The following is a 57671-nucleotide window of genomic DNA, read 5'->3' as shown; positions in this document are numbered from 1 at the left end:
TCGCATCGGGAGCGCCCGTCAACGTCACCGTTTCCACGGCGTCGTCGTAGACGATGTCGAACTTCGGGAACGTCGTTGCGGCGTCGGCCGACTCACCGGCCGCATCCGCCGCCGCGACGGCGTCGTCGGCCTCCACGGCCTTCTTGTCGTCGATGCTCTTGCTATCGGCCTTGTCGTCAATAATCTTGTCGTCAATGGTCTTGTCGTCGCTCATCGCGCCTCCTCCATTCGTGTGGCCAGAATCGACTGCGGGCGGATCATCGCGGAGCGGACCTCGCAGACGATGATGGTGGCGAGCAGCGTGCCCAGTCCGACCCACACCATCGTCCAGATGACGTCGGAGCTCGGTGCGGCGTTGGCCGCGGTCGCCAGCCTGTTCGAGATCGGCGACGCGGAGAATGCGCCGGCGACCGTGCCGATGATCCATCCGAGCAGCATCGGCATCATCGCCTCGAGCGCGAACTGCCAGCCGACGCGGCCGCTTGATATGCCGATGACGCGCAGGAATCCGGCGTCCTCGAGGCGCAGGCGCGACGATGTGGCCGACCATACGAGCAGCAGCGCGACGACGGCGCCGGCGACGAACAGCGCAATGACGGCCGGCCTGGTCTTGGCGGCCAGCTGCTTCAGCGGTTCGATCTTGGCGTTGTAGTCGTCGATGGTGGCGGATGCGATGATGAAGTCCTTGCTCAGACCGGCCTTGCGCACGCCCTTCTCGAACTTCGAGAAGTCGGCGGGGCTGTTCAATACCATCGACACGTCGAGGTCGTTTTCGGTGGATTCGGAGCCGGTGGATGCGAGGCCGAGCATGCTCAGCGTGTAGGCGCTGGCGTAGATGGTGTTGTCGGGGTCGATGCCGGTGACGTCGGCGTCGACGTCCTCCTTGTTCTCGTAGATTCCGGTGATGACCATGGACTGCGTGTAGCTGGCGTCCTTGGGGTTGGCGATCTTCAGGGTGTCGCCGGCCTTGAGCTTGTTGGCGTCGGCGAGCGCCTTGGGGACGAGCAGGGTGCCGGCGGTGTCTTCGGCGTAGGAGATGTTCTTGCCGCTGACGATGGTGAACTTGCCGTTGATGGCGGCGTCGGCGGCCGTGGCGTCGGAGAAGCCGGTCATGGCGAGGGTGGCGCCGCTTTTCGTGGCCTTCACGCCGTTGATGTTGATTTTCGCGGTCTCGGCGGAGTAGGCGTTGGCGATGGAGACGCCCGAACGCTGCACGTAGTCGGAGTACTGGGCCCAGGAGAGGTGGTATTTCGTCCAGTCGACCTTGCTGATGTCGCCGCCGTACTTCTTGATGATGCGGGCACGGTCGGCACGGAAGGTGACGGCCGGGTTCAGGTCGTTGTAAGTGGTGGTGGTCGCGACGGTGTTGGCGTTGAGTATCGAGAGGCCGACCACCGAACCGAATGACACCGCGATGGCGGTAAGAGCCAGCAATGCGGTGCGCGCCTTGTGGCGGCCCATTGCGGACCATGCGTTCTTGAGAACGAACATGCGTTACTTCTCCAGTCCAACTGTTGGTGGACGGGGCCGGCGGGCGCAAGGCGCCACGGCCCCGTGCGAATCACTATGCACATAGTATGTGCGTGTTTGCTTGTTCCTTTCTAGGCTACTCCTGAGAGAAATCTGAAAGATCGCCCATATCGCGAGGCGTCCGATGCCGGCGGACGGCGAGGCGCGGCATCGGACGACGGCCGACCGACGTCGGGGAACGGCAGCGGACGACGAACATGATGACGAACATCACATATGATTGGCCGTGAATCACGGTTTTTACGGCCGTCGGCGGACCGCCGCGGCCGTAAGATGACAGTATGATTCCTAATTTTGATGAGATCGATGAACTGCATCGCAAGTATGCGCCGTCGCAGGAGGCGTACGAGCTGGTCTACCGTCATTGCATGATCGTGGCGAACATGGCCCGCGAGATCTGCCGCCGTCAGAACAATCTGTTCGTGCAGCGCTGCACGCTCGGCGACGACGTGATCCGCCAGTACACGACGCGAATCCCCCCGCGTCTGCTGAACACCGACAAGACCGTGGTCGGCGCGCTGCTGCACGACATCGGCACGTATTCGGTGATCGACAACGACGGATCGAACGGCAAGCCGGTGAGTTTCGACCGCGACCGCTACATCCTGCACGGTCTGGCCGGCTACGACCTGCTCAAGGCCGAGGGCGTGGACGAGGAGATCGCCGAGTTCTGCCGCAACCACACGGGCGTGGGCATCACGAAGGAGATGGTCGAGGAGCAGCATCTGCCGCTGCCGCCGGCCAACTACACGCCGAAGAACCTCGAGCAGGAGGTGGTGATGTACGCCGACAACTTCAACAGCAAGTCGGAGCCGCCGCGTTTCGTGACCGCCGCGAAGGCCATCAAGCGCTGCGCCAAGTTCGGCAAGGAGAACGAGCAGAAGATGCGCGACCTCGTCGGCATCTACGGCGAGCCGAAGGGCCTCAAGGAGATGGCCGAGCAGTACCACATGGTGCTCGTCGACGCCTGATGCGTGAGGGCATCGCCTAATAACCTAATAAAGCGAACCGATGCCTGATATCAGACATCGACAATGACGAAGGCCGGTACGATTCCCGTACCGGCCTTCGTCGTCCCGTGTCGTTTGGCGGTTCCCGAACGTTCCCTACGCCTGGAAGAAGTCGGGTCGCAGCGGGTCTCCGGGCTCGTTGTCGAGCGTGCCTTCGGCATGGAGGAACTCACGCCAGAAGTCGAGGCTCTGGCCGTACGGATGGGCGTCGGCGCCGTGCGCCTGCAGGTCGGCCTTGGCCTCGCGCACGTCGAGGTTCGTCAGTCCGTCGAAGTACGAGAGCAGGCCCTCGAACTCGCTTCGCGTGTAGAACAGGTTCGACACAATCTCCGTGAGGCGCTGGGCTCGGGCGATCGGCAGCGAGTCCCAGGAGCGCAGCTCGACGAAGTTCTTCAGACGCACATCATTGAAGTGCGTGGAGATGATGTGGTTGATCTCCGCCTGGTTGAGCTCGCGGTCGGGGTAGAGCGTGGCGGCGTCGTCATACGGCGCGGAGAACACCGGACGGTCGCCCGTGTATTCCGGAGTGTGCGAGAGGTCGGCGATGAACACCGGCGTGGTCAGCACGTCGACGGCGTAGTGCTCCCAGTCGTAGTTGTCGTCGTAGAGGCCCCACAGCTGGCCGGTGCGCTGCGGGTCGATCCAGTCCCACATCTCCTGGCGCAGCAGCGGATACGGGTTCGGCTCCTTCTCGAAGTTCGGCGTATTACGGAAGAACCATGCAAGGATCGGCCCGATGGCGGTGCCGATGCGCAGCTTGTCGATGGCGTCCTTCTCGCTGAAGTAGTCGATGCTCACCTGCGTGGAGGCGGAGGCGCGCATCATGCAGAAGCCGAATCGCGCGATGCGGCCGAAGTACTTCTGCATCGCGTAGTAGCGATGCTTGGGGATGATCTCGATCTCCTTGTACGAGGTGTCCGGCTGGTAGCCGAAGTTCACGAGCCGGATGCCGAACTTGTCGAGGATCGGATCGAGGTCGCGACGGAACTCGGCGTACAGGGCATCGAGGTCGTCGGCGTGCCTGAGCACGCCGAGCGAGCATTCGATCTGGCCGCCGGGTTCGAGCGAGACCGAGATGCCGGGCTTGCCGAGGCCGAGCAGGTGGCCGTCCTCGTAGTATTCGTTGGCGGGATCGTAGTACTGCGTCAGCGCCTGCAGCACGTTGCGGATGCCGTGCGGTTCGGCGTAGGTAACGGCCTTACCGGTGTCCTTGCGGATGGGGAGGTGCTCGATCTCCACGCCGAAGCCGTAATGGTCCGGCTGCTTGACGCCGGATTCGAAGAACTTGACCAGGCTCTCCACATGCTTGGGATTGGCCGTGGTGCTCTGGTGAGCGAAATCAAAGGCTCGTATCGTCATGATGTAGAGCGTACTGCAAATCGTTCTACGACGTGTGAGAACGCCTATACGAATAATCGATAGGGCGCGATAGGAACGGCGGTGTCTACAGCTCCTCGATGCGGTATTCGCCGGTGCGGTTGGACGCGATGATCATGTGGTTGTTCGGCAGGGTCGTCCAGCCGTCGCGCTCGCGCTGCTCGAATCCGGAGCTGGCTGCCACCACGCCGCCGCCCGCGAGCTCGCGGTAGCGGATGCGGCGGTAGTCCGAGGCATGCTCGGCCTGGCCGTAGCGTGCGTACAGCTCCTCGATCTCCTTTTCGGGCTTGAGGCTGCCCACCGCATGCACGCAGATGTATTCGTCGCCGGTCTGGATCATGCAGTTGTACGACGAGCGCGGGCACAGGCCGCGCAGGTCGGCGATGGCCTCGCGGGCCGCCGCCGGCAGTTCGAGGCCCTTGTGGTAGTAGGACAGCACGAGGGCGAAATACACGGCGGAGTCGCTTTTGCCGCCGGTGCGCAGCATGTCGAGTTCGGAGACGGGCTTGCTGGGCGCGCGCACGATGTTGCGCTGGTTGAGGTCGCTGATGTCGCCGTTGTGGATGAACGAGACGCCGTCGGCGAAGAACGGCTGCTGGTTCTCCATGATCAGCGGCAGGTTCGACGATGCGAGACGCAGATGATACAGGCCGCCGCGGGCGCCCTGGCATTCGATGGAGCGGAACACCGGGTCGGCGTAGGCCGACGACGTGGACTTGTAGATGCTTACGTTGGCCGACGGCGTGGGCGCGCCGCCGTCCTGGATGCCGGCCGGCTCCGACGGGTCGGTGATCAGCGCGGCTCCCCATCCGTCGTTGTGGATGATCGCCATCTGCTGGAACGTCTCAAGCTGCGAGGACGTCAAAACGTCGTCGAGGCTCTGATTGTCACCCGAGGTAGCGTATCCCAACAGTCTGCACATAAACACCTACGATACCGTCTGCCGGCCGCAAATCGCCAATGTCGTTATAGCCGTTGTCTATAGCGCGGCCGTGGACCGGCCGGCCGCGCCGGCGTCTATTTGCCGCGTCCGACGCTTGACGCGGGTTTCAGCTCGAAGCTCGGCCTCGAATACTCGTGGCTTTCGCGGGCCGAGATCTCGGCGGCGCGGGCGTTCTCCTCCTCGTCGCGCTGCTCGGCGCGGATCTCCTGCAGCGTGACCGGACGCTTCGGCTTGCGCAGCGCCACCCGCTTGAGGGCCGGCACCTTGTGCGTGGAGACGAACAGCGGCTGGATCTCGACGACGGGGTTGTACGCCGTCAGGCCGAACCATTTGACGGGATTGCCCGCCACATGGCGGATCGCGTACTTCACGCGAAGCGACGTGGCGCCACGCGACGTGATCTTCGACTCCGGCATGAGGGCCTTGTGCACGAGCACGTACTGGATCGTGCCGATCTCGGAATCGGCGTCGACCTTCGGATAGATGGACGACTGCCTGGGCAGCGTGCCGTCCTTGATGAGGTCGTGCATGATCTGGTGCAGATACGTGGCGACGTTCTGGGAGACCTTGAACCCCAGGCGTATGCGCACGCGGAACAGGAAGCTCGTGCCGAAGTTCTCCACCGAGTACTCGCGCGTGAACGGGTCGTCGGTCACCTGCACCGACACCGCCCACCATGCGCGGGCGCGCTTGGGATGGTTCGCGAAGATGGAGTAGAAGATGTCGGTGTCGAGACGCCGCAGCTCGTTGTCGGACGTCAGATAGACGAGGTTGTCGGCGTAGTACGGGATCTTGAAGTCGCGGTGCAGCACGTCGAGCGCGGGCAGGAACTCCTTGGGCCACATGTGGCGGCGCTGCGAGCGCTCGACCTTCGTGCCCTGGTCCCACGTGTACATGATGCCGAGGATGAGCAGCGTGAGCAGCATGGTGAACCAGCCGCCATGCAGGAACTTCGACATCGACGCGAGGAAGAACAAGATCTGGATGGCGAGGAACGCGAGCGCGAACACCACGGCGAACACGCGGCGCTTCCATGCGCACCAGATGTAGGCGGCCAGCAGGATCGTGGTGGTGATCATCGTGACGGTGAGCGCCAGGCCGTAGGCGGCGGTGATGTGCTCGGAGTCGCGGAAGAGCGCGAGCACGGTGAGCGTGGCCACGCACAGCACGAGGTTCACGGTGGGGATGTACAGCTGGCCGCGCGTGCGGGCCGGGTAGCGCACCTGAAGATGCGGCATCCAGTTGAGGCTCGTGGCCTCGGAGATCATGGTGAACGCGCCGGTGATGAGGGCCTGCGAGGCGATGACGCCGGCGGCGACGGAAAGGATGACGGCCACGGAGCGGATGCTCGGGGTCATCATCTGGAAGAACGGGTTGAGGCTCGGGATGCCGTAGAGCCGCTCGTTGCCCTGGTTGCGCAGCATCCACGCGCCCTGGCCAAAGTAGTTGAGGATCAGCGCCACCTTGATGAACGGCCATGTGGCGTAGATGTTGCCGCGGCCCACATGCCCCATGTCGGAGTAGAGCGCCTCGGCGCCGGTGGTCGCCAGGAACACGGTGCCCATGATGGCGAGGCCGGCCTTGTTGGCGGGGTCGAACAGCAGGAAACGGATGCCCGGCCACGGGTTGAGCGCCTCGAAGACGCTCCAGTCCGCGCCGATGTTCGCCGCGCCGACGACGGCGAGGAACGAGAACCAGACCATGACGACGATGCCGAACACCTTGCCGATGCGCTCGGTGCCGCGGGACTGTATGGCGAACAGCAGCACGATGATGACGACGGTGATCATCAGCGTGAGGTTCGGGTTGCCGTCGAACGTCGAGTCGAGCTGAGGGATGGTATGCAGGCCCTCGACGGCCGATGAGATGGACACGGCCGGCGTGAGCACCGAGTCGGCCAGGAAGGCCGCTCCGCCGATCATGGCGGGGACGGCCAGCCACTTGCCGTATCGCCGCACCATGGAGAACAGCGCGAAGATGCCGCCTTCGCCCTTGTTGTCGATGCGCATGGCGATGAACACGTATTTGACGGTGGTGATCAGCGTGATGGACCAGAACAGCAGCGACAGCATGCCGAGCACGGACTGGCGGTCGGCGTACTGGATGCCGCCCTGCCCCGAGAGGAACGACTGGGCCATGTACAGCGGCGAGGTGCCAATGTCGCCGTAGACCACGCCCAACGCCACGATGCACATGGCGAACGATATGCGGTCGGGACCGGACTGGAAGTTCCGCCACCAGCGGCCGAGACGGGTCTTCGGCATCCTGGCGGCCTTGCGCCCGGCCTTGCTGGCGGCCTTCTTCGCACGGGCGGCCTCCTCGCGCTCCTCGGGAAGCACGATGTGGTGCGATGTGCTCGGCGGCTTGACGATGCCTTTGAGCCGTAGGGCGCCGGTGTCCTCCGCGGTCATCGATGCCTTCGACGACGGATTGGAGACGGCGGCTTTATCGACGGCCGTCTTCTCGACGGCCTTGGCGGACCTGACGGTCTTGGAGCCGGCTTTGGACGTCGGCCTGGCCGATGTCCTGCCACCGGCCTTGGAGCCGGATTGGACGGCGCCTGTCTTCGTTTTCGAGGTCTTGGATGCCTTGGACTTCGTCCGTGGCTTCGTGGCCTTGGCCTTCTCGGATTTCTCGGATTTCTCGGATTTCTCGGATTTCTCGGATTTCTCGGATTGCTTCGCCGTGGAAGTTGATGTCGTCGCCGCACCGGCGGCTTGTTCGGCTTCCGATTCCTCCGGTTCGACGCCCTCCAACGAGGCATTCGCCACCGAGGACGATTTGGTATCCTCCATAACGTGGAACCTCCAACACTTTCGCGTACGCGGATCTCACATCATCCCTACTTGTGTACTAAGCGAAAGATACGCTACCACCACGCCGCAAAAATGGTAAATCCATCGGATAACAAATGAGGCAACACATGGAAAACACCGGCTTACACGCCCTTACACGCCATAGACCCGCTGCGCGTTGGCGCGGGTGATGGCGGCCATCTCGCTGACGGGGATATCGAGCACGTCGGCCATGGCGGTAAGCGTGTACGGCACCATGTACGGTGCGTTCGTGCGGCCGCGGTACGGCATGGCGGTGAGATACGGGGCGTCGGTCTCCACGAGGATGTGGTCGCGCGGGGTGAGGGCGAGCGCGGCGCGGATGCCCTCGTTGCCCTTGTAGCTCACGGTGCCGGAGAAGCTCAGATACCATCCCTGTTCGCGGGCGATCTCGCCCATCGCGGCGTCGCCGGAGAACGAGTGGAACACGGTCCGGTCGGGCGCGCCGTCCCTGAGGAGGATGTCGATGCAGTCGGCGTGGGCGTCGCGGTCGTGGATCTGCATGGGCAGGTTCAGTTCCTTGGCGAGCGCGATGTGCGCGCGGAACGCCTCGCGCTGGTAGTCACGGGCGGCGTCGCCGGTGCGGAAGAAGTCGAGGCCGGTCTCGCCGATGCCTACGACGATATCGGGGTATGCGACGGCGAGGCGATGGACTTCGGCGATGGCGTCGTCGAAGGAGATGTCGTGCCAGGGCTTGTACTTGAGTTCGAGGCCGTCGGGGCCCTTGGCCCCGCGATGGCCGTGGAGCACGGATTCGTTGGGATGGATGGCGATGGCCGCATGGACCCGGCCGGGGAACTGGCGGGCGAGATCGATGGCGTCCTGAAGATGCGGGTATTCGCAGCCGACGTCGATGATCTGACGGATGCCGACGGCGGCGGCCATGTCGAGCAACTCGGCCTCGGAGTAGACAGGCACGGGCGGCTGGCCCTTGAGTTCCGCCTCATGGCTCATCGCCTTGGAGAACGGGACGACGGATTTGACGTGCGTGTGGTTGTCGATGGTCCATTCGGCGAGGGGTTCGGGGGCCGGTGCCCAGTTGCGGTTGCGGTGGTGTTTTGCCATGCCTACCAGTATGGCAGGGGCCTCGAAAATACGCGGGGATCGGGGAACGGGGAACGCGCGGGGGAAATGAAAAACCCGGTGGGGACTGGCCACCGGGTAATCAGAGAAAGGAAGAGAGAAGAAGGGTTCAATTATGCTGATTCAATTATGTTCCGCTTACCGGGTGAATCGACTTTGCCGAACCACCCGCGGGCTCATCAGCGGTATTGCTTGCTGACGGTTTATATATAACCATCCGTTTCTGGGCGCAACGATGCGAAAACCTTGGAGTTTTCTGAAAATCCGCGTATCCGTAATGTTCGCCGCCATGCCTGCCGCCAACGGCATATGCGGGGCCTTCACCGCCATGTTGCGGAAGAGCGCGACGGCGGAAGGAAGGAGAGAAAGAAGAAGCCCGGCGGGAGAGAAGACCGCCGGGCTGAGAGAAGAGAGAAGAGAGAAGAAGAAGGGTTCAGTTATCAGATTCGATCGGGAATCTCACCAGCGGTGTTGTCCGCTGACATGTCTTATATAATCACCCGTTCCTTGGAAAGACGATGCAAAAACCTGAATCTTTCCTGAGAATGTGTGACGGAACTGTGAAACACGGGCCCGAAACCCCTGAAATCGGCGATATGCGGTGCCTTTCGGTCGTTTTCGCAACGAAAAACGACCTTATGATGACACCGCACATTGCGGATAACGGGGTTTCGGGCCCGTATTACCTACGCAAGGCTGCGGATCACTCGGATTCGGCGGCGAGCTTGGCCTTCTCGGCGGCCAGACGCTCGGCCTCCTTGGCGCGGCGGGCATCGAGTTCGGCCTGGAAGCGGTCGAGCTCCTCCTGCACGGCCTCCTTCGGAATCTTCGCGAAGATGGGCTTCGGCTTCGGCACCTCGGCGCCGACCTCGATGGGCTCGCTCTTCCACGGATGCACGTTCACGCCGAGCTTGTAGTCGCCGGTGATGATCGGGTACTCGAAGCCGGGCTTGTCGAGATCCTCGACCTCCTCGATGCGCGGCAGCGGGGAGAACGTGCCCTTGCCGCCAAGCGCCTCCCACACCTTCTGCGCGGAATGCGGCAGGAACGGGGCGAGCAGGTGGTTGGCGTCGGAGACGGCCTGCGCGGCGACGTGCAGCACGGTGCCGAGACGGGCGTCGTCGTCCTTGATCTTCCACGGCTCGATGGCGGAGATGTACTTGTTGATCTCGCCGACGATGCGCATGGCCTCGGCCAGGGCGGCCTTCTGGTGATGCTTCTCGATGAGGTTGCCGACGGTGTCGAACGCGGCCTTGGACTCGTCGAGCAGGGCGCGGTCCTGGTCGGTGAGCTTGGCCTCGTCGATGGCGGGGATGGCGCCGAAGTTCTTGGCGATGAGGTTGGCCACGCGGTTGACGAGGTTGCCCCATGCGGCGGCGAGCTCCTCGTTGTTGTGGCGCACGAACTCGGCCCACGTGAAGTCGGAGTCGGAGGATTCCGGACCGGCCACGGAGATGTAGTAGCGCACGGCGTCAACGGGGTAGCGGGCGAGGATGTCCTTCACGTAGATGACGATGCCGCGCGAGGAGCTGAACTTGCGTCCCTCCATGGTCATGAACTGGGAGGCGACGACCTGCTCGGGCAGGTTCAGCGGGCCGAGCGGGCCGGTCTCGCCGCCCTTGGAGCCCTGACCGTTGTAGGCGAGCATCTCGGAAGGCCAGATCTGCGAGTGGAAGGTGATGTTGTCCTTGCCCATGAAGTAGTAGCCGGGGGTGGCCGGGGCGTTCCACCAGGCGCGCCAGGCCTCGGGGTCGCCCTTGCGGCGGGCCCATTCGATGGATGCCGACAGGTAGCCGATCACGGCGTCGAACCACACGTAGAGCTTCTTGTTCGGGTTGTCGATCCAGCCGGCCACCGGCACGGGGATGCCCCAGTCGATGTCGCGCGTGATGGCGCGCGGCTTGACCTCCTTGAACAGGCCGATGGAGAACTTGATGGCGTCGGTGCGCCAGCCCTCGCGGGTCTTCAGCCAGGCGAGGTTGGCCTCGGCGAGCGCCGGCAGGTCGAGGAAGAAGTGCTCGGTCTCCTCGAAGCGCGGGGTCTCGCCGTTGATCTTGGAGACGGGGTTGATGAGGTCGATGGGGTCGAGCTCGTTGCCGCAGGCGTCGCACTGGTCGCCACGCGCGCCGTCGGTGTGGCAGATCGGGCATTCGCCTTCGATGTAGCGGTCGGGCAGGGTGCGGCCGGTGGACGGCGAGATGGCCACCTGCTGGGTGCCCTTGTAGATGTAGCCGTTCTTCAGGCACTGCTTGAACAGCTCCTGGACCACGTGCTCGTGGTTGCCGGTGGTGGTGCGGGTGAACAGGTCGTAGCTCAGACCGAGGTCGCACAGGTCCTTGGCGATGACGCGGTTGTAGCGGTTGGCGAGCTCCTGGGCGGTGACGCCCTCCTTCTCGGCCTCGACCAGGATCGGGGTGCCGTGCTCGTCGGTGCCGGAGACCATCAGCACGTCATTGCCCTTCATGCGCTCGTAGCGCGCGTAGACATCCGAGGGGACGCCGAAACCGGCGACGTGGCCGATATGGCGGGGGCCGTTGGCATACGGCCAGGCAACGTTAACAAGAATATGACTCATAACCCTCGATTATCCGCATGGACGTTGACATCAGGCCGCCTCGCGCCGGACTACGGCAACGTGGCATGGCGTCGTTGCGGGGACATGGTTATTCCACTTATCCACAATTATGCGAAAGGCGGTCGCGCAAACGCGCCGGTGCGGCTAGCGTTCGAACCAAGGGGCGGCGATACGCCGGGAGAACACACGTTCAACGAGGAATGGAGCGAACATGGATATCCCATCGAAGACAGCAACGACGGCAGCGGCTACGATCACGATTCCGGCCGACGGCGGGGCACGGGGAACTCCCGAGCACGCCGCCGCGACCGGCGAATCAGCGGCGGCTGCCAGACCGACGACGGCGGCCGAATCGGTCATCGTCGACCCGCTGACCCTACGCAAACGGCGGAGGCTCCCCGAACGACGGGGATATGCGGAACCGCTGATCACGCTCATCCCATCGGTCGTGTTCATCGACGACATGCCCGGCAGCCTGGGATTGCACCGCATGGTGGACGACGGCATGCTGTCGTCGCTCGACGAGGGCAGCGCCTATGTGGCGCGGGATTCGGCCACGTTGTACGGCCGGGCGGCGATCGCCGACTGCATCGTGCCGTTCGGCTCCATCGCCGCGGGACTGCTCGCATCATGGATATGGCTGGGAGGACCGTTCCCCGAACGCATCGACCTGATATCCGGCTCGCACTACCGAGCGCTCGCCTACGGACGGCAGGTGCGGGTGTTCCATCGCCAGACGACCGCCGAGCAGGTGATGAGGCTCGGCAAGCTGCGGGTGACCTCGCCGGTGCGCACCATCTGCGACCTGGCCTGCATGGATGCGGCCGGGCGGGCGAACATCAACGTGGACGGCACCATCGTCCGCCTGCTGGCCGCCTATGCGATCTCCGCGGCGCTGTGCCTGCAGACGCTGTGGGACAACCAGCGTTGGCCGAATCACGGCGAGGGAGTGGAAACGCTGACGAGAATACTCGAACGCCAGCAGGCGGGAACGGGGGCGAGGGAGGACCATATCAACGGCTGCGCGGCCGATGAATGCAGAACCGGCGACAGGCATGACGCCAACGGCGCGCCGGACGATGGCGACGCGTCATGAGACGCGCACCCCGCAGGGCGACCGACCGGCTGAACGCCGGAAGCCGCCGCCCGCCGAGACGAGCACGACGCATGCGGCGAGCCGCTGAATCAGCCGGGGCGGCGGGCAGGGCGCCGAAATCCACGGTTATGCCGAAACGGCTGAAGACCATACGAGGCATCACGATGAACGCGCCGGCCAGACGACGGCGCGGGCTGCAGCCGCCCGCTCCCCCGCTGCGGCTCACCCCGCAGGTGGCCAGCGACCCGCTCACCGACGAGGACGTGCTGTGGCATATCGCCGAGCATGCGCCGGAACTGCGCATGTGGCTGATCGCGAACACGGCGGCGACGCCGGAGCTGCTGGAATACGTCTCGCAGGTCGGCGGCCCGGGCGTCGCACGCGGATTCGAGGTTCTGTTCGCCTCATTGGAGGGGTGAGCGCCGGAAGCGAGCGCCGAGGGGCGATTCTGGAAAACCGAGCGCTACTGCCGAATCTTGAGCACGGCGGAATAGACCTGCTTGCGATTGGCAAGCGAGCCGTCGGGCAACGGATGCTCCTCGATCACTTCGGCGATGGCGTCCTTGATGCGCAGGCCGTCCTCGAGCGCGCGATCGATGGCGAGCACGGCGAGCTCCTCCACGCTCAGCGTGGAGGCGGAGTTCTCGCGGGCCTCGTCCTCGGAGGCGCCGGCGATGACCAGCACGATCTCGCCGCGCGGAGGGTCGTTGATCACGCCGTCCCGGATCTCGGCGATGGAGCCGCGGCGAATCTCCTCGTAGTCCTTGGTGAGTTCGCGGGCGAGCGCCATGGCACGGTCCGGGCCGAACGCGGACAGCAGGTCGTCCATCGCGTCGGCGATGCGATGCGGGGTCTCGTAGAACACGATGGTGCGGCGTTCGGACTGCAGCGCGCGCAGGCGCTGCACACGGTCGGAGTGCTTGCGGGGCATGAAGCCCTCATAGCAGAAGCGGTCGGTCGGCAGACCGGACAGGGCGAGCGCGTCGAGCACGGCGGAGGGACCGGGCGCGCAGGTGACCGGCAGGCCGCGTTCGATGGCGCGGCGCACGATCGACAGGCCCGGATCGTTGATGGTGGGCATGCCGGCGTCGGAGACGACGAGCACGCAGGCGCCGGCCTCGACCTCGTCGAGCAGGCCGTCGGATTTGCCGCGCTCGTTGTGGTCGTGGAACGCCACGACGCGGCCGTTCACATGGACGCCGAGGCGACGGGCCAGATCGTAGAGACGACGCGTGTCCTCGGCGGCGACGATGTCGGCCTGCTCCATCAGCGCCATCAGCCGCGACGAGGCGTCGCCGACGTTGCCGATGGGCGTGGCGGCGAGCACGACCGTGCCGCGGGGAACAGCGACCACGCGCAGGCCGTCCGGCCCCGCAGCGGCATCATGGCCGCCGGCCGCGTCGGCGACCGGTCCGGTGGCCTGGTCATCGACGACGCCGTCGCCGGGAATAGTGATGGAAGTCTGACTGGGTTCGCCGTGTTTTGCCGAATGCATAGTTCCAGTATCCACGACGGGCATACGAGACGCGGAATTTACGCACCGACGCGGCGGGCGCGGCCGGCATCGGCGGGTGCGCGCCGGTCGTGCACGCTCACAATCAGGCCGTGCGGACGCGGCAATCCGGCAGGAATATGAATTGCCGTTGAATTTTGGCGGGTTACGGGCGGATTACGGCGATATGGATAATAAAGTGGTAGGCATGGCCCAAATATTCAATGCACCTTCAAAGGCGATACTGAAAAGTCAGATCGCGGAGCATATTGCGGAGACTCCGAAAGAGAGCCGCCTCAATCCGAACGCTCCCCACTACGACCCGCTGCCCGACGACCGCTTCTTCGACCGTGAGCTCAGCTGGCTGAAGTTCAACAAGCGAGTGCTGGAGCTCGCCCAGGACGAGTCGCTGCCGGTCCTTGAACGCGCGAACTTCGAGGCGATCTTCGCCTCCAACCTCGACGAGTTCTTCATGGTCCGCGTCGCCGGCCTCAAGCGCCGCATCGACACCGGTCTGGCCGTCACCGCGGCCAGCGGCCTGAGCCCGCGCCAGCAGCTGCGCGCCATCACCGAGCAGGCCCACCGCCTGCAGGACGAGCACGCACGCTACGCCATCGAGCACATCCTTCCCGACCTCGCCAAGGAGAACATCGTCCTGCTCAAGTGGAGCCAGCTGACGATCTCCGAGCAGGAGCGCCTGAGCAAGTTCTTCCGCCGCCAGGTCTTCCCCGTGCTGACCCCGCTGGCCGTGGACCCCGCCCACCCGTTCCCCTACATCTCCGGCAACTCGCTGAACCTCGCCGTGATCGTGGAGAACCCGAACTCCGGCAAGTCGCACTTCGCCCGCGTGAAGATCCCCGACAACCTGCCCCGTCTCGTCGCCGTCGACGACCTGACCGAGGACGAGAGCAACAACGTGCGCTACGGCTTCGTGACCATGGAGAACCTGCTCATCGCCCACCTCGAGTCGCTGTTCCCGGGCATGATCATCAAGGAGGCCCGCTCCTTCCGCGTCACCCGTAACGAGGACATCGACGTCGAAGAGGACGATGCCGAGAACCTGCTCAACGCCATGGAGAAGGAGCTGCTGCGCCGCCGCTTCGGACCGCCGATCCGCCTGGAGATCTCCGACGCCACCAGCCCGTTCCTCTCGCACCTGCTCGCCGACCAGCTCGGCGTGAGCGACGACGAGGTCTACCGCCTGCCGGCCCCGCTCGACATGACGGTGCTCTTCGAGCTCGGCGCCATCGACCGCGCCGACCTGAAGTTCCCGAAGTTCATCCCGACGACGAACCGCCAGATCGCCGAGGTCGAGTCGAGCCGCGCCCAGGACATCTTCGCCGCCATCCGCGAGCGCGACGTGCTGCTGCACCACCCCTACGACTCGTTCTCCACATCGTTCCAGGCGTTCCTCGCGCAGGCCGCCGCCGACCCGAAGGTGCTGGCCATCAAGCAGACGCTGTACCGCACCAGCTCGAACTCGCCGATCATCGACGCCCTCATCGACGCCGCGCACGCGGGCAAGCAGGTGCTGGCGCTGGTGGAGATCAAGGCCCGCTTCGACGAGGACGCCAACATCGCCTGGGCCCGCAAGCTCGAGCGCGCCGGCGTGCACGTGGTGTACGGCATCGTGGGTCTGAAGACCCACTGCAAGCTGTGCCTCGTCGTGCGCCAGGAGGCCGACGGCCTCAAGCGCTACTGCCACGTGGGCACGGGCAACTACAACCCGAAGACCGCCCGCCTGTACACCGATCTCGGCCTGCTCACCTGCGACCCGGTCGTCGGCCAGGATCTGACACGCCTGTTCAACCAGCTGAGCGGCTACGCCCCGAAGTCGAGCTTCCACCGTCTGCTCGTCGCCCCGCGCACCATCCGCACCGGCCTCATCGAGCGCATCCAGCGCGAGGAGGCCGCGGCACGCGCCGGCAAGGAGGCCTGGATCAAGATCAAGGTCAACTCCATCGTCGACGAGAAGACCATCGACGCGCTGTACCGCGCCTCGCAGGCCGGCGTGAAGATCGACATCGTCGAGCGTGGCATCTGCGCGCTGAAGCCCGGCGTGCCCGGCATGAGCGAGAACATCCGTGTGCATTCCGTGCTCGGACGATTCCTCGAGCACAGCCGCATCTACGCGTTCGCGAACTCCGCGGGCCCGCAGATCGGCGAGGGCCCGGCCTCCGGCCCCGAGGTGTGGATCGGCTCCGCCGATCTGATGCACCGCAACCTCGACCGTCGAGTCGAGGCGCTGGTGCGCATCACCGCGCCGGAGCAGATCGAGGAGCTCATCAAGTACGTGGACTTCCAGATGGCCGACACCACCAGCTCGTGGCACATGCAGCCGGACGGCACCTACGTGCGTCATTCGCGTGACGCCGAGGGTAAGCCGCTGGTCGACAGCCAGGAGGCGCTCATCAAGAAGCACACGCGTCGTCGCCACGGCAACTGATCCGTCGACCGACGGCCCCGCGAAAACCTATTCGCACATAATCCTCACGTCAATTGATTGACGCAAGGATTTTCATAACGTTGCGGTCACATTTTCGGGATGTCATCCCGTAATGTGACCGCAACGTTTTTCGTTCCAAATACACGGAAAACGACTTTCACGCATCATCGTCGTCCCATATGCTGGCATCCGCCGGTCATCGACCGTTGATTTTTCGAATTACGATAGGAGCTGCCCGGCTCGGTCGCGTCGTCACCGACGCCCACGACCGCACCGAGAGGTTTTATCGACTCGATCAAAGGACAGACCATGAGTACTACAGTCGTCGAGGCAGCCGGCGGCATAGTGTACCGCTGGCGCGATGATGCGGAGATCCTCGGAGGGAACGCCGACGCGGACCTCGCTCTGGAACATCTGGAACTCTGCGTGGTTCATCGCCCCAAATACAACGATTGGAGCTGGCCGAAGGGCAAGCTCGAGAACAACGAGTCGCATCGGCACGCGGCCGTGCGCGAGATCGGCGAGGAGACCGGCCTGGCGGTGGCGCTCGGCGCCTATCTCGGCGAGATCGAGTATCCGCTTGAGGACGAGGGCAAGGCGAAGATGCATCGCATCGACCCGCGCAAGCCCCGCAAGCACGTATGCTACTGGATCGCCTCGCTCATCGACTCCGAGACCGCGATGAAGCGCCGTTACGCGTTCGGCCCCATCAACACCGACCCCAACGAGGTGGACAACGTCGAATGGCTCTCCCCGGCGGACGCGCGGCACAAGCTCACGCACCCGCTCGACCGCGGCATCCTCGACGAATTCGTCCGCAAGGTGCGTGACGGCATCCTGCATTCAAAGATGTTCCTGCTCATCCGCCATGGCAAGGCGGAAAGCCGCAAGTTCTGGGGCGGCACCGACGCCGACCGGCCGCTGACGCCGCTCGGCTCGGCCGCCGCGTTCGCCCTGACCCGCGAGATTGCCTGCTTCGGCATCAACAGGCTCGTCACCTCGCCATGGCGACGCTGCATCGGCACCATCCAGACGTTCGCATGGCAGACCGGCCTGCCGGTGAACCTGGCCGACGACCTGACCGAGGACGCGTTCGCCGATCACCCCGATTCGGCCTGGGACTGCATCCATCACGAGATGGAGATCACGCTGCGCACCGGGCAGACGACGGCCGTGTGCATGCACCGGCCGGTCATCGGCGGCGTGTTCAACCATCTGCGCGAACTGTGCACGCGAAAGTCGCTGGCGAAGAAGCTTCCGGCGAAAACGCCGTATATGGCGACCGGACATGCCGTGGTCTTTAATATCATTGATTCGGAAAACGGTCCGAAGATCATCGATATTCAGAAGGTAAGCCCTATTGTCTACTAACTCCTCCGCATACGGTTCCTCCTCCGTCCGCGCCGCAGGCTCGGGCTTCGCGGCGTCCGGACGGTTCACGCGTCCGGCGCAGCTCGACCCGGCGTTGGTGGAGCACCTCGCCGGCGGCGTCGACCCGCAGCGGCTGAGCGAGATCAGCCATACGACGGCCGCGTCGCTGCTCGACCGCGTGCACCATACGCAGGACCCGCAGGTCGTGGAACGTGTGCTCACGCTCGTCGAGCACGAAGGCGTCGACCTGGTGGCCGAACTGTGGAGCGAGGGCGACCCGGATTCGCTGCCGGGCGTGCTGTGGCGACTGTATATGCTGCGCACGTGGATGCATCGCAACCGCGAATCCATTTCACGGCTGTGGCGTGTCGGCGAGCCGGTCGCGGGCGTATCGTCCGCCATCGCCGGCGTCGATCAGGCGCCGACCGCGGAGGATATCGCACGAACGGCGGATTCGATTCTCTCCGGCGCGTTCGTCGGCGACTTCGCCGTGGCGTTGGAGCGTGCGAGCGCCTTCTGCTCGGTGATTTCGGCCGGCCTGATGGCCGAGGCACGACGCCGTCAGGAGCGTGCGGCCGAGCTCGGCGAGTCCGTGGCGAACAGCGGCGGCACGCATTTCGCGCGGACGGCGAAGTCGTTGCATAGTACGGCGACGGATTTCCTCAAGGGCGCCAAGCTCTGGCGCGAAGGCCGGTTGGAGTAGGGGCTTTATGGGCAATCATTCCCGCTATCCGCGATTCATGGTGTTTTTCCGCCGTTTTTGAGGCAGAAAGCGGCGGAAAAACACCATGAATCGCGGATTTCGGGGTCTGCGGACGGTGTTTCGGCCGCGATGCCGCCATGCGCGAACACTCGCGTTTGGCGATGCGGCCGCCATGCCGTACACTGGTAGCCGCGTCGGGCCGTGCATTGCCCCGGGCTCCATTTTTTGCCGCCGAGAGCGGCCCTTGCGCCGACAGGCGCATTCACGGTCTGGCGCTTCCCCTTGTTTTTCCTTTCGCATTGTTGTTCTGCATTTTCGCTTTCCCGATGCGCGTCCGACGAAGCGATGCGTCCTTCGCCTCGGAATTTGCATTTTTCCGACGCATGGCTGTATGATGGCATGTCGTTGCCCCTCTAGCTCAATTGGTTAGAGCAGCGTCCTTTTAAGTCGTGGGTTGTGGGTTCGAGTCCCACGGGGGGCACATATGCGAAGAGCCGGCTGATAAAAAAGCCGGCTCTTCGCATATGTGCCGTCATCTACAATGTTGGCGTGGAAATCAGTCTGGAAACCCGTGAATTCATCCGTGCGCATCGAGACGGCGACGTGCGCGACCTGGCGTTGCATGCCAAGGCCGGCGACGGCGTCGATATGGCCGTCGCGCTCGAGCAGATCGACGGCCGGCAGCGCGCGCGGACGAAGCTTCCCGAGTGGGCTGCGCATGACGGCATCATCTATCCGCCGCATATCTCGATGGAACAGTGTTCGTCGCAGTCGACGGCGCTGTACAAGGCCGATGTGGCGAAGCGGCTGATGACCACCGCTCCGTCGCCGGACACCGATACGACGCTTATCGATCTGACCGGTGGCTTCGGCGTGGATTTCTCGTATATGGCGCGCGCGTTTTCGCAGGGCGTGTATGTGGAGCGTCAGCAGCACCTGTGCGCGATCTCCGGGCATAACATGACGGCATTGGGATTGAAGAACGTCCGTATCGTCAACGCGGATTCGACGGAGCATCTGCGCGGCTCCGCCACGGACCCGTCCGCCACGATGATCTTCATCGATCCAGCTCGACGTGATTCGCACGGCGCACGCACATATGCCATCGCCGACTGCACGCCCGACGTCATTGCGCTGGAGCCGCTGCTGCTCGATCGCGCCCGATATGTGATGGTGAAGCTCTCCCCCATGCTCGACTGGCGCAAGGCCGTGCAGGACCTGGGCGGCGCCGAATTGGTACGCGAGGTGCATATCGTTTCGACGAGCAATGAATGCAAGGAACTGCTCCTCGTGCTGGGCCGGCCGACGGGTAAGGGCGCCGGCGGCGAATCCGGCAATGTCGGCGATCGCAATGTCGGCGATGGCGACGTCATCGACGAAACCGCGAATCGTCACATTCGGATGTATTGCGTCAATGATTCGAAAATAGTCGAATATCATATTGATGAATCCGGCGAAATCGCCGATGACGGAGATAACGACGGCGATGGCGCCGAGTTCAACGGCGCCGCCGATGACGTCTCCGAATATCGATACCTCTACGAGCCGAACGCCTCGATCATGAAGGCAGGATGCTTCGCGCTTATCGAACGACGGTACGGCGTGCGACAGATCGGCGCGAACAGCCATCTGTTCGTATCGAACCGGCCCGTCGCCGGATTCCCCGGCCGCGCGTTCGCCGTCGACGCCGTGACCGGCATGGGCAAGCGCGAGCTCAAGGCCGCACTGGCCGGCGTCACGCATGCGAACATCGCCACGCGGAACTTCCCGATGAACGTGGCGGCGCTGCGCAGGAAACTCAAGCTCAAGGACGGCGGGGAGACGTACATCTTCGCGACGACCGACGCGAAACGACGTCATGTGCTGCTGGTTACGCGGAAGATGCCCTAGGCAAACGCCACGGCTTGATAGAACGAATCCCGTCGAGAAGGCACCCCTCGGTCTCGCCGCGCTCGACAGCTCCCCTCCACTTCGCAGGAGGAGCCAAGAAAAGTGCGGAACGATGCTGCGGCACTTCGCCGCATCATGGTAAAACGGCAAGCATCGGGATACGTGCATAACGTACGCGCGAACAGCGCGTAAGGAACATACGTATAGAACAGGAGCATGGAATGATCAACGAGGATTACAAGGCGATGCTGGGCGGCAAGTCCGTCATCCGCGAGCTGAGCGAATACGCGACCGCGCGCGGCAAGGAAATCGGCTACGAGAACGTGTTCGACTACAGTCTCGGCAACCCGAGCGTGCCCGCGCCTTCCGCGTTCACCGATGCGATGGTCGACCTGTACGCGCACGGCGACCCGGTGGCCATCCACGGCTACTCCCCCTCGCTCGGTATCCCCGAGGTGAAGGACGCCATCGCCGAGAACCTCAACAAGCGCTTCGGCATGAACTACACCGGCAACCACATCTTCCCCACCACGGGAGCCGCCGGCGCACTCGCCCACGCCATGCGCGCGGTGACGAAGCCGGGCGACGAGATCATCACGTTCGCGCCGTACTTCCCCGAATACCAGCCGTACGTCAAGGGCACCGGCGCCCGCCTGACCATCGTCCCGGCCGATACGGAGAACTTCCAGATCAACTTCGAGGCGTTCGAAAAGGCGATGAACCCGGACGTCATGGCCGTGCTCATCAACACGCCGAACAACCCGTCGGGCGCCGTGTATTCGGCGGCGACGCTGGAGAGGCTGGCCGGCATCCTGCGGGCCAAGCAGACGGAATACGGTCACGACATCTTCCTCATCAGCGACGATCCGTACCGCGAGATCGTGTTCGACGGCGGCGAGCAGGCGTATCCGTCGAAGTTCTACGACAACACGCTCAGCTGCTACTCGTGGTCGAAGTCCCTCTCGCTGCCGGGCGAGCGCATCGGCTACGTGGCCGTGAACCCGGCCGCCACCGACGCCGACCTGCTCGTGCCGATGATGGGCCAGATCTCGCGCGGCACCGGCCACAACTGCCCGCCGAGCTCCATCCAGCTGGGCGTCTCCAAGGTGCTCGACAAGACCGCCGACCTTTCCGTGTACGAGACGAACATGAACCTGCTGTACGACGCCCTGACCGGCATCGGCTTCGACGTGGTGCGTCCCGGCGGCACGTTCTACATCTTCCCCAAGGCCCTCGAGGACGACGCGACCGCGTTCTGTCTCAAGGCCAAGGAGCACGACCTCATCCTCGTGCCGTCCGACAGCTTCGGCGTGCCCGGCTACTTCCGCATGGCCTACTGCATCGACACCGAAAAGGTGAAGCGTTCCATCGGCGCCCTGGAGAAGTTCGCCCACGAAGAATACGGTCTGTGAATCAGCGCATTACGCACCAATTCACCTGCGGCGCGTAGGCAGATGCCGCCGACGCGCCGCCATGACCGTATGACACCGCAAATCGGCTCGTGACGCGTGCGGCATCGGCCGGCCAGAGAACGAAGGCGTACAAAGGTACGTCAAGTTCTCTGGCCGGACGATGCCACTCCGCCACGAGCCGATTTCAGGTCTCGTTCAGGAAGCTTTCACGATACGTCGGCAAAAGTCGCAGGGGATGTTGCGCGACGATTCAGTCGGTCTTGCGACGGGCGTCGTTTACTGAGAATCAGCAGTACAACGAATGTTTCCCGCCCCAAGGAAGTGCACCATGACCGATAACGGCTCCAACGCAGCCAACTCCAACCCCAATCCCAACGTCACCAACGCGAACAATGGCACCGGCGGCAACGCCGGCGATACGACCATGACCGAGGCCACCGCGCCCATCGCCGGCACGGCCGGCGTCAACGCGACCGGCACCGGCAAAGCGGACGGCCTCGAGACCGGCGACCCCCAGACGGTCGTGCTGGACCCTCAGTCGAAGAAGGCGCAGGAGGCACCGACCGAAACCGTGCAGCCGGTGCGGCCGATTCCCTCGAAGGATGCCCGACAGAACGCAGGCGGGGCCGCGAGCCCGTCGGCGTTCGGCGCACAGACGGCGCAGACACCGACGACGCAGTCGCAGCCGTCATACCAGCAGTCCACAACGCAGACGCAGCAGACGTATGCGGCATCGGCATATGCCGGAACAAACGCGTCGTATGCCGCGCCGGCGAATTCATCGGCGGCCGCACAGCCGCAACCGACTGCAACCGGTCAGTATCAGTCGGCGCAATACCAGACGGCCGCCCATCAGACGCCTCAGTACCAGTACCAGTCGGCGGCACAAACCCAAGGCGCCGCAAACACCATGGCGCCGAACACCGCAGCATCAAACGGCGCGGCACCCGGCCCAGCCACGAAGACCAAGACCAAGGGCAAGGGATTGGCTGCGATCACCGAACTGAAGGGCCGCAGCCTCGCACTGGTGGCGGCGATCGCACTGGTGTGCGGCCTGCTGGGCGGGTTCGGCGGCTCGTACATATTCTCGCAGACGCACAAGCCCGGCAATATGCCCGGATACGGACGCTCGATGCAGATGCCGGGATATGGCAACGGCAATGGCTACAGCAACGGTTCGGGAACCAACGGATACAGCGGCTCCGGCTCAAACTCCGGGTCCGATTCCAATTCCGGCTCCGGCTCGGATTCCGGTTCCGGCAACTCGAACGGCTCCGGCAGCAGCTACGGCTCCTCCTACGGCCAATACAGCGGCGACGCCATGTAATCCGCATTCATAACCATCCGAACGGCATCCGCCGACCGGAATCATGGAAAGGGTCGGCTTCCTCATCCGGGAAGCCGACCCTTTCGCATACCCGCCTTTCATGTCATACGCGCCGGTCCTTGTTTTCCGTGACTGTTGTATGAGACGGCAGCCACAATGCGGACCGAACGATGGACTGCGTTGCATTATCAGCGTCTTGCATCGCAGTCCATGAACAATACAGCGAGTTCATTGTAAAAACGTTGAAATCATGCGGTTTTGCAATCCACAATCATCATTCGTCGATGGATTCGACAGCATTTTCCCCGATATGCATCGCAATCCATGAGATTGACGTCGATATCGATGGAGCACGCCGAATTTTCAGTGTTTTACACCTGAATCCATCAGCCGTGCGAATGACGCCCCATCGCACGGCGATTTATTCGATGGTATTGATGGTGCCGCCCCACGAATGCTGCAGTTTTTCTATCTTGCTTTGTTCGCCAACGAGAATCCACTGTTTGCCGATGAGCATGGCGTATTTGGTGGAGCCGACCTCGCCGGAGTACTGGTCGAGGAGCTTGGAGGCCTGAGTGGCGAGCGGGGCTTTGTAGAGGCCGATGGCGGAGGAGTTGTCGAAGATGGCGTAGGCGACGCGGGTCTGCTTGCACAGATAGATGGCCTTGACGCCGGGGTATTGGCTGGCGTTGACGCTTTGCCATTTGGTGGTGCAGGCGCCGAAAACGCCTTCGACGCCGCTTTGCATCTCCTCGGTGTTGCTGATGGGCGCCTCATCGCGGACCTCGGGCTTGACGACGCCTTCGGAGAACAGATTGCTGGTGACGAGACCGGCGCACATCATGAGCAGGGCGAGGACGATGGCGAGGATTCCCCATGACGACGCGGCGCTGCGGCGGTGGCCGGCGGGCGCGGTGACGCGGGCGACGATGACGAGGACGAGCGTAAGCACGGCGAGGACGCCGGCGATGATGGTCCATGTGGTGAGCGTCTGGTCTTTGACAACGGGGACCATCTGCGGGGCGACGCCACGGATGGCAACGGCGAGGCCGGCGAGCACGGTGAGGATGCCGGCGACGGCGCAGAGCGGATTCCATGGGGCGGCTGGGCGGCGTGCGCCGCGATGCGAACGACGGTTGTCTTCTCCGGCATGATATGTGGCCATGACGATTCCCCTTCGCTTGAGATGGCGGCGGTCTGTCGCCGCTCCCAGTATAGGGGTCGTGATGTGGGCGTTCTGCGGTTGTCGAACACTACGCTTACCGTAGTGCTACGGAATACGTAGTGCTCGATTCCATGACCGCGCAGCCGGCCGGCATACATGCCGCGGCCGGCGCGACGGCATGGAACGACTCAGCCGAAAACGGCACAACGGCATGGGAAACGTGCATAGATGGGAGCGGGGAGTCCGTGGGAAATGTATTGCGTCTGGTCAAACGCGACCTGCTCCGACTGCTGAGGGTGCCCGCAGCCTGGGTGATCTGCGTCGGTCTGGTCGTCATCCCGTCGCTGTACGCGTGGTTCAACATCGTCGGATTCTGGGATCCGTACGGCAACACGAAGTCGATTCAGGTGGCCGTGGCGAACGAGGACGAAGGCACGAGCAGCGATATGCTCGGCAAGCTCAATCTCGGCGACCAGATCGTGGAGAGCATGAAGTCGAACGACCAGTTGGGCTGGCATTTCGTCAGCCGGGCCGATGCGCTCGACGAGGTGAAGTCGGGCCGCAGCTACGCCGCGTTCGTCATCCCCAAGGATTTCAGCAGGAATCTCGCCACGCTCGTCTCGGGCGATTTCAAGCAGCCGAAGCTCGAATACTTCGTGAACGAGAAGGCGAACGCCATCGCCCCGAAGATCACCGACATCGGCTCGACCACGCTGGACACGCAGATCAACAACACGTTCGTCTCCACGGCCAGCCAGGTGATCACGGCCACGGTGAACGACAAGATAGCGCAGGTGCAGGGCAAGGCCCGCACCGCGCAGTCGAACGCGACGAAGACGCTCGGCAAATCAGTCGGCAACCTGCAGTCGGCGCGAGACTCCATCGCCGACCTCGATTCCACGGTCGCGGCGGCCCGCACGAAGGCGGCCGGCGCGAAGACCACGCTGACCCAGGCGCAGAAGCAGGCGGCAGTGCTGAGCCAGGGCCTGCAGGGCACGGCGAAGCTGCTGACGTCGACGAGCAACGACCTGACGAAGTTCTCGTCGTCGATGTCGTCGACACTCGACCAGGGTTCGCGGCTGCTGTCGCAGTCGTCATCGAAGGCTAACGTCTCCGTGGGCACGGTGGCGGGCAAGATCACCGCTGCGAAGGGCACGGTCGATTCGGCCATCGAGACCGGCAAAAGCGTGAACGAACGCAATGCGGAGGTCATCACGGCGCTTGAATCCATCGAACAGTCGCTGCCCGAGAACTCGACGGTGCGCACGCAGCTGCATCAGCTCATCAACGGCCGCAACGGCGACGGCGTGACCGGACTCAAGCACGACAACGAAGCCACGAAGCAGACGCTCGACAATCTTTCGACGCTCAGCGACGACACCGGCAGGACGGCGACGTCGGTCGCGGGCGCCACGAACGGCCTCGACACGGCCGTGCAGAACACACTGACGACGGTGGACGGCTACCGAGCCACACTCGGCGACACCACCATGCCGCAGGTCAACTCCGGGCTGGCGCAATTGAGCTCCACGGCCAGCGGCCTGAGCGGCGCCATCGAACGCCAGCAGGGACTGGTCGACCAGACGTCGGCCGTGCTCGACCAGCTCGACTCCACGCTCGCCACCACGGCCAAGGCCCTCGAACAGACCGACGCCACGTTGGGCGACATCGAAACCGACCTCAAGACCGCGCAGACCGACGTGACCGCACTGTCGACGTCGGACGCGTGGAGGAAGCTCACCTCGAACGGCCGGCTCGACGCCACGAAGATCGCCGACTTCATGTTCTCCCCCACCACGCTCAAGACCGATACGCTCTTCCCCGTGAACTCGTACGGTTCGGGCATGGCGCCGCTGTTCACCGACCTTTCGCTGTGGGTGGGCGCGTTCGTGCTCATGGTGATCGTGAAGCTCGAGGTGGACGACGAGGACATCGACGGCCTGACCATCGGGCAGAGCTATCTCGGCCGCTGGCTGCTGCTCGCCATGTTCGCCATCGCACAGGGCGTCATCTGCTGCGTGGGCGACCTCGTCATCGGCGTGCAGGCGGCGAACGTGCCCGCGTTCATCGCGACCGGCGCGCTCACCTCGCTCACGTACCTGAGCATCACGTATTCGCTCTCGACCACGTTCCAGCACGTGGGCAAGGCGTTGTGCGTGCTGCTCATCATCGTGCAGATCCCGGGCGCCTCCGGCCTCTACCCCATCGAGATGATGCCGGGGTTCTTCCGCCATCTCTACCCGTTCTTCCCGTTCACGTACAGCATTGACGCGCTGCGCGAGACCATCGGCGGCTTCTACGAGAACCACTATGCGACGGCCATCGCCCACCTGTTCGTGTTCATTGCGGCGAGCTTCGTTCTTGGTCTGGCGCTGCGCCCGTACCTGACGAACCTCAACCGCCTGTTCGCCCGCGAAATCGAGCAGAGCGACATCATCATCGGCGAGAAGGTCGAGACGCCGTTCCGCCGGTACCGCTTCTCGCAGGCCATCCGCGCGCTGTCGAACCGCGCCGAATACCGCGCGGCCATCCATCACCGGGCCATGAAGTTCGCCCGCCTGTACCCGCGGCTCAAGATCGGTGCGATCGTGGCCGGCATCATCGTGCCCATCGCGCTGATCGTGCTGTTCTCCGTGAGTTCGAACTTCGTGGATGCGAGCCGCAAGGTGGTGATCCTGGCCGCGTGGGCGCTGTGGATCCTGCTGATGATCGGCTTCCTCATCGCCATCGAGTACATCCGCGACAACATCCAACGGCAGATGATGCTCGGCTCGATGAAGGACGAGGACATCCGCGCGTTGTTCTCCGTGCGCAGCAGGCTCAGAGGGCTGGCACTGCCGATGGTCGCGCCGCGTGCCGCTTCCGGCGGCGCGAACGCACGCCGTCCGAAGCACACGGCTCCGGACGCGGCCGCCGGCTCCGCGACGGACAATCCCGACAGCAGCGGCAACGACGACAATGCCGCCAACGACGACAACGGCAACGGAAAGGAGATGTGAGATGAGGACGATCTGGCGTATCTTCACCGGCGATCTCAGGCGCATCACCAGCAACGTCGTCTCGGTCATCATCGTCATCGGACTGGTCGCGCTGCCCTCGCTGTTCACCTGGTTCAACGTGGCGGCCAGCTGGGATCCGTTCAGCAGTACGAAGAACCTGCAGTTCGCCGTGGCGAACACCGACGAGGGATACAAGAGCGACCTGATTCCGATGAAGGTGAACGTCGGCGACCAGGTGATCTCGGCGCTGCGCGCGAACTCCCAGCTCGACTGGACGTTCACCACGAAGGACGACGCCATCGACGGCACGAAATCCGGCAAATACTATGCCGCCGTCGTGATCCCGAAAAGCTTCAGCACCGACATGATGACGTTCTTCTCGTCGGACGTGCAGCACGCGAAACTGACGTATTACACGAACGAGAAGAAGAACGCGCTCGCGCCGAAGGTGACGGGACAGGGCGCCGACCAGGTGGCCGCACAGATCAACACGCTGTTCACGACCACGCTTTCGGACGTGGCGCTCAACATCGTCTCCTCGCTGTCGGATTACCTTGACGACGCCGACGTGCACAGCAGCATCGCGAACCTCGCCACGCATATCGACGAGATCTCGGGACAGTTGGACGACGCCGCCACGACGGTTGGCACGTATTCGTCGATGACCGATTCGGCGCAGTCGCTTATCGTGAACTCGTCGAGGCTGCTCAAACAGGCGTCGTCCTCGGCCGAGGACGTGGGCGGCACGATGAAGGGCGCGAAGCAGGCCGGTTCCACAATCACCGGGGCGCTCAAGGATTCCACGTCGGCGCTGTCGACGGCGCTGCAGTCGAGTTCGGGCAGCTACGCGGCCGTGGCCGACGACATCGCCTCCGTGTACGACGCGGTGGATACGCAGAGCGCGGATTCGGCGAAGGCGCTGCGCGACCAGGCGTCGACCATCAACGACCAGATCACCGGATACCAGCAGGTGTTGCAGGATCTGAAGGACCTGCGCGCGGCGCTGCAGACCCATGTGGGGCAGACGTCCGTGGACCGCGTCATCACGCAGTTCGAGGGCGTCATCACCCTGCAGACGAACCTGAAGAACAAGCTGCTTGACGCGGCCACGAGCATCGAGAACGGCAACGCCGACGCGCAGAAGGACCGTGACGCCATCGCCGACCTCGCCAAGCAGGCGAAGACCGGCGTGGCCGGATTGAAGACCGACTTCGACAAGGACCTCAAGCCGCAGATCGACAAGCTGGCCGGCAACGTGGCGCAGACGGCCTCCTCGCTGAACGCGAGCGCCGCGAACCTGAAGACCGCGGTGAACGACCTGGCGAACTCGTCGCAGTCGGCGGCCTCGAAGCTGACGAACACGCGCAAGACGCTCGACGCCACGAGCGACGACCTGCGCGATGCGGCGAACAGGCTGAAGGCCACGTCGAAGAACATCACGTCGGCGCTGAACAGCGGCGACAACGCCACGCTGAAGAAGGTGCTGGGCGGCGACGCCGAGTCGCTGGCGCAGTCCATCGCCTCGCCGGTGGGCGTGACGCGCACGGCCGTGTTCCATGCCGAGAACTTCGGTTCGGCGCTGAGCCCGTTCTATACGTTCCTGCCGCTGTGGGTGGGGTCGCTGCTCATGGCGGTGACATTGAAGACGTCGGTCTCGCGGCGCATCCGCGAGGCGCTGCCGGGCGCGAGGCCGCATCAGATGTACCTCGGCCGGTTCGGCGTGTTCGCCGTGCTGTCGCTGTTGCAAAGCACCTGCGTATGCGCGGGCAATCTGCTGTTCCTGCGCGTGCAGGCCGAGCATCCGTGGCTGTACATGCTGTCCGGATGGCTTTCCGGCCTCGTGTTCATCTTCATGATCTACACGCTGGTCGTCTCGTTCGGCAACGTGGGCAAGGCCATCGGCGTGATATTCCTCGTGCTGCAGATCTCGGGCGCGGGAGGCGCGTACCCGCTGGCGGTGATGCCGCAGTTCTTCCAGGACGTCAGCCCGTTCCTGCCGGTCACGCACTCCATCAACGCGATGCGCGCGGCCATGTTCGGCATCTACAACAACGACTACTGGCGTCAGATCGGCATGCTGCTGCTGTTCATCCTGCCGACGCTGCTGCTCGGCCTTGTGCTGCGCAAGCCGCTGGTGCGGTTCAACAAGTGGTATGTGAGCACGATCGAAAGCACGAAGCTGCTGTAGCGAATACACGCGAATACACGATTGCGATAGAACGCGATAGGGAAAGAAGGGAATGATGACCACCCAGCGCGGGGAACGCACCCGCAAGGAGACCGACCGGAAGATCATGCAGGCCACGCTGGCCATTGCGCTGACGAAGGGCGTCGGCGGCATCTCCATCGAGGAGATCGCACGCCGGTCGGGAGTGGCGAAGACCACCATCTACCGCCGGTACAACAACGCCGACGACCTGCTGCGCAAGATCAGCGCGCTGGAGATCTCCTCGTCGCCGGAGCTGGCCGGCCTCGAACCGACGCGCGAGAACCTGACGCTGATGCTGCGGCGAATGGTGGAACGGTACGTCTCCAGCGTGGGCGTGAAAGCCATCGGCATCATCCTGACCTCCGACGACGAGTTCTTCCAGCGGCTCGTGCAGCAGGCCATCAGGCCCGAGGAGGAGACGTTCGCCACGTTCTTCCAACGCGGCATCGAACTCGAACGGTTCCGCGCCGACCTGAACGCGAAGTTCCTGTTCGACACCATGCTCGGTTCGATGATCGCCTGCGAGGCGCTACGCGGCTCGGTCGACGAGGACTGGCCCGAACGCATGACCGCCATGGTATGGCCGTCGATCGCGACGAATGCGCCGACCGAACGCTAGATGGTGTCGCGGCTGCCGGAGTCGGCGAGCTCGTCGAGCCGCTGCAGGTCGCCGCCCCACGCGTCGTGGAGCTGCTTCATGTCGGCGTTCTTGCCGATGACCATCCACGTGTCGTCGTGCAATACGGCGTAGTCGCCGAGCGAGTCGGTGACCGTGGCGTCGAACGTGTCGTCTCCCTGGGCGAGGGAACGCTCGAGCGTCGACACCATCTGCCGGGTGTCGCCGGTGGTGTCGAACATCAGCAGTATCTCGTCGTCACCACAGGTGTAGGCACCGTCAAGACCGGGGATGGAGCTGGACTCGGAGCCGCCGCCAAGCGCACTGTAGCCGCTGATGTCGGTCCATAGGCAGCTGCTTCCGGTGATGGAGGAGATGTCACGCTGCATCTGGTACGGATCGTCGAAGGGGACGGAATCATAGCCCTGCCGGCCGGCGGCAGACGTGCCGTCGGAGTGGTCGGCGATGATGCCGAAGCCGGCCAATACGAAAAACACGACGAACACCAGCGCCGCGATGCCGCCGACCACGGAGACGGCGATGATGACGCCCGTATTGCGTTTCTTCGGCTGCGACTGCATCGGAGGCACCGGCTGACTGGGGCAGCCGTAGGCGGGGTACGCCGGATACGGCTGCTGCGGCATGGCGGGGTTCGCGGACTGCTGCGGGCCTGTGAAGTTCGCGGTCTGCTGCGGCATCGGCGTCGGCGGCAGCGGCGACTGATAGGGAGTCGGCTGCCGGTAGGGCATCTGCATGGCCGGCGATTGCGCCGCCGTGACCGTATACGGGTTCGGGGCATACGGCATCGCGGGATTGGGCATCGGCGCGGGATTCATGCCGGCGGGGCCGTTCACCCGTTCGCCGGATTTCGTGTAGTGCCCGGGGGCCTGGAACTGATCGGGCCGCAGGGGCTTGCCCGAAACGGCATACTGATCGGGCACGGTGTACGCCGCCGGCTGCGACTGCGGCTGCGTTTCGGACGGCACGAAATCAGGCTCTTGCTCGGGATTGCTCATGCCCCCATCCTACCCATGGCCGCGCGGGCGGCGGCCATTTGGCCTCTTTTCGGCCGTCAGCCGAGAGAAGCGCGAAGCATCGGGAACGATCCGACGGTCATGCGCTGCGGGAACGGTCAGCGGCACCGGGAACATCCGGGTGTCTCGTCAGGTCGCGGTCGATCCATGCCATCACCACTGCGGCGAGCCTGTCGATCTCCTCGACGGTCAATGCACGGCCTTTGGGGATGTGATGCCACTTCTCGATGCATCCCCGGCAGCAGGTGGCGGTGGCGTGCTGCGCGGTGAACACCGGATGCCCGCGCCACGGCGTCTGCTTGCCGTCCTTGTACGGCTGGGCCGGTCCGACCCGTTTGGCCAGCATCTCGTGCGCGTGACGGTCTATCGTCGCGCGGCCCTTCGCACGCGCGTAGGCGCGGTCCTTGGACGACAGCACGAATCCGGCGCGGAACTTCGATGTGCCGAGCCGTTGCAGCATCGACTCCGCGTAGGCGGCACAGCCATCGTCGGAGGAGGCAATGGATTCGGCGGAAGCATCCGAGCCGACGCCGTCCGCGTTATCGGCGCTTGCGCTGTCGGCACGCGGCTTGTCGTCCGTGCGATCATCATTCGGGGTCCCGCCGAAATCCCCATCCCCGAAATCCAGCATCGGCTGGCTATATCCGTTTTCCGCCGTTTCATCACCGCGCATAGCTTCTCGCCTCTTTTTGCCTGGGAATCAGTCCTTGTCGGTGCCGAACAGTGCCGCATACGTGGAATTGGAGGACTTGCGCAGATCCTTGCCGCTGCGGCCATACGAGCCGGACGACGAATCGGAATCGTCGTCGAAATCACCATCGTCGTAACCGCGACGGCGGCCATGCCGCTTCCATCCGCCACGACGGCCACGGCCGCCGTATCGGCCACGCGAATCCTGCGCGTCGTCCGACGATCCCCAGCCGTCCGAACTGCTGACCTCGCCGTAGCCGTCGTCGATATCGTCATAGTCGGAGGCATGACGGAACCGTTTGCGCGACGAGCCGTCGCCGGAACCATAACCGCCGCCGTTGCCGTATCGGCTGCGGGAGCCGGACGAACCGCCGAAGTTCGACGTGTGCGCGGCGCGCGGACGCGCCGCTCCCCCGCCGAGGCAGTTCGAGCATTTGCCGCATTTCGCGGCGGCCGGCTCCTCGCCGAAGTATTTCAGGAACGCCGCGCGCAGACAGCCGTATGAGCGGCAGTACCGTTCCATGGCGTGCAGCCGCTCGAACGCGGCGGACCGTGCCGCGCTCTGCTCGCCGGCGTCCATGGCGTCGTTGTTGAACGATTCGTCGATGCGCTTCTCCAACCATTCGAAGTCGTCGTCGCTCCACAGCAGCAGGCTTACGGATTCCTTGCCGTCACGGCCCGCTCGACCGGCCTCCTGATAGTATTCCTCGATGCTGTCGGTGGCGCCGTCGTTGATGACCCATCGAACGTCGGGCTTGTCGACGCCCATGCCGAATGCGGTGGTGGCGCACATCACCTGGATCTCGCCGGAAAGGAAGCGGTCCTGCACCGGCCCCTTGTCGGCTTCGGCCATACGCGCGTGGAAATGCGCCGCGGCCACGCCGGCGTCGAGCAGCGTCTGCTCCAGTTCCTCGGTGCGCTTGCGGCTGTTGCAGTACACGATGCCGCACTGGCCCTTGTGGCCGAGCGCCCAGGCCACGATCTCGTCCTCGCGGTCCCATCTGCCGACGTATTTCGTATCGAATCGGATGTTCGGCCGGTCAAAGGTCGTGTTCACACGAACGGGATCGCGCTGGCCGAGGTTCTCGCTGATCTCGGTGCGCGTGGACGGCGTGGCCGTGGCGGTGAACGCGGCGATGCGCAGACGCGGTTCGGTGGTGGGACGCTCAGGGAGGGAACGCACGAACTTGCTGATGTCAAGGTATGCGGGTCGGAAGTCCTGTCCCCATTGCAGTACGCAGTGGGCTTCGTCCACGGCGATGAGATCTATCGGCATACGATTGGCGAACGTCGAGAAATCACGGGTTTTCAGCCGCTCCGGAGCAACGTACAGCAGTTTGAGTCCGCCGGCGAGCGCCTTGTCGTAGATGGCGCGACGCTCGGCGACGCTGGTGCCGGCGTCGATGAGCGCGGCGGGGATGCCGCGGCGTTCGAGCGACTGCACCTGGTCGCGCATGAGCGCGCGCAACGGCGTGATGACCAGCGTGAATCGCAAGGCCATGGCCGGCAGCTGGTAGCATACGGATTTCCCGGCACCGGTCGGCAGTACGGCCAATACGTCGTGACCGTTCATGATGGCGTTGACGACGTCGGCTTGGCCCGCGCGGAAATCATCGTATCCGAAGAAGCGTTTCAGCGCGTTGCGGGCGGGAGCCGTATAGTCGCGGTCGCCCGTCTTTTCGGCTGTACGATTCATGTCGTCCACGGTGTGCCGCCTTTCCCTGCATCTGCTGCGAATCGTACCATTATGCGGCGCAATTATGGGGTGTGTGCAAATTACCGGCCGTTGGCCGAATATTCATAGTGCGGTTACAGTAAGCTTCATTGCAAAAGTGTTCGCGCGCAGACGCGACGAATCGTGCGGCGGCCGTATGGACGGCCGGGCCTCCGATTCGGGAAGTCGAGCGCAGCCTCAGAGAAGGAATCATACGAATCATGCCCGAAAGACTGGCGAAGCCGGAGAAGTTCTGCCCGAAATGCGGCGCTTTGCGGGGATTTGGCACGCAGTTCTGCATGACCTGCGGATATCGGTTCCCTCTGAACGACGCGGACGGCAACGCTGCGGACGGCGGTTCGGCCGCTTTCGACGGCGGCCGTGATGAACGTGACATCCCCCAGTCGCCGGCGGAGATCACCGTTGTTTCGCAGACGGGGTCCATTCCTCCCGTGCAGGATGCACCGGCGATGGTGACGGCTGCCGGCGCGGTTCCGGTGGCGGTTGCACCCGCAACGCCTGCAATGCCCGCATCCGATCCGGCCCCGGCGCCAGCGACCGCAGCTCCGGCGGCCCTTGAGGAAACGGCCGCTTTCGACCCGCTCGCCGAATTGGACGAGCCGACGGTGCCTGCCTCCAGTTCTGCGACCCCTGCCGCCGCTCCGGCTCCGGCGCCGGCGGCACCCACGTCGGTTCCCGCCCCGCCGGCAACATCACCGGCGCCGCTCGAAGAGACCGCGGCGTTTGATCCGCTCGCCGAATTGGACGAGCCGACCCCAACCGCCTCCGCTCCTGCGAATTCCGCGATTCCCGCGAATTCCGCAGCATCGTCTTCTGCGGCACCGTCCTCCGACAAGCCCTCCGACAAGCCGGTCGACAAGCCGGTCGATGCGGCCGCGCAGCTGATTCCGCCGCTGACCATGTTCGGCGTCTCGCATGAGAAAACGGCGGCACCTACGTCGACGCACGGTGCGTCGGCACCGGCCGCAGCACCGGCAACGGTGGCGGCAACGGAAGCGTTCACGCCGATTGCGCCGACATCAACGCCATCGCCAGCGGCCACACCGGATGACGGTGCGACGCAGGCGATGCCGACCATCGCCATTCCCCGACCGTCGACGGGCTCCGCACCTGCGGCGAGGACCTTGTCATCGGCGCCGACGCCGGCCGGCACGCAATCGATGGCGACGACTCCCCTGCAGCAGACGACCAATGACACCGCCAATACGACGGCCATTCCCAACGGCGGCAACGGCATTGCATCCGGCAGCCTGAACGACGACGGCCTGGGCCCGCTGATGATGGACCCCTCGGTCGGCAGCGCGTCGCTGGCCGCATTGGCGTCGCCTGCGGAAGACTCCGGTATGACGACCGCTGCGCCGAACGCCGGTCAGGCAGTACGGACGTCTGTGCCGGCACAGGCAGAGACACCGACACCGGCATCGGCATCGGCATCGGCATCGGATGACCAGGCCACGGCCGTAATCAAGCCGATCGGAGCCTCGCATACGGCGGCCCCCTTGCCGAAGCGATTGACAGGAACCGGCCTCGCCGGCATCAACAAGGGTTCCAAGACCGACGAGCCGCAGGAATCCAAGGGACTGAAGGCCCTCAAGGACCTTTGGGGCTCCAAGGGCGTAAAGGCCCAGGATGGCGTGCAAGGCCCGAAGGAACCGTCGGGTACGCAGGAACTGCCGCGCCCGAAGACGCCACCGAACCCGAAGTCACCGGCGAAGCCGAAGCGGCCGCTTGACGCCAAGTGCCGTCGTATCATCATGATCGCCGTGATCTGCGTGGTCGCACTGGTGCTGGGTGGCGGCGGCTACGCGCTGTGGGCGCGTCATCAGCACGCGACGGCACTGGCCGACTGCACCGCCGCACAGGCGAATCTCACCGACGCCAAGAAGGCGCTGGACGCCACGTTGGAGAACGTCAAGTCGACGGCCGGCATCGACAAGTCGAAGCTCGCCGACGCCTCGACGCTGACCGATCTGAAGGGCCTTATCGATGAGGGCGCGGCCCAGAAGGCACCGGCCGATCCATGCGCCTCGAATCTTTCGACCAGGCAGTTGACCGACAACACCACGACGGTTTCGGCCAAGGCCAAGGCGTTCTCGACGCTGAACGTCCAGCTGAACAAGGCCTCCAAGGCGGTGCAGGCCAGCCAGGAGAAGAAGCTGCTGGACGATGCGCGCGCCTCGCTGGTCGACACGTACGCGAAGGCGGAGAAGCTCATCAGCGACGCGACCGGCAAGGTGGCGGACGCCTCCACGCTCACCGCGCTCAAGCAGGCCGCCACCGCCGCGAAGAAGATCGTGGCCGGCGGCGAAGGCGAGAAGACCGACGTCGACGAGATCAACACGCAGATCAAGGCGCTACAGGCCGCAATGACCAAGGTGAACGAGTCGGTGAAGGCCAAGCAGGCCGCCGACGCAAAGAAGAAGGCCGACAAGACGCATTGCGCGACCATCGCCGGCGGCTACAGCGGATTCAAGGTGAGCATGTCGCTTACCGTGAAGGCCGACTGCAGCGTGACCTGGAAGCCGAGCAAGGGCAATTCGACCGACGCCACCTACGTGGCCGAATCGTACAAGGGCTCCGACGGCACCTACACGTGGAAGCTCTCGAACGGCAAGACCGTGACGCTCTACCCGGCCGGCAAGAGCTCGCCCATCATCACCAAGGCGTACTCGGGCGACAAGAGCAAGGCCGACGAGCTGAAGAAGCTCACCGCCAAGACCACGATCGAAACCGACGGCAAGGCGTATACGAAGTAGGGCCGGGGACGGCGAGCAGACGAAAACAGGCAGACGAAGAGAGAATCGGAGAGTCTGCCATTTGCTAAATCACGATTTAGTAAATCATAATTTAGTAAATCGTGATTTAGCAAATGGTTGTGGATCGGTTGTTCTCGTTTTCGTTCTTCGGCATCGTTGGGAGTCCGATGGCCGTACCGTATTATCACGAAGCGGAAAGGACAGCGATGCCATCTGAACAGGACGTAATCATGACGACCTGCGCTGCCTTGGAACATCTGAAATCACGGACCATGATACCGATTGCCGGCCCGTGCAACGTCTATCGTCTGGATTCCGACCTGTACGTCACCGAGGACGACTGGCTCAATGTTTTCCATGGCATGCCACGGTGGGCTTCCGATGCCTTCGTTCTCTGGACGAACGGGCATGCTCCGAACGAAATCGCCGCAACAGTCAACGAAAGTGGATATCAGGCACTGCATCAGGCCGCATCTGCTTCCATCACAGAAGCTGATGCAGAATGCTTCTTCACCGCCATCGAATAACACTGCAAACCATGAAGGAGTTTCAGCCATGACAGACCTCCAACACGGTGAGCGATGCTGTCATCGTACATCGCAGACCGCGGTCACTCACTGAATCCGGCCATGAACACGCGTGCATTCGACTGTTTCGCGGTCGAATTCAGTGAGAGACATCTCTGTCCCCTATCCCTCGTAATTGCCGGAGATATGGCGGTACAGTTCCGCGTCAAGCGGGCGGGCCAAACGCAACGTGGAGAGCGTGACGTTGACGGTTTTCTCACCGCTGGCATCGGACTTCGTCGTCAGTTCGGCATTTTCCAGCGCAGCCACATGACCGACGTAGTAATACTTCTTGTCGTCGGCCTCTTCACGGCGCATGACGAAGAGCGGAACGAAATGCTCGTGTGCCTCTTTACCGGTCCCTTCACGCATCCACTGGAATTCAGGCGAATTCGGTGTGCGCCCGTTCTTGCTGAACCATGCCATCTCCTGCGGATTGAGGAACCGATCCTCGTATTGGCTGGCCGCATACTTTACGAAGATGGGCATGGTGTTGGTTTCCTTGTGACGGAAATATCCGCCGACGTTCTGCCCGTTGAGTTCCTTATGCCAACCGCACAGTCGCATGACATCAGCGAGCGCATACTTCTGTTCGTATAGGAATCCGCGATCGAACGGACGCCTGTTTTCGCGGGCCGTGGCATAGAGATCACGACAATTGCGCAGGCCGACCCGCAATGCATCAGCGAAGGAAATACGGAAGGTTCGATTCGATGCCAGCATATCGGTGAAGGCCTCCGTAAGCCGGCACATGCCGTTGTCATCGCGTTCAACCAAGGGCGTACCGCCAAAGCGCTTACGGCTGGCGTCGAAATACGAGTAGTCGAGCACGTGAAGGGCCGATTCGAACTGGTCCGACGCCATGTAGGCTTCGGGGAACCGTTCGCGTATGGAATCGACGAGGGCGCTGTCATGCACTGCCGAGGCGGGGCGCCATGTCGAGGCCGACGTATCTGCAGTATCGCCGAGATATTCATTGGAAAATCGGCATAATTCGTCAAGAATCACCAGTTCGTGCGGCCGCAGGCCCGGCAACAGAACCGATGTCGCCATCTTCAATATGCCGTTCTCTACATCAGAGACCGGTTCAAGCTGATCGAGAAAATCACCGTCGGCATTCTTGCCATGGCTCAGACTCTGCTCCCGAGAGCGCACGAATTCGAGATAGTTGCTTTTCTTCGCGGCCAGTGTCAGTGGCAGCGACGGGTCATAGTCGTAGACGTCCACGAGCATGGGGATGCGGCCATATTCGTAGCGAATCTGCCGGTATTGCTCGGTCAGTTTCTTCATATCGGACCAGTCGGCCGTGTCCAGCGATTTGAGGATACGCTCCTTTGCGATCGGGTCGAAGCTGATGGACGACAATCCGATCGACGAACGTTGCAGGTTCTTCCTTGCGATGTCGCGATCGCCGGTGTTGCCGTACAACGCGACCGGAATGAGGTAGTTGTTCGCATAGTTGCCGATGAAGTCGATGACGACGACGCGGTCCTTATGGGGAAACTTACGCAGGCCACGGCCCAGCTGCTGGGTGAAGATGATGCTGGATTGCGTGTTGCGCAGCATCACGATCTGATTCAGCGCCGGAATATCGACACCTTCATTGAACAGGTCGACGGTGAAGAGGTAATCCAGTTCGCCGCTCTCCAGCTGCCTGATCAGCGGCTCGCGGTCCTCCTGCTTGGGGTATCGACTGCTGGTGACCGCCGCCGTGCGGTAATTGCGTTCGGCCTGCTGGTTGTACTGTTGGTTGAACAGGTCGGAAAGCCGTTCGGCCTCCTCCTGCCGGCTGCAGAACACCAATCCTGTGATCTGCTGATGGTACTGCCCGTACTGTTGCAGCTTGTCGATGATGTATCGGACTCGTTCCTTGGTCGCCAGCTGGTTGATCTCATAAGTGAGCTGACTGTTCTCCTTGGCGGTGGCCCCGTGCGCGACGTCGATGGATTCGCCGTCATCTCCCAGGTATTCAGCCACGCCATGATATTCGAACGGGCACAGCATGTCCTCGTCCAACGCCTTTTGCAAGCGGATTTCATAAGCGATGTTGTACCCGAACAGCTCGAAGATGTTGATGCCGTCGGTACGTTCCGGCGTGGCCGTCATACCGAGCATGAAGTCGGCATCCCTGAAATGGTCCATGACACGCTGATAGCTGACGGCACCGGCATGATGCACCTCGTCGACAAGAATGTAGTCGAACTCGTCGGACGCGAATTGTTCCAGCACATCGGGGCGACTCAAAGTCTGAACGGTGGCGAACACGTATTTACGGTCGTGCTCCTTGCTGCCGCCAGTGAAGAGTCCCAGCTCATCGTCAGGGCAGCCAAGCACACGCTGGTAAGACTTCATCGCCGCCTTGAGAATCTGATGCTGCTGCGCAATATACAGCATTCGTTTCGGATGATACTGTCTTACATCAAACGCCGACAGATAGGTCTTGCCGGTGCCGGTGGCGGAAACGATGATTGCACGGTGCTCACCCTCGTCACGCAGCTTCTGCAGGTTGGTGAGCGCCTCCCTCTGCATCGCATTCGGCTTGATATCGCGGTTCTTCAGTGATTCAAGGACTTCACGACGCGGAGGCGCGTACTTTTTAAAGTCCTCTTCGTATTGTTTGATCCACTCTTCGGTGAGCGGCTCGGACTCGCTGATCTGCGCATCCAGTTCCTCGCGGAACTGACGGACCAACTCGCCCTCGGGCAACGACGAGACCTTGAGATTCCATTCGCGCTGGGTGCCGTTCAGCGCGGTTTCGGTGAGGTTGGAGCTGCCTACATACAAATTGAAATACGGGTCTCCGCTTTTGGACCGCCGCGTGAACACATAGCCTTTGGGATGAAAGTTCGGGGCTTTTCCGCTGCCGGATTCCGATTCGTCATGCCAGATGCGCACGTCGATATCGGTCTTTTCCTGTATTTTGAGCAGATCCCAGAAAGCTTTCGGGCTGTTGAAAAAGTTCTTTGTGGAAGTGATGATACGGCCTTTGGAACCTCCGACTGCGGCTCGAGAATCATGCCAATCATACAGTTTCTGCTGAAGGCCACCTACGGCGCCGGCGCTTACGAACGCAACCGACATATCGAAAGCATCGCAATCGGAGAGTTCGGACTCGAGCTCGTCCTTCATGGTATGGCCAGGCCGGTTCGCGATCAGCTTGGGCGCATACTGCCCCGTGACATCGGCATTGGCACGAATCAGACCGGAGAATACATCATCCTGAACGATATCGACCAGTTTTTCCTGTACGACCGAATGCGTATCTGGATTATCCGCATCGGAAGCCGGCAACGGCAGCCGCATCTGTTCCGACGTATCCGTTCGCGGGGATTCCTCGATGAAGGAATCCATCTGCTGAGGGTCGATGTACTTTCCGGCCTTGTGGTCACTCATACGATACTCACTTCCCCATGAAATCCATCGTCGAGATCATGCTTACGGCCTTGTGGTCAGCCGGCGCCCAGTCGAGCGACGGCATGTCGGCCGGCTTGAGCCAGCGGAACTGCTGATGTTCTGTGCGGCGCGGCTCGCCGGAAAGCAGATGACAGATGAACACGGTGAGCGTGACGGTGCCGAAATCGTAGTCATACGAATCGGTGCACACCTCGTCACCGATCTCGACCTCGCACAGAAGCTCCTCCTCGATCTCGCGATGCAGGGCCTCGCGCGGGGTCTCGTGCGGCTCGATCTTGCCGCCGGGGAACTCCCACTTGCCGCTCAGCTGCTTGCCGCCGCCGCGCTGTGCGCACATCACCTCGCCGTCGCGCACAATCGCCGCGCCGACCACGCGAATCTGCTTGCGCGGGACGGTCGCACCAGCGTCCGCCGTCATGGTTCCGTTCGTCGAATTCTCGGCCATATGTTCCTGTATCTCCTCGTCTCAACCGACTAACCACGATACCGATCACCAGGATACCGGCCGGCGGGCGCAAAGCACGGCAATCACATCGTTGCCACGCACGGCGATGATTGTCATGCGCGGCAGAGGCCGCCTCCATATCGAATCGATGACGTACCGCATGTGTGCAGCGAAATAACGGCCGTCGCGCAAAGGACCGTCAATCGGCCAAGACCGGCGATAAGGGGGTAGGCTGGAAAATTAGGGAATGCCGTGCGAGCCGGTCAAGGATGGTCGGCGAGTGTGACGGCGCAAAAGTTTCGCGGCGACAAGCGGAATGGAGAGGAACGAGATGAGCGGCAACAAACGACCGGTGAGATTCTGCCCGAAATGCGGCTCCCCGCGACAGGAGGATTCGGGATTCTGCATGAACTGCGGCCACGCGTTTACGCAGCCGGCGAATTCGAATACCGCGTCCGGAACAAGTGCGGCACCAGCGCCGGCGCCAAATACACCGGCATCGTCACCTGTTCCGGCTCCGGCTCCTGCACAACCGGTTCCGGCTCCTGCACAACCCGTTCCCGCACCCACCGCAGTGCCGCTGCCCAACGGGGCCGTAGTGTCCGCCAATGATGGGGATGCCGCCTCGGGAGCCGCGACCGGCGGCATCGATGCCGCCGCCCCGACGCCCGGACCGGCATCCGACTCTTCTTCCAAGACCAAGCCGACGAAGAAGACCATCGCAATCATCGCGGCTGCCGTCGTCGCGGCGATCGTCATCGCCATCGGGGTGGGCGTGTACATACATCGGTCGAAGGAGAACGCCTACAACACGGCGCTTACGGCCTGCAACGACGCGACGGCCAAGCTCAAGGAGTCCAAGACGACGATGGGCAAGTCGCAGAAGGCCGCGCAGGAGGCCGCCAAGACCAAGAGCGACGATCTCAGCGACGCCTCCACGCTCGACGACCTGAAGAAACTGCCCGGCACCGGCGAAGGCTCCACGGTGAACGACCTCACCCGCACCGCGCCGACGACCGACAACGATTCCGACGACTCCTACTCGTGCAGTCCGGACCTTACCGCCAACATTCTTTCGGACCATGCCAACTACATGAACGACGAAGCCGACGAATACACCGACGTCGCCAAGAAATTCAACAAGGCCACGAAAGCCGTGAACAAGTCGAAGGAGGAGAAGACCTCGCAGACGGCGAAATCCACGCTGCAGAACGCCATCTCGGACGCGCAGTCGATGCTGAGCAGATCCAACGGCAAGGTAACGGACAACGCCACGCGCACCGCCCTGCAGCAGGCGATCGACGCCGCGAAGAAGACGCTCGACTCCTCCGATTCCGATGCCGCGGCCATGACCCGTGCCACGTCGAATCTGAAGGCCGCCATCAGCAAGGTCAGCGATTCGATGCAGGCCAAGGAGAAATCCGACGCACAGAAGAAGGCGCAGGAGCAGGCTGCGGCAGCCGACAAGACGCGATGCGTGTCGATTGCCGGCACGTACGGCATGTGGCAGGGCAGCCCGCAACTGACCGTCAGCGCCGACTGCAGCGCCACGCAATCCGACGTGACCGGCGGAGGCGGCTGGTCCGGCACCTATGTGGCGAACTCGTACCAGTCGGGAACATGGAAGCTGTCGAACGGCAAGACGCTCACCTACTACCCCGCCGGCACGACGTCACCATGGATCAAGCAGTATCTGGCGAGCACCGGCGGAGGCCCGGGACCAAGCCAGGCGCAGATCGAAACGTCGGACGGCACTCCATACGTCAGACTCAACTGACGAATCGCCGAATATCGCCGTATCTCGTGATTCGCGTGTGGAACGCCCGCGCACGAATCACGATTTTTTATTCGGAGGCCTGCTGACGGGCGAGGTCGAGGGCCTTGTTGAAGGCGTCGGACGTCCAGCTGGCGCCGGCCACCTTGTCGACCTTCATGCCCTTGAGCGGCTTGCCCTCCACGACACCGGGAATGGCCTTGATGAAATCGTTCTGGTGGTTCTTCGAAATCACGGTGAACGGATGCCCGACCACCTGCACATCGGCGACCTTGCCATCGGCGATCTTCAACGTGACGTCGATGCTGTCCTCGCCGACCGGGCCATACTGGCCTTTGATGGAGTAGGTGCCGTCCTTGTATTTGCCGGTGTCCTTGCCGGTCGCCGACGCGGATGCCGAAGCCGACGCGCTGCTGCTCGCAGACGGCGACGACGTGGATTCACCGGAGCTGCCGGCGTATTCGTCGTCCATCGGAACGGCCTTGGACTTGGGATCGCCGCAGCCGCCGAGCAACGCGCTTGCCACGACCAGACCGGCGAACGCCGCGGCCGCGGTCTTGACGGAAGTCTTATTGGTCAATGTGGTCTCCTTCCGAAAAGAAGTCTAGTCGACGTCTCCGCCGGTCTTGGCGGCCTTGGTGGGGTCTTCGAAACCAATCGGGGTGTCGCCGCTCTGGGCGCCCTCGGCCTTCGAGCCGGTGGACGCGGGCTTGCCTCCGGCCGCCTCGTACGCCTTGCGCGCCTCCTCGTCGTTCCACTTCTCGCCCACGAGCACGCCGTGGTTGAGCATGATCTCGCGCTCCGCACAGCTGGCGACAAGCGCATCGTGCGTCACGACGATGATGGTCGTGCCCTGCTTGTGCAGGTCGCGGAACAGGTCGAGCACGATCTTCTCGTTCTTCTCGTCGAGGTTGCCGGTGGGCTCGTCGGCGAGGATGAGCTTCGGGCAGTTGATGAGCGCGCGGGCGATGCACACACGCTGCTGCTCGCCGCCGGAAAGCTGGCCGGGCAGATGGTGCGCGCGGTCGGCGAGGCCGACCTTGTCGAGCGCCTCCATGGCCTGCTTTTCGTTGACGACGGAATGGTAGTACTGCGCGACCATCACGTTTTCAACAGCCGTCAGATGCGGCACGAGATAGAACTTCTGGAAGACCAGACCGATGAGGTTCTTACGCACGTCGGCCAGCTGCGAAGCATTGAGATCCTCGAGCTTGCGGCCCTCAAGCGAGACGGAGCCCTTGGACGGCGTATCCATGCAGCCGATCATGTTCATGAGCGTGGTCTTGCCGGAGCCGGACGAGCCGACGATGGCGAGCCATTCGCCTTCGGGCACGGTGAGCGACAGGTCGTCGACGGCGTGCAGCGAGCCATAGATCTTCGAAATGTGGTCGAGTTCAAGAAGCATGGGAGATTTCCTTTTGTGGTATGTAGGAGCGTTATTCCTCGCGGAGCACGACGGCGGGGTCGATGCGCGAGGCACGACGGACGGGGATGACAGAGGCGAGCACGGCGATGAGGATGCTCAACACGACGGAGCCGATGCCGAGCAGCCAGTTGAACGCGAGCCCGCGGTCGAACACGGTCTGGCAGAGAATCCTCGCGAACGCGTAGCCGACGGCGGTGCCGAGCACGCCGCCAATCAGACCGTAGAACGCGGATTCCACGTAGAATTCCGTGCCGACACTGGCGGAACTGGCGCCGAGCGCCTTGCGCAGGCCGATTTCGTTGCGCCGCTGCGAGACGATCGACGCCATCGTGGTCGAGACGCCGACCAGCGTGAGCACGAGCACGACCACCGACACCAGCCAGAACAACGTCTGAAGCATGGTGATGATGCGCGTGTTCGACGACGTGATCTTCGTGACCTGCTGCGCCTTGACACCAAGCGAGGTGTCGGCATTGATGGCCTTGACGATGCTGCCCAAACCGTTCGCGTCGGCGCCGGACGAGTATTCGACGACGTCGGCGCCGCGCTGGCCGGCCAGCTTGGCGACGTCGGATTCGTCGGCGTAGACGATCTCATCCTCGCTGCCACCCGTATCGACGATGCCGGCGACCTCGAATTCGGTGCCGCCGCCCTCCATGATGTCGGAGGAGACGCGGCCGTCGCGCGTCTGCTGGCTGTTGGACTGCGACTGGACCTGATTCTGCGTGGCGTCGGCCGATTGGCTGTTGTCCGCGCTGCCATCCGTCGAACCCGACGAACTACCCGCGTTATCCGACGCGCGATACGCAATCGTCATCGTCGAACCAATCTGCAATCCCATCGCATCGGCCACGTCGCGGCCAATCAGCACCTTGCCGGCGGACGGCCATGCGCCGTCGACCACCCAATGCTGGTTGAGGTTGCGCACCTCGGCAGGATTGATGCCGCCGAGCACATACGGCGCGGAGTTGATGCGCACCGTCTCGTAACGATACGTGGCGGATTTCGCCGAGCCATGAGCCGTGACCAGCGACGTGGCCTGCTTGATGACGTCGGCCGGCATGCCGCCCTTCGAGGCGCCCGACTCCGACGGTGTGACGATGAGGTTCGCACCATACGCACGCATCTCGTCGTTCATCTGCTGCGGCACAACGAGACACACGGCCGCCAGGCAGAACAGCGTGGCCGCACCGACCAGCGACGACACCACGGCCATCGCGGCGCGCGAACGGCGACGGAACACCGCGCCGAAGATCATCGTCGCGAACATGCGACGGTTGGTCATGGGCCGTGACGACGCCTTGCGCGTCACGCCCTTGGAAACCTTGGATTTACCGACCATGGAGCACCTCCGCCGGACGCAGCCTCAGAATCGAACGAATCGACGAGACGGAGGCCACAAGAATAGTCAACGCCAACAATACGAACACGAGAACGAACACCATCGGACGCATGGTGATGCCCGAGCCGAACACTATCTGGCCGACGATCTGCGCGACGCCCGAGCCAAGTCCGGCACCGACGATTGCGCCGACCAGTGAAATCGCGGCGGTTTCGGCGAGCATGAGCCTCGATACGGCGCCGTCGGTCGCGCCGATGGCCTTGAGCAACGCCAGTTCGCTGGAACGTTCGGAGATCGACGCGGCCATGAGATTGGCCACGGCGATTGCGGCGGCGATCAACGACAATGCGGTCATGAGAATCATCACGGCCTGCGTCTTGTTCATCACGTCACCCTGCAATGCGGCCACCTGCCGCACCTGCTTGGCCACGGAACCGGGGATGACCTCCTCGATCTGGTAGGCGATGGAGCTGGGATACGCGGTGCAGTACCAGGTCTCCCACTCCTCCTGTGTCAGGGCCGCGGGGTTCTTCGCGGCCTTGCGCGCCAAGTCGTTCTCCGGCGTGGTCAACGCCTTGACCTCGACCTTGTCGACGGAATCGGGCAGATTCGCCAGCACCTGCGCGGTGGACGACGGCAGATACAGCGAGCCGGCGTCATCGTCGCCGGAATCGTAGATGCCGACGATCTTGAGCGGCTGGGAGTTCCTGCCCTTATGCAGGGTGATGGTGTCGCCGACCTTCACGCCGAGCGAATCGGCGAGGTCCTTGCCCATCATGCCCTCGGCGGAATCGTCCTTCGGCCAAGCGCCGTCGACCGTCCACCATGAGCGCATGCCCTGCACGCCGGCGACCGTGCTTTCGCCGGTCGCCAGATGCAGCGTCTTGTTGAACCATGTGCCGACAAGCGGGATGGTCTGCGATTTGCTGCCGGACGTATCGATCTGAGCGTGGATGTTCAGCTGCGGCGCGAAATTCGTGATGTTGAACGCCCAGAAGATGGTCTTGATCTTCGGAACGTCGGATTCCTTGAGGAACGCCGTCGGGTCGGCGGTCTCGCCGGCCGTGCCATCCCCGGCCGCCGCGCCCGACCCGGATTCCATGGAATACAGGTCGGAGATCACGGCGTCGGACTTCGGCTGCACGGTGATGTTGGAACCGTATGACGAAAGTTCGGCGTTGAGTTTGTCGCCGACGTCGAAGACCACGCCAAGCATGGCCACCGACACCGTCGCCGACAGGCAGACGGTGACGGCGATCAGCATACGGCGTTTGAACTGCCGGCTGAACGACCGGAAAATCATTTTCAGAAAGAACATGGGTTGCCTTCCTTACCGCCGTCAGAGCTTGAAATGCGCCGAAAGGGCGTCGAGGTCGGACGTCTGGATGGTGATGGCGCCGTTGCCGGCCTTGTAGGGGAACGGCACGGGGTTGCATCCGCCCTTGAAGCCGATGGTGGCCAAGTTGATAGCCACGTCGCACTTCTTGCAGATGATCTTGCCGTCCTTCTCGTAGTAGCCGGCGTCGCCGCAGTTGTCGCAGGCGTCGAGTCCGACGCCGTATGCGCCGCCGTTCTTCTTGATGATGATAAAGCGCATCGTGGTGCCGTCCTTCGCCTTGTATTCGAAGCGATGGAGATGGCCGTCGGCAACTTGGGAGAACTTGATGGTGGCCACGCCCTTGGACAGCGAATACGATTCGGGAGGCGACAACGTCGGGGTCTTGTTGATTTCGGCCACGCCGACGGTAAGGGTGACGGTCACGCCGATCATGGCGATGAGACTCCATACGGAGGCGGCGACGGCACGACGGCGGAACGCCTTGTGCGTGCGGACGATGGCCTCGTTGGCGCCGGTCATCGGCATATGGAAGCCGGCGATGACGGATGCGATGGCGGGCACGATGAACACCCACGCCTGCGCCATGATGAGCTGCGTGTTGTGGTTGATGAACCAGACAAGCAGTGTGAACAGCGACAGCGGCATGTACATGAGCAGGTCCTGCTGCATCTGGATGAGCGCCGTGAAATGCTGCACGAACAGGATGACGGCGACGGCCAGCGCGGCGAACGTGAACGCCGGGCGCACGGCCGTGGAGCGCATGGTGCGGAAGATGGCGGCGATGACGACGCTGGCTCCCACGCCGAGCAGGAAGCCGAGGGCGCGCAGCAGCATGGCGGAGGTGAAGACCGGGTCTCCCGGCTCCACGAAGATGGTGAGCTGCAGGATGACGTCCGGCAACGCGTAGAAGATCGCGAGGGCTATGCACACGGCCGCGACGCCATTGCTCACGTGAAGCAGGACCGGCCGCTTATGCCAGTTCTTCGTGGTGTGATGCGCCATGACGATGACGATGATGGTGAGCACGTCGACGATAATCGCGCAGACCAGCACAGGGAAGTTCACAAAGGTGCGCTGGTTGATGACCGCGGTGGCACGCAATGACGCGAAGATTATCGCGGCGACGAATCCGATGGAGAATCCCCATAGACGCCAGCGCGCGCTGATTGGTTTGTCCTTGCCTTCGCCGACGGTGAGCATGACGCTCAGGCACATCACCAGCAGCGCGACCGCCAATGTGCCGGGCATGACCGTCACAAACTGTTTAAGCATTCGTTTCGCTTCTTTCCTAGGGGTCCCTTAGGATTCTTGAATTTTGTGGTTCCGCGCCTAAACGCGAAAAATCCTTCCGCCGTTGTCGTTGCGATTTTCGGCAGAAGGAGAGGCTGGTAGGCTCCCTCTGATGAGGGAGCTGGCCGCCATAGGCGGACGGAGGGAGAGACTATGAGTAGGCCGTCATGTTCTCTCCCCCAGTCAGCTTCGCTGACGGTCCCCTCATCAGAGGGGGACGAGCGGCGGCAGACCCTGGGGCTACATCACCACTGACGCGGGGTGTACTTCCAGTTGTCGAAGGTCACCTTGAGCGGGGAGGTCCAGAAGCGACCGGTCACACCGGTCTCCTTGTCGACGTGGAGCATCCAGCCCTTCTCCTCCGGGGACTTGATGTTCAGCTCGAGCTTGTAGTTGCCGGCCTTGTCGAGCTTCACGTTGGCGCCGTAGTGCGGGCCGTCGGAGGCGTTCATCTGCATGAAGGTACCGGAGCCGACCGACTTGTTGGTGGACTTGTCGATGATGTTGTAGGCGACGGTCAGGTCGGGGATGAAGTCACCCTTGCCGTAGCCGAGCTTGGTGCCCTCCTGGTTGGCGTGGATGTCGGCCTCCAGGTGGAAGCTCGCGTCGGCGGCCTTCAGGCCCATGCCGGCGGGCTCCATGTCGATGGGCTGGAAGTAGACGGCGCCGACCATGAGCGGGCCGACTTCCTGATCCTGGTCGGGGCCGACCGGGACCTCCTCGAAGCCGGCGGAATCGCTGCCGGAATCCTTGGAGGAGTCGGCGGAGGCGGAGGACGAGGTGTCGGACTTGGCGGAGCTGGAGCTGTTGGAGCTCGAGGAGTTGCCGCAGCCGGACAGGGCGAGGGCGCCGGAGAGAACGATGGCGGCGAGGGCCATCAGCTTGCTTTTCTTCATTTCTCTATCCTTTAGTTACTTGTTTTACTTGTGTTGGTAAATTGCTTTGCCAAAATCTTGGGGAGGCGATCACTTCGTCTCGAGAGCGGACTGCACCTTGCGCTTGCGCTGCTTGGCGAAGCCGACCGCGAACAGGGCGAGCACGGCGATGGCCGCGAGGACCTGCGCCACGATGGTCTCAACGTACGGGTAGAAGCCGAGCCAATCGTTGGTGGGAACGCCCTGCAGGTACATGCCGGAAAGCGCGTCGCCTTCGATGAGCGCGTGCACGCCGCCACCGGCGAAGATGACCACGAGCACCGACATCAGAATCGACGTGACAAGGAAGAACGGGCCGATCGGAATCTTCACCGAAGTGAAGCGGATGAGCAGGAAAACGATGACGAGCACGACCGCGGCGGCGATGCCACCGATCCACATGCCCTTGGAATCCTGGCTCATGGAGTAGATGGACTCGTAGAAAATCACCGTTTCGGCGCCTTCGCGGAAGACCGCGAGGAAGCTCAGCATGGCGAGCGAGACCACGGTGCCCATCGTCGTGGTGTTGGCGACGTGCGCGTCATGCGCGGCGGCGACGGCGGACTCGGTCTTGTTCCTGATGTAGCGGTTCCACGCCTCGACGGACGACTTGTTGAGCATCCAGTTGCTGGTCCACAGCAGCATGGCCATGGCCACGAGCGCGCAAACGCCTTCCATGATCTCCTGCACGGGACCGGAGCCGCCGAACAGCAAGCCGAAGATGACGGCGATGATGCCGGAGCCGACGAGGCCGGCGAGCACGCCGAGGTAGATCCACTTGACGAACTTGCGGTTGTCGGACTTCACAAGGTAGGCGATGATGGCGGCCACCACAAGCAGAGCCTCAAGGCCCTCGCGGATAAGCACGAGGAACGCCTGGCCGACGGAGCTGGTGATGAACTTGGTGACGCCGTTGACCTGGGCGCCGCCATCGAGCTTCTGGGCGTCCTCCTTGAGCATGGCCTTGAGGTCGTCGACGTACTTCTTGGCATCCTTGAGCGGCTCGCCGTTGTTCATGGCCTGACGGCATTCCTTGAACTGGTATTCCACCTGGGAGACGCGGTTGCCGCCGATGGCGTTCATCACGTTCTTCTCGAAGCCGAGCTTCTCGTAGTACTGGTAGTAGGCGTTGTTGACGAGTTCGGCGCCCTTGGCGCCGTCGCCGTCGGCATAGGCCTTGTAGGCGTCGTCGAGGATCGGGGTCATCTCGTCGGCCACCTGCACCCACGTTCGGTCGCCCTTGCCGTCGTTCTTCTTCTTTTTGGCGTCGAGGGCCTTGCGTTCCTTGGCGGTCTGTTCGGCACGCTGCTTGGCGTATTCAGCCGGCTTGGCGAGCTTGGCGTTGGCGTCGAGCGTGGAGGCCGTAGAGTCGAGGTCGGCGGTCAGCTTGCTCACCTTGGCGGCGAGATCGGCCTCCTTGCCGGCGGTGTAGGCGCTGGTCTGCAGGTCCTGGAACTGCTGGGTCTGGCTCTGGTATTTGTCGGCGCCGATGGTGTCGTTGACGACCTTGCCGAAGTTGGCGGCCTCATACGTGGACCACTGCGCGGACTGGAAGTCTGCGGCCGCGCCGGCGTTGTCGCCGGACTTGTAGGCGGTCTGGCCGCTGGCGAGCTTGGCGTCGATGGCCTTGGCGACGGCGCTCCACGTGGCGAAGTTGGCCGACGACGATGCATCGGAGTCCGCGGCCTGGGCCGTGGACACGAGCGGCGTCGTGAAGAACGACGCCGCCAATATCAGCATCATGGCGAGCGCCGCGCCCACACGCACGACGACATCGAACACTGAACTACGTGACCGCATGATTTCCTCTCAAAAAACCTTGGTTTTTCGTGGTTCGAGAACATGTCAAGGCGTGTCGCGCATGAAATCCAAAGAATTTTTCTGTTTCGGAAGGCGCACTTCCGAAGCGGGAAAACCCTTTAAATTCTTGCGGTTCTCGGCAATCCCTCGAATCACAGGACCAACGTATGAGTGTTTTTGCAAAAAATAAAGTCTTGATTTTTTTGATGATGCATGATAGTATGTCTGGTCTTTGCACCTTCAAACCATGCAACCACACCACCCCGCGCCACCCGCGAACTCGTTCCGCGCACCAACCACTATGTGGAATCCGGATGGCGACACTACCATGTCAGGTATGGACATCTCCCCCTCGCACCGGCTCCCCCACATCGCCGCGTTTCCGCAGGCGCTGGGCACGGGCATCATCATCACCTGCTCGAAGCGTATTCCCGCAGGGCTGCGGCAGCGTATGGCGGGACTCATCGAGGATTTCGAGGATGCGTTCTCGCGCTTTCGCGCGGATTCATCGGTCGGCCGCATCGCCACGGCGGAGCATGGCGGCACGTTCGCGTTCCCCGACGGCCTCGGCGCGGAGGCGCTGTTCGCGCTCTACGACCGGTTGTTCGCGGCTTCTTGCGGCGCGGTGGACCCGCTGGTCGGCGAGGAACTGACGAAACTCGGCTATGGCGCCGACATGGCGTATCGGATGCGCGTCGGCACGGAATCGCCCGAGACGGTCGGAGCTTCCAGTCCCGACATGGAGGCGGCGACGGCCCCTGCGAATCCGATGGGTAAGGGCACAGAAGGTACGGACATGGTCGACTCTGACTTCGGCAAGCGACCTGCCGAAGCCGGCGTTTGCGGCGTCGCTTCCGTAAACGATTTGCGGAAGCGACCGACGTGGGGCGATGCGGTCTCGCATTCCGGCAATGTCATCATCACCACGCAGGTGGTCCAACTGGATTTCGGCGCGGCCGGCAAGGGCATGATGGTGGATCTGCTGGCGAATATCCTCGACAGGGAGCTGCCCGGCGCCGCTTACGTCATCGACGCCGGCGGCGACCTGCGTATTCACGGATTGGCGCAAACCCTAAAGCCCTCCGCGGCCTCTTCCGCAACCGAGCCGCTGACCATCGCCATGGAGGACCCGGACGACACCGCCCAGGCCATCGGGACCATCGCCATCACGGACGGCTCCCTCTGCGCCTCGGCGCCCAGCCGCCGCCATTGGCAGGTTCGTTCGGGTGACGCCCTGCGCGAGGTCCACCATTTGCTGAACGCCCTTGACGGGCAGCCGGCCGACGACGTCAAGGCGACGTGGGTCTTCGTACCGGTGCCGACGGCCGCCGCAACGGCGCCGGAGTCACGATTCGGTTCCGTGCAGCCTCCCGCATCCGAAGCATCCGACAATGATGCCGGCATGAATGACAGCGCCTCAACGCAAACGCATGAATGGACGGCAACGGATATCGCCCGCCTCTACCCCACAGCGTTGGCCGACGGCCTGGCGACGGCGTTGTTCGTCTCCGACGCCGGCGCATTGGCGGCGGCGTTCGCCGCACCGGACGAGACGCCGCTTTTCCAATGCGCGCTCATCGACATCAACCGCAACGCCGCCGCCTCACCGTCATTTCCAGGACGGTTCTTTACGGCATGACATCATCGTCGCAACGCCGTCCGCAATCCTCTGGCAGGAGAGACCACACCTCCGATCATCGAATCTGAATCACTTCAGCCCGGCAATCGGAGTGCGGCTCATTCCCCGACTTCTCCAATCATGTCCGGTCACTGCTCAATCGATTATGATCGATCAGTCGTCGTCCCGGTCATCGTTGTCGTCGTTATCGTCGTTATCATCGTTGTCGTTATCGTCGTCGGCATCATCGTTGTCATCGTTACGGTCATCCGCATCATCATCACGATCGTCCGCGTCGTCGTTCTGATCGTCATCGTTCCGGTCGTCGGCGTCATCGTCGTCGGACGAATTGCCGGTGTCGGACGTGCCGGTGTTATTGGACTGACTTGGCGAGTTCGCGGGCGCGCCGCCTCCTCCCCCGCTGCCGCCGATGCCGCAGGCGGACAGGCCGAGCAGCATCAGCACCGCCGCAAGAGCGGCGAGCAGCGACATGATTCGACGGTTGGATGCGATTTGCATACGCATGATGGTTCCCTTCATTGGTCGTTCGCATCCTCAATGCTGCGAACGATTGTTCATTCCCGACGACGCCGGTCGCATACAACCCCAATACATCATGTCTTCGCGAACGCGACATCGCCTCGGGCTTCAGCAAACGTTCAGCCCTCTTTCAGGGTACAGAACCGTGGAGGGGAATTCTCCGGCGAACGTCCCTCAAACGTTTGACGGTGCAGAATCTCCACGAATTGTTTATCGAACCGACAGGAACCGAAAACACCGTAAGATTCCCATCCGTTGCTCCACACACAACCAATCGGAACCGAAAACACCGTGCGGTTCCTGTCGGTTGCGGCATATACGACGGATGGGAACCGCAGCAGCGCCACGATTCCCACTCGTCATCACACATCCAACGCATGGGAACCGAAAAGGCACCATGGTTCCTGTTGGTTGCTGCATGCACAACAGACAGGAACTACAGCAGCGCCACGGTTCCTTTTTGTTGCAAAGACACACATTGCACGAGGGCCATTGGAAGCAAGAGACGTTTTTGCGTCAGGCGAACGACTGCGGTTTCAGTGAAACGAACATCAATTTCATGCATATATACCCCTTCGCATAACCCCATAAAACCCCCTACGCAATCGCTCGCCGATATCGGCGCATCAAACGTTCTACGGTTTGATGCGGTGGTTGGGCTTGTTTTGGGGTTAGGACAGCCACACCATCTCTCCAATCGGACAACGATTCCCACCAACGATTGCGAAGCATAATGAGAAGAAATTCATTGACCATATTCATGGGCGCATGCGTGGCCGCCATCATGACGGCGACCTTCGCCATGCCCGCCAGCGCGGCGACGACGGCAGCATCGGACGCCACGCCTACGCCGTCCAGCAGCGCCGCAACGCAGAACGCCGCGGCAGACAATGCCACCGATGACGGCAGCGCCGACAACGGCAAGACGACCGACGCCAACGGCTCCGCCGCGAGCAAGCAGGATGCCGACACCACGAATAACGGCGGCAGCGCGAACGGCAACAACGGCACCAACGGCACCAACGGCACCGACACCGACGACACTGCGGACTTCCCCGGAACGCCGGGAACCGTGGAGCCGAAGGACGTCACGACGACGTTCGACACCACGAACGGCCTGAAGGACGCCAATGGCGCGCCCATCGAGGCCGACGCCACGACCGGCATCGCCAAGCTTGAGGCCGCCAAGGGCTCGTTCGGCGGTCTCAAGATCGATGCGACCACCGGCAAGTTCGCCATTCGCGGCGCGAACAAGGACGTACAGATCAACGCCGGCACGGTGCTGTATGTTCCGGTGGCCTATGACGCCAAGGGCGTCTCGCTGAAGATCGCCACCGCCGGCGGCGACGCCGCCATCACCGTGGACGGCAAGGCCGCCACGACCAACCAGACGGTCGCCATCAACGGCAAGCAGACCGACTTCCCGAAGTACGTGACCGTGAACTTCACCGCAGCCGCATACGCCACCGCCGTGACCGTGGACTACGGTTCCGACAGCGGCTACGGCACGCCGGATGTGAAGGCCGTCGACCGTACCTACACGTTCAACACATCGAAAGTCGCGCTCCTCAAGGACGCGGCCGGCAAGCCCGTCGACGCCGCCAATCCGGCGATCCAGGGCGCCAAGGGCAGCTTCGACGGCATCCAGGTCGATGCGCTTTCGGGCAAGTTCTTCCTGCGTGCAAGCGATACGCAGGTGAATCCCGGCACCGTGCTGTATCTGCCGATCGCCGCCGACGCCAAGGGCGCGACGGTCACCGTGCAGGCCAGCGGAGCCAACGGCGTGAAGCTCACGCTCGACGGCGACGACATCGCCGTGGGTTCGGCAGCGGTCGTGAATGCCAAGGAGACCCGCTACGTGCCGCTTGCCGTCAGCAGCACCGATCCGGCGCAGCCCGGCAGCCTCTATCTGACGTCGATCAGCGTGGACTACGGCTCGAACGAGCCGGCCACGGCGACGCGGACCGTCACCGTCGGCCACGGCAGCCAGTACCGCTACCAGAGCATCCAGAAGGCGCTCGACGCCAACGATTCCTCGCTGACCGACCGCCTCGTGCTGCAGATCGCGCCTGGCGACTACCGCGAGAAGGTCACGGTCTCCAAGCCGGGCGTGGTGTTCGAGAACGGCGACAAGACGGCGTCGCAGCCCGTCGTCATCCACGAGGCGTACTACGCGGCGATGGGCACGGTGACCCCGCAGGCGGACCCGAAGTACGACGCCTCGCGCGCGGCCGGCACCAACACGTCGGGAACGGTGAGCGTGCAGTCGGGTGCGGATGGGTTCACGGCGTACGGCATCACGTTCCGCAATGATTTCAATATCTCCGTGCACCCCGAGGCCGGGTCGCAGACCCCGGCCGTGGCCCTGTACACGGCCGCCGACAGCATCAACCTCGTCAACTGCCGGCTCATCGGCCGCCAGGACACCGTATGGTTCAACGGCAACGGCCGCGTGAACGTGGAGAATTCGTACATCGAGGGAACGGTCGATTTCGTGTTCGGATCCGCCGACGCCTACATCCACGACACGCAGCTGCATATGGCGCATTTCGCCGGCAAGGACAACGGATACTTCACCGCACCGAACACGAACAAGGCACACACCGGTCTGGTGTTCGACAAGTGCCGGTTCACCGCCGACGCCGCCAATACGAAGGTCACGCTCGGCCGCCCCTGGCAGACCGAGGTGAAGCAGGTCAAGAACGCCGCCGGCGTCATCACCGGCTATGACTTCTCGAAGCAGGAGGGCGCCGATGGTCAGGGCGTGTACCCGCAGGGCGCATCCTCGGCCACGACGCTGCTGGAATCCACGGTGGCTTCGAACGTCGGCGCGAAGGTCTCGGGCACGAAGACCGTCACGCGCTGGAGCACCTGGGGACGCAAGCTCGACGGCAAGAACCTGGATGTGACGTATCATCCGGCTGTTCGTTTCGTGGAATACAATTCGACGGACGAGAACGGCACCGCCGCAGCCGCCTATGACTATGATTCCAAGCTCGGCGGCGACAATACCAAGCGCACCGACTTCCTCGTCGGCCGCGGTGCGACGCTGAGCGCCGAGCAGCTGACCGCCAAGCGCGCGGAACTGCTTGCGGCGATGCATATCGGCGGCGGCCTTGGCGATTGGAATCCGTCGTTCTCGTACGTGGGTGAAGGCATGGCGGTCACGCCGACGACGACGCCTTCGACGCCGGGCAACGGCGGTAGCGCCGGAACGAACGTCTCGACGGGCGCGGCAGGCGCCGATGACGGCCACGGCGACTCGCTGTCCAAGACCGGCGTCGACGTCATCGCCATCGCTGGAACGATGCTGATGATCGCCGCGGCAGGTGCCGTTATGACGTATCGACGCATGCTCAAGCGCTGAATCAGCCGAAATAGGAACGGCATAAAGCCACCCGCAACAACCGGCAGGAACCGAAAACATCATGAGGTCCTGCCGGTTGTTTGTTATGCAACGGAAAGGAACCGGGAGGGCGGTACGGTTCCTGTTTGTTGTTACCCGCGCAACGGACGGGAACCGAAGGGACGTTTCGGTTCCCGTTGGTTATCGCACACGCAACGTATGGGCGCCGGAAAAGCGCCTCCGTTCCCATTGGTTGCCACACATACGACGGAGGGGAACCGAAACAGTGTTGCGGTTCCCCTCCGTTGCATAGCGGCAACGTTGCGGCAACGTTTTTTACCGGGCGACCGCCGCGTTGAGATAGTCGAGCTCGGAGGCGGTCAGCGACAGCGTGGTCGCAGCGAACGAATCCTGGATTTCATGCGGGTTGCGGGCGCTGGGAATCGTGAACAGACGGTCGTACTGCGCGAGTTCCCACGCGAGCGTGACGCGCTGGTATGAGCATCCGCGCGCGGCGGCCACTTCGCGGAACGGGTCGTACTTGTGCTGGTCGACGGCGTCGAGGAATCCGCCGAGCGGCGACCAGCAGACGAACGCGAGTCCGAGTTCCGCGCAGTATTCCAGCGTGTGGTCGGGGTCGGGGTACGACGGCGAGAACTGGTTCTGCACCGCGACGAGACTGTCGCCGAGGATGCCGCGGGCGATGTCGATGTCGCGGGCGTCGACGCGCGAGATGCCGACGTGACGGACGACGCCCTCATCGACGAGCCGCCTGAATGCTCCCATCTGGTCCTCGTAGGGCAGCTGTGGGTCATTGCAATGCGAGTACAGCAGGCTCAGCGAGTCGACGTGCAGACGGCGGGCCGATTCCTTGGCCTGACGGATGATGGTCTCGGGACGGGCATCGGTCTGCCAGCCGTATTCGCCGAAGTTGTTGCCGGAGACGGCGCCGGTCTGGTCGGCGATGGCGGATTTGGGCTGAGCTGTGGAATCGGCCTCGGAGGTGGCGGGAACCCCCTCAGTCTCGCTATGCTCGACAGCTCCCCCTGAGAGGGGGAGCCAAGAAGAAGAAACGCTGAGGGTGCGCAGCCAGCCGGTTTTGGTGGCGACGAGCACGTCGTCCTTCGGGCCGTCCCATGTGGCGAGCGCGTCATATACGAGCTTCTCACCGTAGCCGAGATCCTCGGATTCGCCGGTGCCGGGCTTGCTGGGCAGATAATACGACCATGCGGTGTCGAGGTAGCGCACGCCGGCGTCGAGCGCGGCGTGGATCGTGTCGATGGCGACGTTGCGGTCGGCCGGTCGGCCTTCGATGGCGAGCGCCATCGTTCCCATGCCGAGCCTCGGCGTCTCGTATCCTGCCAGCTGTGCCATCATGGCCCCTTTCGTCGTATCGCTCCCACCATCCTACGCGACGAGGGTGGCGAACTGGCTGTTGTACAGGTCGGCGTAGAATCCGCCGTCGGCGAGCAGTTCGTCGTGGGTGCCGCGTTCGATGATGTCGCCGTCCTTCATCACGAGAATCATGTCGGCGTTCTTGATGGTCGAGAGGCGATGCGCGATG

The 57671-nt window shown here is 63.2% G+C and carries 42 protein-coding genes, 1 tRNA gene and 1 pseudogene (1 of these 44 running past the window's edge); 19 read left to right on the top strand and 25 right to left on the bottom strand.

What is annotated here, in order from left to right:
* Positions 1-214: the start of an ATP-binding cassette domain-containing protein gene (locus tag GFD18_RS04885; RefSeq protein ID WP_163198516.1), read on the bottom strand. The gene continues 926 nt to the left of window position 1, outside the view; 214 of the gene's 1140 nt are visible here — the first part of the coding sequence; it begins with the start codon at positions 212-214; the stop codon falls past the left edge of the window.
* On the bottom strand, positions 211-1491 hold the full coding sequence (locus tag GFD18_RS04880) for an FtsX-like permease family protein (RefSeq protein WP_163198518.1): 1281 nt from the start codon (positions 1489-1491) through the stop codon (positions 211-213). The genes GFD18_RS04885 and GFD18_RS04880 overlap by 4 nt, the downstream gene beginning before the upstream one ends.
* A gap of 320 nt (positions 1492-1811) precedes the next feature.
* Between GFD18_RS04880 and GFD18_RS04875 the strand changes: the two genes are divergently transcribed.
* Positions 1812-2501, top strand: a complete 690-nt coding sequence (locus tag GFD18_RS04875; protein ID WP_163198520.1) for an HD domain-containing protein — start codon at positions 1812-1814, stop codon at positions 2499-2501.
* A gap of 135 nt (positions 2502-2636) precedes the next feature.
* Here GFD18_RS04875 and GFD18_RS04870 read toward each other — a convergent pair whose 3' ends face one another.
* The 5 genes from GFD18_RS04870 to metG form a co-directional block, all read right to left on the bottom strand.
* Positions 2637-3899 carry a glutamate-cysteine ligase family protein gene (locus GFD18_RS04870; protein ID WP_163198522.1) on the bottom strand — a complete coding sequence of 421 codons (1263 nt, stop codon included), beginning with the start codon at positions 3897-3899 and terminating at the stop codon, positions 2637-2639.
* A gap of 85 nt (positions 3900-3984) precedes the next feature.
* Positions 3985-4839 carry a class II glutamine amidotransferase gene (locus tag GFD18_RS04865; RefSeq protein ID WP_163198524.1) on the bottom strand — a complete coding sequence of 285 codons (855 nt, stop codon included), beginning with the start codon at positions 4837-4839 and terminating at the stop codon, positions 3985-3987.
* Positions 4840-4934: 95 nt separating this feature from the next.
* Positions 4935-7271, bottom strand: coding sequence for a KUP/HAK/KT family potassium transporter (locus tag GFD18_RS04860; protein WP_163198960.1), 2337 nt, complete (start codon positions 7269-7271; stop codon positions 4935-4937).
* Between the two features lie 537 nt (positions 7272-7808).
* The gene (locus tag GFD18_RS04855) at positions 7809-8759 is read right to left on the bottom strand and encodes a TatD family hydrolase (protein WP_163198527.1); all 951 of its coding nucleotides are present in this window, start codon (positions 8757-8759) and stop codon (positions 7809-7811) included.
* A gap of 721 nt (positions 8760-9480) precedes the next feature.
* A complete protein-coding gene (gene metG / locus GFD18_RS04850; protein ID WP_163198530.1) occupies positions 9481-11352 on the bottom strand; it encodes a methionine--tRNA ligase in 1872 nt (623 codons plus the stop codon).
* A gap of 211 nt (positions 11353-11563) precedes the next feature.
* Between metG and GFD18_RS04845 the strand changes: the two genes are divergently transcribed.
* A complete protein-coding gene (locus GFD18_RS04845) occupies positions 11564-12448 on the top strand; it encodes a hypothetical protein (protein WP_163198533.1) in 885 nt (294 codons plus the stop codon).
* Positions 12449-12576: 128 nt separating this feature from the next.
* Positions 12577-12867: a variant leucine-rich repeat-containing protein gene (locus GFD18_RS10945; protein ID WP_404801606.1), complete on the top strand. Its 291-nt coding sequence runs from the start codon at positions 12577-12579 to the stop codon at positions 12865-12867.
* A gap of 44 nt (positions 12868-12911) precedes the next feature.
* Here the strand turns inward: GFD18_RS10945 and rsmI are convergent, their stop codons facing one another.
* Positions 12912-13943: a 16S rRNA (cytidine(1402)-2'-O)-methyltransferase gene (gene rsmI, locus GFD18_RS04835; protein ID WP_163198536.1), complete on the bottom strand. Its 1032-nt coding sequence runs from the start codon at positions 13941-13943 to the stop codon at positions 12912-12914.
* Positions 13944-14148: 205 nt separating this feature from the next.
* Between rsmI and GFD18_RS04830 the strand changes: the two genes are divergently transcribed.
* From GFD18_RS04830 to GFD18_RS04820, 3 genes are all read left to right on the top strand, one after another.
* On the top strand, positions 14149-16386 hold the full coding sequence (locus GFD18_RS04830; RefSeq protein ID WP_163198539.1) for an RNA degradosome polyphosphate kinase: 2238 nt from the start codon (positions 14149-14151) through the stop codon (positions 16384-16386).
* 309 nt (positions 16387-16695) lie between these two features.
* Positions 16696-17757 carry an NUDIX hydrolase gene (locus GFD18_RS04825; RefSeq protein ID WP_163198542.1) on the top strand — a complete coding sequence of 354 codons (1062 nt, stop codon included), beginning with the start codon at positions 16696-16698 and terminating at the stop codon, positions 17755-17757.
* A complete protein-coding gene (locus GFD18_RS04820) occupies positions 17747-18460 on the top strand; it encodes a thymidine phosphorylase (protein ID WP_163198545.1) in 714 nt (237 codons plus the stop codon). Before GFD18_RS04825 ends, GFD18_RS04820 begins: the two co-directional genes overlap by 11 nt.
* Before the next feature lie 35 nt (positions 18461-18495).
* On the opposite strand, the gene GFD18_RS04815 is transcribed toward GFD18_RS04820, so the two are convergent.
* A complete protein-coding gene (locus GFD18_RS04815; protein ID WP_163198548.1) occupies positions 18496-18861 on the bottom strand; it encodes a hypothetical protein in 366 nt (121 codons plus the stop codon).
* 6 nt (positions 18862-18867) lie between these two features.
* Here GFD18_RS04815 and GFD18_RS04810 point away from each other — a divergent pair.
* The 4 genes from GFD18_RS04810 (at position 18868) to GFD18_RS04795 (ending at position 23089) form a co-directional block, all read left to right on the top strand.
* Positions 18868-18941, top strand: a tRNA-Lys gene (locus GFD18_RS04810).
* Positions 18942-19009: 68 nt separating this feature from the next.
* Positions 19010-20350, top strand: a complete 1341-nt coding sequence (locus GFD18_RS04805; RefSeq protein ID WP_163198550.1) for a THUMP-like domain-containing protein — start codon at positions 19010-19012, stop codon at positions 20348-20350.
* Positions 20351-20571: 221 nt separating this feature from the next.
* Positions 20572-21762 (top strand): pyridoxal phosphate-dependent aminotransferase, encoded by a 1191-nt coding sequence (locus GFD18_RS04800; RefSeq protein ID WP_163198553.1) that lies wholly within the window; start codon positions 20572-20574, stop codon positions 21760-21762.
* A gap of 328 nt (positions 21763-22090) precedes the next feature.
* Positions 22091-23089, top strand: a complete 999-nt coding sequence (locus tag GFD18_RS04795; RefSeq protein ID WP_163198556.1) for a hypothetical protein — start codon at positions 22091-22093, stop codon at positions 23087-23089.
* A gap of 421 nt (positions 23090-23510) precedes the next feature.
* Here GFD18_RS04795 and GFD18_RS04790 read toward each other — a convergent pair whose 3' ends face one another.
* Positions 23511-24254, bottom strand: coding sequence for a hypothetical protein (locus GFD18_RS04790; protein WP_163198559.1), 744 nt, complete (start codon positions 24252-24254; stop codon positions 23511-23513).
* A 245-nt stretch (positions 24255-24499) separates the two neighbouring features.
* Between GFD18_RS04790 and GFD18_RS04785 the strand changes: the two genes are divergently transcribed.
* The 3 genes from GFD18_RS04785 to GFD18_RS04775 are packed head-to-tail and all read left to right on the top strand — an operon-like array spanning position 24500 to position 30081.
* The gene (locus GFD18_RS04785; protein ID WP_163198562.1) at positions 24500-27253 is read left to right on the top strand and encodes a YhgE/Pip domain-containing protein; all 2754 of its coding nucleotides are present in this window, start codon (positions 24500-24502) and stop codon (positions 27251-27253) included.
* A 1-nt stretch (position 27254) separates the two neighbouring features.
* Positions 27255-29441, top strand: coding sequence for a YhgE/Pip domain-containing protein (locus tag GFD18_RS04780; RefSeq protein ID WP_163198565.1), 2187 nt, complete (start codon positions 27255-27257; stop codon positions 29439-29441).
* A gap of 55 nt (positions 29442-29496) precedes the next feature.
* Positions 29497-30081 carry a TetR/AcrR family transcriptional regulator gene (locus GFD18_RS04775; RefSeq protein ID WP_163198568.1) on the top strand — a complete coding sequence of 195 codons (585 nt, stop codon included), beginning with the start codon at positions 29497-29499 and terminating at the stop codon, positions 30079-30081.
* On the opposite strand, the gene GFD18_RS04770 is transcribed toward GFD18_RS04775, so the two are convergent.
* The 3 genes from GFD18_RS04770 to GFD18_RS04760 all read right to left on the bottom strand — a co-directional run bounded on the left by GFD18_RS04770 (position 30078) and on the right by GFD18_RS04760 (position 33498).
* Positions 30078-31094: a hypothetical protein gene (locus tag GFD18_RS04770; RefSeq protein WP_163198571.1), complete on the bottom strand. Its 1017-nt coding sequence runs from the start codon at positions 31092-31094 to the stop codon at positions 30078-30080. The genes GFD18_RS04775 and GFD18_RS04770 overlap by 4 nt on opposite strands.
* Positions 31095-31191: 97 nt before the next feature.
* Complete coding sequence (locus tag GFD18_RS04765) at positions 31192-31572, bottom strand: DUF4186 domain-containing protein (protein WP_163198964.1); 381 nt, start codon at positions 31570-31572, stop codon at positions 31192-31194.
* Between the two features lie 240 nt (positions 31573-31812).
* The gene (locus GFD18_RS04760) at positions 31813-33498 is read right to left on the bottom strand and encodes a RecQ family ATP-dependent DNA helicase (protein ID WP_225432903.1); all 1686 of its coding nucleotides are present in this window, start codon (positions 33496-33498) and stop codon (positions 31813-31815) included.
* A gap of 239 nt (positions 33499-33737) precedes the next feature.
* Between GFD18_RS04760 and GFD18_RS04755 the strand changes: the two genes are divergently transcribed.
* Both GFD18_RS04755 and GFD18_RS04750 read left to right on the top strand, forming a co-directional pair.
* Positions 33738-36293, top strand: coding sequence for a hypothetical protein (locus GFD18_RS04755; protein WP_163198578.1), 2556 nt, complete (start codon positions 33738-33740; stop codon positions 36291-36293).
* Positions 36294-36499: 206 nt separating this feature from the next.
* Positions 36500-36820: a hypothetical protein gene (locus GFD18_RS04750; protein WP_163198581.1), complete on the top strand. Its 321-nt coding sequence runs from the start codon at positions 36500-36502 to the stop codon at positions 36818-36820.
* A gap of 162 nt (positions 36821-36982) precedes the next feature.
* On the opposite strand, the gene GFD18_RS04745 is transcribed toward GFD18_RS04750, so the two are convergent.
* Positions 36983-40162 carry a DUF3427 domain-containing protein gene (locus GFD18_RS04745; RefSeq protein ID WP_163198966.1) on the bottom strand — a complete coding sequence of 1060 codons (3180 nt, stop codon included), beginning with the start codon at positions 40160-40162 and terminating at the stop codon, positions 36983-36985.
* Between the two features lie 97 nt (positions 40163-40259).
* Positions 40260-40691 carry a (deoxy)nucleoside triphosphate pyrophosphohydrolase gene (locus GFD18_RS04740; RefSeq protein ID WP_163198583.1) on the bottom strand — a complete coding sequence of 144 codons (432 nt, stop codon included), beginning with the start codon at positions 40689-40691 and terminating at the stop codon, positions 40260-40262.
* A 343-nt stretch (positions 40692-41034) separates the two neighbouring features.
* Here GFD18_RS04740 and GFD18_RS11380 point away from each other — a divergent pair.
* Both GFD18_RS11380 and GFD18_RS04735 read left to right on the top strand, forming a co-directional pair.
* Positions 41035-41136, top strand: a pseudogene (locus GFD18_RS11380) (zinc-ribbon domain-containing protein); the annotation flags it as partial.
* A 180-nt stretch (positions 41137-41316) separates the two neighbouring features.
* Complete coding sequence (locus tag GFD18_RS04735; protein WP_163198585.1) at positions 41317-42495, top strand: hypothetical protein; 1179 nt, start codon at positions 41317-41319, stop codon at positions 42493-42495.
* Between the two features lie 67 nt (positions 42496-42562).
* On the opposite strand, the gene GFD18_RS04730 is transcribed toward GFD18_RS04735, so the two are convergent.
* From GFD18_RS04730 to GFD18_RS04700, 7 genes are all read right to left on the bottom strand, one after another.
* Positions 42563-43072, bottom strand: coding sequence for an FMN-binding protein (locus tag GFD18_RS04730; protein ID WP_163198588.1), 510 nt, complete (start codon positions 43070-43072; stop codon positions 42563-42565).
* Positions 43073-43096: 24 nt separating this feature from the next.
* The gene (locus GFD18_RS04725) at positions 43097-43897 is read right to left on the bottom strand and encodes an ABC transporter ATP-binding protein (protein WP_163198591.1); all 801 of its coding nucleotides are present in this window, start codon (positions 43895-43897) and stop codon (positions 43097-43099) included.
* A gap of 31 nt (positions 43898-43928) precedes the next feature.
* Positions 43929-45203 (bottom strand): ABC transporter permease, encoded by a 1275-nt coding sequence (locus tag GFD18_RS04720; RefSeq protein ID WP_163228261.1) that lies wholly within the window; start codon positions 45201-45203, stop codon positions 43929-43931.
* A gap of 46 nt (positions 45204-45249) precedes the next feature.
* Entirely contained in the window at positions 45250-46578 is a 1329-nt protein-coding gene (locus GFD18_RS04715; RefSeq protein WP_163198594.1) for an ABC transporter permease, read from the bottom strand.
* A gap of 21 nt (positions 46579-46599) precedes the next feature.
* Positions 46600-47871, bottom strand: a complete 1272-nt coding sequence (locus GFD18_RS04710; RefSeq protein ID WP_163198597.1) for a DUF2318 domain-containing protein — start codon at positions 47869-47871, stop codon at positions 46600-46602.
* A gap of 263 nt (positions 47872-48134) precedes the next feature.
* Positions 48135-48785 carry an iron transporter gene (locus GFD18_RS04705; RefSeq protein ID WP_163198600.1) on the bottom strand — a complete coding sequence of 217 codons (651 nt, stop codon included), beginning with the start codon at positions 48783-48785 and terminating at the stop codon, positions 48135-48137.
* Positions 48786-48854: 69 nt separating this feature from the next.
* Positions 48855-50603: an FTR1 family iron permease gene (locus GFD18_RS04700; RefSeq protein ID WP_163198603.1), complete on the bottom strand. Its 1749-nt coding sequence runs from the start codon at positions 50601-50603 to the stop codon at positions 48855-48857.
* A gap of 232 nt (positions 50604-50835) precedes the next feature.
* Here GFD18_RS04700 and GFD18_RS04695 point away from each other — a divergent pair, with 232 nt between their 5' ends.
* Complete coding sequence (locus tag GFD18_RS04695; protein WP_163198606.1) at positions 50836-52242, top strand: FAD:protein FMN transferase; 1407 nt, start codon at positions 50836-50838, stop codon at positions 52240-52242.
* Positions 52243-52395: 153 nt separating this feature from the next.
* Here the strand turns inward: GFD18_RS04695 and GFD18_RS10940 are convergent, their stop codons facing one another.
* Both GFD18_RS10940 and GFD18_RS11275 read right to left on the bottom strand, forming a co-directional pair.
* Positions 52396-52746, bottom strand: a complete 351-nt coding sequence (locus GFD18_RS10940; protein ID WP_191997318.1) for a hypothetical protein — start codon at positions 52744-52746, stop codon at positions 52396-52398.
* 451 nt (positions 52747-53197) lie between these two features.
* Complete coding sequence (locus GFD18_RS11275; protein ID WP_263863971.1) at positions 53198-53326, bottom strand: hypothetical protein; 129 nt, start codon at positions 53324-53326, stop codon at positions 53198-53200.
* A gap of 183 nt (positions 53327-53509) precedes the next feature.
* On the opposite strand from GFD18_RS11275, the gene GFD18_RS04685 reads away from it, so the two are divergent.
* On the top strand, positions 53510-56128 hold the full coding sequence (locus tag GFD18_RS04685) for a pectinesterase family protein (protein WP_225432895.1): 2619 nt from the start codon (positions 53510-53512) through the stop codon (positions 56126-56128).
* Positions 56129-56443: 315 nt separating this feature from the next.
* On the opposite strand, the gene GFD18_RS04680 is transcribed toward GFD18_RS04685, so the two are convergent.
* The gene (locus tag GFD18_RS04680; protein ID WP_163198609.1) at positions 56444-57484 is read right to left on the bottom strand and encodes an aldo/keto reductase; all 1041 of its coding nucleotides are present in this window, start codon (positions 57482-57484) and stop codon (positions 56444-56446) included.
* Positions 57485-57671: the final 187 nt, after the last annotated feature.

The organism is Bifidobacterium saimiriisciurei, assembly GCF_010667655.1.
Classification (GTDB): Bacteria; Actinomycetota; Actinomycetes; order Actinomycetales; family Bifidobacteriaceae; genus Galliscardovia; species Galliscardovia saimiriisciurei.
Note: the sequence above shows the minus strand (reverse complement) of the source record. Positions and strands in the feature narration are given on the sequence as shown.

What these genes read in the sequence shown, in the direction of transcription:
- GFD18_RS04875 (WP_163198520.1), top strand. Translation starts at nt 1,812, where the DNA reads ATGATTCCTAATTTTGATGAGATCGATGAACTGCATCGCAAGTATGCG.
- GFD18_RS11275 (WP_263863971.1), bottom strand. Translation starts at nt 53,326, where the DNA reads ATGCATGAAATTGATGTTCGTTTCACTGAAACCGCAGTCGTTCGCCTG.
- GFD18_RS04825 (WP_163198542.1), top strand. Translation starts at nt 16,696, where the DNA reads ATGAGTACTACAGTCGTCGAGGCAGCCGGCGGCATAGTGTACCGCTGG.
- GFD18_RS04740 (WP_163198583.1), bottom strand. Translation starts at nt 40,691, where the DNA reads ATGACGGCGGACGCTGGTGCGACCGTCCCGCGCAAGCAGATTCGCGTG.
- GFD18_RS04795 (WP_163198556.1), top strand. Translation starts at nt 22,091, where the DNA reads ATGACCGATAACGGCTCCAACGCAGCCAACTCCAACCCCAATCCCAAC.
- rsmI (WP_163198536.1), bottom strand. Translation starts at nt 13,943, where the DNA reads ATGCATTCGGCAAAACACGGCGAACCCAGTCAGACTTCCATCACTATT.
- GFD18_RS04770 (WP_163198571.1), bottom strand. Translation starts at nt 31,094, where the DNA reads ATGAGCAATCCCGAGCAAGAGCCTGATTTCGTGCCGTCCGAAACGCAG.
- GFD18_RS04855 (WP_163198527.1), bottom strand. Translation starts at nt 8,759, where the DNA reads ATGGCAAAACACCACCGCAACCGCAACTGGGCACCGGCCCCCGAACCC.
- GFD18_RS04710 (WP_163198597.1), bottom strand. Translation starts at nt 47,871, where the DNA reads ATGCTTAAACAGTTTGTGACGGTCATGCCCGGCACATTGGCGGTCGCG.
- GFD18_RS04750 (WP_163198581.1), top strand. Translation starts at nt 36,500, where the DNA reads ATGCCATCTGAACAGGACGTAATCATGACGACCTGCGCTGCCTTGGAA.
- GFD18_RS04745 (WP_163198966.1), bottom strand. Translation starts at nt 40,162, where the DNA reads ATGCGGCTGCCGTTGCCGGCTTCCGATGCGGATAATCCAGATACGCAT.
- GFD18_RS04755 (WP_163198578.1), top strand. Translation starts at nt 33,738, where the DNA reads ATGCCCGAAAGACTGGCGAAGCCGGAGAAGTTCTGCCCGAAATGCGGC.
- GFD18_RS04775 (WP_163198568.1), top strand. Translation starts at nt 29,497, where the DNA reads ATGACCACCCAGCGCGGGGAACGCACCCGCAAGGAGACCGACCGGAAG.
- GFD18_RS10945 (WP_404801606.1), top strand. Translation starts at nt 12,577, where the DNA reads ATGCCGAAACGGCTGAAGACCATACGAGGCATCACGATGAACGCGCCG.
- GFD18_RS04815 (WP_163198548.1), bottom strand. Translation starts at nt 18,861, where the DNA reads ATGCCATCATACAGCCATGCGTCGGAAAAATGCAAATTCCGAGGCGAA.
- GFD18_RS04880 (WP_163198518.1), bottom strand. Translation starts at nt 1,491, where the DNA reads ATGTTCGTTCTCAAGAACGCATGGTCCGCAATGGGCCGCCACAAGGCG.
- GFD18_RS04790 (WP_163198559.1), bottom strand. Translation starts at nt 24,254, where the DNA reads ATGGCCACATATCATGCCGGAGAAGACAACCGTCGTTCGCATCGCGGC.
- GFD18_RS04845 (WP_163198533.1), top strand. Translation starts at nt 11,564, where the DNA reads ATGGATATCCCATCGAAGACAGCAACGACGGCAGCGGCTACGATCACG.
- GFD18_RS04830 (WP_163198539.1), top strand. Translation starts at nt 14,149, where the DNA reads ATGGCCCAAATATTCAATGCACCTTCAAAGGCGATACTGAAAAGTCAG.
- GFD18_RS04860 (WP_163198960.1), bottom strand. Translation starts at nt 7,271, where the DNA reads ATGACCGCGGAGGACACCGGCGCCCTACGGCTCAAAGGCATCGTCAAG.
- GFD18_RS04680 (WP_163198609.1), bottom strand. Translation starts at nt 57,484, where the DNA reads ATGATGGCACAGCTGGCAGGATACGAGACGCCGAGGCTCGGCATGGGA.
- GFD18_RS04780 (WP_163198565.1), top strand. Translation starts at nt 27,255, where the DNA reads ATGAGGACGATCTGGCGTATCTTCACCGGCGATCTCAGGCGCATCACC.
- GFD18_RS04765 (WP_163198964.1), bottom strand. Translation starts at nt 31,572, where the DNA reads ATGCTGCAACGGCTCGGCACATCGAAGTTCCGCGCCGGATTCGTGCTG.
- GFD18_RS04700 (WP_163198603.1), bottom strand. Translation starts at nt 50,603, where the DNA reads ATGCGGTCACGTAGTTCAGTGTTCGATGTCGTCGTGCGTGTGGGCGCG.
- metG (WP_163198530.1), bottom strand. Translation starts at nt 11,352, where the DNA reads ATGAGTCATATTCTTGTTAACGTTGCCTGGCCGTATGCCAACGGCCCC.
- GFD18_RS10940 (WP_191997318.1), bottom strand. Translation starts at nt 52,746, where the DNA reads ATGCGTATGCAAATCGCATCCAACCGTCGAATCATGTCGCTGCTCGCC.
- GFD18_RS04800 (WP_163198553.1), top strand. Translation starts at nt 20,572, where the DNA reads ATGATCAACGAGGATTACAAGGCGATGCTGGGCGGCAAGTCCGTCATC.
- GFD18_RS04760 (WP_225432903.1), bottom strand. Translation starts at nt 33,498, where the DNA reads ATGAATCGTACAGCCGAAAAGACGGGCGACCGCGACTATACGGCTCCC.
- GFD18_RS04725 (WP_163198591.1), bottom strand. Translation starts at nt 43,897, where the DNA reads ATGCTTCTTGAACTCGACCACATTTCGAAGATCTATGGCTCGCTGCAC.
- GFD18_RS04870 (WP_163198522.1), bottom strand. Translation starts at nt 3,899, where the DNA reads ATGACGATACGAGCCTTTGATTTCGCTCACCAGAGCACCACGGCCAAT.
- GFD18_RS04720 (WP_163228261.1), bottom strand. Translation starts at nt 45,203, where the DNA reads ATGACCAACCGTCGCATGTTCGCGACGATGATCTTCGGCGCGGTGTTC.
- GFD18_RS04715 (WP_163198594.1), bottom strand. Translation starts at nt 46,578, where the DNA reads ATGTTCTTTCTGAAAATGATTTTCCGGTCGTTCAGCCGGCAGTTCAAA.
- GFD18_RS04705 (WP_163198600.1), bottom strand. Translation starts at nt 48,785, where the DNA reads ATGAAGAAAAGCAAGCTGATGGCCCTCGCCGCCATCGTTCTCTCCGGC.
- GFD18_RS04865 (WP_163198524.1), bottom strand. Translation starts at nt 4,839, where the DNA reads ATGTGCAGACTGTTGGGATACGCTACCTCGGGTGACAATCAGAGCCTC.